Origin of the sequence: Sorangium sp. So ce321, assembly GCF_051530195.1 — a bacterium.
Lineage (GTDB): Bacteria > Myxococcota_A > Polyangia > Polyangiales > Polyangiaceae > Sorangium.
This window is the reverse complement of sequence record NZ_CP150329.1, coordinates 517,962-575,632: the sequence shown is the minus strand read 5'-3', so window position 1 is coordinate 575,632 and position 57,671 is coordinate 517,962. Positions and strand designations below refer to the sequence as shown.

Below are 57,671 nucleotides of genomic sequence, written 5' to 3'. Positions count from 1 at the left end.
GGGAACATGCTCAAACAGCTCGCTCGGATCTCTCGTTTTCTGGCGCTACCCCTCACCGCGGCCTCGCTGGCCGCCATCGGCCTGGCGGGCTGTAGCACCGCCGGCCCCGACGCGGCGGAGGTCGAGCAAGGGGGTGTCTCGAACGTGCTGATTGACGCCCAGAGCGTCGCGCGCCTCGCCCCTGGCGAGCGGCTCTCGGTCGACCTGCGCGCGCGCGACGTGGTGGCGCACTTCGCCTTCGACGGGCTCGACTTCGGCCGGGTCGATCTCGACTTCGGCGATCAGGGCAAGGCGCCGATGGCAGAGGTGATGGAGCCGCTGTTCTCGCACCCGTACAGCCCGCTCGAGGCCCGGGAAGGCCGCTTCGTGATCACGGCAGATCCCGCGAACCTCCCCGAGCTCACCGCGGACGACATCGCGGCCCTCGAGGTGGAGCGGATGATCGCGCGGGAGCACGGGAGCCGCGCGCCGAGCGCGCAGCCCCAGTCGATCGACGACTGCGTCGAGCAGACGATCTACTTCTACGTGGACATCGTGGTCAACGAGACGGTGCAATCGGTCCTGTGCGCGCACACCATCGTCGTCTGCGGCTCGACGAGGTGCGACACGCAGACGCACAACGGGCACGATTACCTGTTCTGCGACGGCCAGGAGTCGTGGACCGACGCGAAGGCGACCTGCGCGAGCCGGGGCATGAGCCTGGTCACGCTCAACGACGCGTCGGAGGAGGCGTGGGTGTCCGGCGCCGCCTCGGCGTACTCGACGCAGAAGTGGTGGATGGGCCTGAACGACAGGGCCTCCGAGGGCACGTTCGGCTGGGACAGCGGCGAGCCTGTGTCGTACAGCAACTGGTACCGCGGCGAGCCGAACAACGCCGGCAACAACGAGGACTGCGGCCAGCTCAACCGGTTCTACCCTGAGCTCGGCTGGAACGACGAGCCCTGCTCTCTGCACCTGCGCTTCATCTGCGAGTCCGACTGACGGCGCCGCCCGGGCCTCCCGGTTGACGCGGGCGCCGCGCCGGTCGAGGGTGCGGGCATGCATGCGCGCCGAGAGTCGCTGGAGCCGTGGCTGCGGAGCTTCATCGCCGAGAGCGGCGGTATCGCCGGCACCGTTCACCTCATCGAGGGGGACGCGCTCGCGCTCGCCGCCGCCGTGAACATCCCCGAGAAGGTGCAGGAGGTCACGCGGGTGGTCCCGCGCGGCAAGGGGATGGCCGGGCTCGCCTGGGAGCGCGGCCAGCCCGTGCAGACATGCAACCTGCAAACGGACTCGTCCGGCGACGTCCGGCCAGGGGCCAGGGCTGTCGCGGCGCAGGCTGCGGTGGCCCTGCCGGTGCGCGACGCCTCGGCCGGCGTGCGCGCCGTCGTGGGGATCGCGTTCGCCGGCGAGCGCGATCTCGACCAGGAAGAGCTCGCCAGGCTCGCCGAGCGCGCGGGCGCGCTGCCGGCCTGACACCCCCGCTCCGGGGGCGCTGCCGCGCCTGGCACCCCGGTGCCGCGCCTGGACACCCCGGTGCCGCGCCTGGACACCTCGGTGCCGCGCCTGGACACCCCGGCTCCGGGGTGCTGCCGGCCTGACACCCCCGCTCGGCGCGCGCTGCCGCGCCTGGACACCGCGGCACCGGCGCCGCGGCCCTTGTCTTTCGCGGCGCCGGTGCGACGATGCGCGCCTTCTCATGGAGACGAACGGCAGCAGCGCGCCGGAAGCATCCCTCGATGATCCGCTCGAGCCGGGCTCCCGGCCGCACGTCCGCCTCGAGGATCTCGTGCGCGGGGCCGCCCGGGGGCCCTCGGGCGAGCGCGCGTCTGCCGGGCCCTCGGGCGAGCGCGCGTCTGCCGGGCCCTCGGGCGAGCGCGCGTCTGCCGGGCCCTCGGGCGAGCGCGCGCCCGAGGGCGACGGCGCCGCGGGCGAGCCGCTGACGGCCAGGCTCGCCCGCCGCACGGTGCGCGGCGCGCTCTACGAGCCGGGGCCCGAAGAGGGCTATCTCCGGTGCACCGCGTGCGCGCACCGCTGCGTCGTCGCGCCGGGGCGCGCGGGCGCGTGCGGGATCCGCTTCGAGCAGGACGGCGAGCTCCGCGTCCCGTTCGGCTATGTGGCGCGCCATTATGTGCGCTCGGTCGAGACGAACACGATCTTTCATGTACGCCCCGGCGCCAGGTCGCTCACCTTCGGGATGTTCGGGTGCGACCTGCGCTGTCCTTATTGCCAGAACTGGAAGGTCTCGCAGGCGCTGCGCGAGCCGGAGGGCGACGGCGAGCCGATCGACATGAGCGCCGCGGACCTCGTCGAGCTGGCCGTCGCGGCGGGCTGCGAGGTGCTCGCGAGCGCCTACAACGAGCCGATGATCACGGCCGAGTGGGCGCGGGCGGTCTTCACCGAGGCGCGGCGGCGGGGGCTCGTCACGGCGCTCATCTCGGACGGCAACACGACGCCCGAGGCGCTCGCGTACATGCGCCCGGTCGCGGACGTGTTCCGCGTCGACCTGAAGGGGTGGAGCGCGGACCAGTACCGGACGCTCGGCGGCCGCGTGGAGCCCGTGATCGCCGCGATCGGCGAGGCCCGGCGCCTCGGCTACTGGGTGGAGGTCGTGACGCTCGTCGTCCCCGGCTTCAACGACAAGGAGGCTGGCCTCCGCGCCCTCGGCGCCGAGATCGCCCGGGTCGACCTCGACATCCCCTGGCACCTCAACGCCTTCTACCCGCGTTACAAGATGCGCGACCGCGCGACCACCGACCCGGCGTTCCTGGTGGATGTGGCCGGCGTCGCTTACGCGCGCGGCATGAAGTACGTCTACGTCAGCAACGTGGCCGACAGCGTGCGCGAGCTCTCGCATACCCGCTGCCCGGGCTGTTACGAGGTCGTGGTGCGGCGGTTCAACTACGAGACGCAGGAGGTCCTGCTCTCCGGCGGCGCGTGCCCTTCGTGCGGGACGCGCGTGCCCGGCCTGTGGGGCCCGGCGGCCGCGTAGCGCTGCCCGGCCGGGCGTCCCGCGTTGACCGCTGCCGGCCGGGCTTCCCGTGTTGACCGCTGCCGGCCGGGCTTCCCGCGACGACGGCAGCCCGGGTATCCACGCGTCGCGCGGCAAAGCCATGTTGCGTCCGGACCAGATCCATCCCGCTTCAGGACGGTTTCGCCGCCGAGTCTGACCGGTCATGCGGACTACCTCGCTTGCAGGCCGCGCCGATTGCCCTGCTGGCCGGGAGGGCCGGGCTGGCTGGCCCACGCCGGACGCCCCGAGAAGCGCTCGATTCGACGGCTCCGCTGGCCGACTGGCCGGCCTGGCCGGCCAGTCCAGCTGGCCGACCGGCCGGCCAGGCCGGCCACTCCAACTGCCCAGTACAGCGCAGAAAGTTCGAACAACAATGCTTGCGATGGCGTGACCTATGGTAATTTCGGAGCATGGCATCGCCCTCTGAACGTCTCGCTCAGATCCTCACGGAAGGCCGGTTCGTCGCGGCTCACGAGCTCGGCGAAGAGAGCGCGGCGGCGCTCCACACGCACGCCAAGGAGAGGTATCTCGCGCTCGAGCCGACGATACCCCGGCTCCAGAGCAGCATGGATCGCAGGCTCTTCGAGCTCGGCCCGCCCGTGCTCGCGATCTACCAGGCGCTCCAGCACGATCTCGGGGTGGACCGGGCGCCGGCCCTGCGCCTCGCGGAGGACATGCTGCTCGCGTTCCACCGCAAGCAGCGGAGCCGGCACCCGTTCCTCGGGGCCGCGATGGATGTCGTGTCGCGGCTGCGCCCCGCGCGGCCCCTGCTCATGAGGAGCACGCCCGCGCGCGAGCCGGGCGGCACCCGCCTCGACAGGGCCGCCGGGGCCGGCGCGCTCCGGGCCGCCGGCGTTCGCGAGTGTCCGCTCGCGGCCTTCGCGCGGCGGCACGGGCTGCCGGAGGTCGTCGCCATGATCCGCCGCCTCGACGACCTCCAGGCGAAAGAGCTCGACGGCGCCGGGCTCCGGCGCGCGGGCACGCTCGACACGGGCGCCGCTCGGTTCGACTTCCGGTACGTGATGGCGAAGAAGTAGCGCCCTCCTCCGGCGAGGCCCCTCCCGGGTCCCCGCGCCTCCCGGCGCACAGCGCCGCTGTCTCCGCCTGCCTCCCTCTCTCTGCGTTCGTCCTCGCCCCGCCGCTGCGGAAGGCGGAAAACCGAGCCATCGTAAGCCGAACTACACCCTTGGGCGCATCGCCGGCAGCGACCCGGCCGACCCCGCCGACACGCCCTGAGCTCCGTCACGCCAGCAGACCCGCGGGCCGCGCCCGCGGGTCGTCACGGCGCCGTCTTCACCGCTCCTTCACCCCACCCCTCTTCACTGCTCCGGCCACCACTCCGGCGCGTCGTCGTCGGGCGCGCAGTCCGGGTCGACCGGCTGCACGCATGCCTGCGCGCAAACGCCGTCTGCGCCGCAGTGGTACTCGGCGCAGTCGGGATCGACGACGTCGGGGCCGGCGTCGCACGCCGCCTCGCAGCGGCCGTCGGCGCGGCAGGGGTTGTCCGCCTCGAACTCGTCGATCGTCGGCTGGATGAACCGGGAGATCTGGTCGAGATCCGTGCGCGCCTGCACCCCGTCGAGGGTGCAGGGGTCGTCGCCGAACGAGGTCACGCCCGCGTGGCGCTCGACGCCCCACCGCACGAGGAACGCCGGACCTCCGGAGTCGCCGCTGCACGTGTTCATGGCCGGGACCTGGTAATAGAATTGCGTCGCGTTGATGGTCCCCGGCGTCCCCCCGACCCGGGCGGGCCCGACCGCCAGGATCGGGAAGGTCACGACGCGGCGCGTGCCGAACCCCGTCCCGGCGACGCCGTCGGAGACCCCATAGCCGACGAAGGTGTAGTCCGGGCCGATGTACCAGCCGTTGTTGTCCATCGATTCGCGCAGGAGCGGCGCAGGCTGAACGGGCGCGTCGCTCTCCAGCTTGAGGAGGGTGAGGTCGTTCTCGAGGGTGGCCGGGTCGTAGCCGGGGTGCCGCTTCGACGTCTCGATCCGCACGCTCGCGGACCGCCGTCCGAGGCTCGGGCCGAAGTAAACCCGCGACAGCCCGCCATGGCAATGTCCCGCCGTGATCACGGTCCGCTGCGAGATCACCGTCCCGCTGCAGAACGCCCGGCTCCGAGTGCCCACGCCCACGACATAGGCGTGCGCTGTGTCCACAGCGCCTCCGACGATGCGTTGCCGGGACGTGAGCAAGGGTTGCTCGCCGTCGTCCCCGGCCAGCGTATCCGCGCAGCCGAGCGCGCCGAGGCACAGGATCGCGAACGGGAGAGCATTCTTCATACTGCTACCTTTCCGTCTAGAAATGATGTCTAGAGCGGTCGTGACGTGAGGGTGCGCACAGCGTCGCGCCACTCGGTTCCGCCGGTGAGCGGAGGGCATAACAATCGTGGTGCCAGCGCCGCGCGCGGTGAGCCTCCGAGTCGGACCCGGCGCGGCGGGAGATCTGGAATGGGGCGCGGGCGGGAGGATCTCGCCGGGCCTCTGGCCGGCCCCGGATGGCGGGGACGTTCACGAGGGGAGACGGCGGGGCCCCGCCGAAGGCGCGGCGCCCGCGAGGAGGGGAATCCGTGGAGCGGGGCGGTGCGCGGGCGGCGGCGCCGCGGGCGAGGTGTCCGCCGCGCCGGGGCGCGGCGTCAGGACGTCGGCGTCGCTCGAGCGGCCAGGGCGCTGCGCTCTGCCATGCTCGCGATGTAGACGCGGTTGAGCTCACGGCACGCGGGCTCGCGGACGCCGATGACGACCTCGATCCCGGCGCCCTCGAGGAGGGCCACGCCCTTGCCGGAGACGAGGGGGTTCGGGTCGATCATCCCGATCACGACGCGCCGGACGCCGGAACGGAGGAGCGCGTCGGTGCAGGGCGGCGTCCGGCCGTGGTGGCAGCACGGCTCGAGGTTGACGTAGAGCGTGGCGCCCTCGGCGCGGCCGTCGAGCTTGCGCAGCGCGTCGACCTCGGCGTGGGCCAGCCCGGCCCGCTCGTGGAACCCCTCGGCGAGGAGCTCGTCGCCGCGCACGATGACCGAGCCGACCATCGGGTTCGGCGCGGTGCGCCCCGCGGCGAGCGCGGCGAGCTCCAGGCAGCGATCCATCCAGCGCAGGTCGAGGTCGTTCACGCCGGCCTCGGGCCGCGACGGACCATGTAGGGGCGGCTGGCCTGCCTCGCCGCAACATCGCACAGCATGCTTCCGCCAGTATAGCGGAGACCGCCGGGCGGGGCAGCGACCGAGCAGCGCAGCACGCCGGCCCCGCCGGACATCCCGTCCAGCGCTCCGTCCGGCAGCCCCGCTCGGCGCCGCCGCGGGTTTCCTCCTCCTCCGTTCTGCTTCACACTCCGCGGGCGCCTGCACCGCCGTGCAGCGGTCTGCGCGGCCTCCGCCGCCTCCGCCGCTCCCCGGCGCCCCGCCGCGCCTCCCCAGCGACCTCGTGCCTCACGTCCTCATCACCTCCCCCAGCGCCGCCGCTCGCCTCGATCGGGCCGTGGGCTGGTTGCGCCGCCGGCTCCCCGCCGAGCGCGTGCTCCTCGTCGGCGCCTCGGTCGAGGCCGTCAGCGAGCTCGCCCGCTCGTCGCTCCGCGGCCGCCGCGCGACCTTCGGCTGGCACCGGCTCACGCTGGGGCGCCTCGCCGCCGCGCTCGCGATGCCGGCGCTCGCCGCGCGCGGCCTCGTCCCGGCCAGCGGGCTCGCGATGGAGGCCCTGTGTGCGCGCGCGATCGACGGGCTCGCGCAGGACGGGCTGCTCGGGCGCTTCGCCCGCGTCGCGGACCGGCCCGGGCTGCCGCGCGCCGTGGCGCGGACGCTGGACGAAGTGCGGCTCTCCGGCGTCGCGCCGGAAGCGCTCGCGCCGGCCGACCTCGATCGCATCGCCCACGCCTTCGAGGCCGCCCTGGACGAGGCGGGGCTCGCCGACCGCGCGCTCGTCCTGCGCCTCGCGGCCGAGCGCGCCCGGGCCGAGGACGGCGGCGACCCGCGCGCGAGGCACCCGCTGCTCGGGCTGCCGATGCTCCTGCTCGACCTGCCGGTGCGGTTCGCGCTGGAGCGCGAGCTCCTCGAGGCCGTGGCGGCGCGCTCTCCCGACGCGCTCGCCACCGTGCCCGCGGGCGACGCCGCGTCGCTGCGCCACCTCGAGGCGGCGCTCCGGTCGCCGCCGCGCCGGGTCTCGCTGACCGCTGTCTCGGCCGCGCACGACGGCGCCGGCGCGGGCAACGGCGTGGACGGCGGCGCGGAAAGCAGCGCGGACGACGGCGCCGGCGCGGGGGACGAGCCGCCGGGCGCGCCCAGCACCTCGCTGGCGCGCCTGCAGGAGCACCTGTTCAACCCGCTGACGGACGAGGCCCCCGGGCTCGGCGATGAGGTCGAGATCCTCTCCGCGCCCGGGGAGAGCCGGGAGTGCGTGGAGCTCGCGCGCATCGCGCTGCGCGAGGCCGGCCGCGGCGTGCCTTTCGAGCGGATGGCGATCCTCCTGCGCGCGCCCGAGCAGTACCGCGCGCACCTCGTCGAGGCGCTGCGCCGGGCCGGGATCCCCGCGTACTTCGCGCAGGGCTCGGTCCAGCCCGATCCGGCGGGCCGCGCGCTCCTCGCGCTGCTCGCGTGCGCCGCCGAGCACCTCTCGGCGTCGCGCTTCGCCGAGTACCTCTCGCTCGGGCAGGTGCCCGACCCGACGCCCGCGGGCGAGCCGCCGCCGGCCGCGTCCGAGGCCGACAGGTGGGTGCCGCCGGACGACGACCTCTTCCCCGAGCTTCTGCGCGGCGAGCTCGACGAGGACGCGCTCGAGGGTGATGGTGCGCCCTCCCGGGCCGGCGCGCCGAGCATTCTGGACAACCCGTTCCAGAATGGCGCGCTCCACGACGACCGCACCCCCTCCCCGGCCGGCGCGCCGAGCATTCTGGACAACCCGTTCCAGAATGACGCGCTCCACGGCGACCGCACCCCCGCCGCGGCGGGCGGAGACCCCGACGCTCCCGTACAGGACGGCACCCTGCGCGCCCCGCGGCGGTGGGAGCGGATCCTCGTCGACGCTGCGGTCATCGGCGGGCTCGACCGGTGGAAGGTGCGGCTCTCCGGATACGAGCGGGAGCTCCGGCAAGAGCTCTCGCGCGCCTCGGAGGAGCGCGACACCGCGCGCATCGCGCGGGCGCTCGCCGACCTCACGGCGCTGCGCGACTTCGCGCTACCGCTGCTCGCGGCGCTGCCGGGTCCGGGCGAGCGCGCGACCTGGGGCGAGTGGCGCCAACGACTCTCGGCGCTCGCGACGCGCGCGCTGCGGCGGCCCGAGCGGGTGCTCGCCGTGCTCGCGGAGCTCGCGCCGATGGCGGACGTCGGCCCGGTGGACCTCGGCGAGGTGCGCCTCTGCCTCGCGCACCGCCTCACCGATCTCGTGCTGCCGCCGGCCGCCCGCCGCGACGGGCGGCTGTTCGTGGCGCCGATCGAGGCTGCCCGCGGGCGCTCGTTCGACGTGGTCTTCGTGCCCGGGCTCGCCGAGCGGATCTTCCCGCAGAAGGTCACCGAGGACCCGATCCTCCGCGACGCGCTCCGCCGGGCGATCGCCGGCGGCGCCTCGGGCCTCGACACGAGCGACGACCGCGTCGCGCGCGAGCGCCTCGCGCTCCGGCTCGCCGTCGGCGCGGCCCGTCGCAAGCTCGTCGTGTCGTACCCGCGCGTCGACATGGACCAGTCGCGGCCGCGGGTTCCTTCGTTCTACGGGCTCGAGCTCCTGCGCGCGGCCGAGGGCAGGCTGCCCGGCTTCGGCGAGCTCGAGCGCCGCGCCGAGCAGGGCGGCGCCGCGCGCATCGGCTGGCCCGCGCCCGCGCGGCCCGAGGACGCGATCGACGCGGCGGAGCACGACCTCGCGCTCCTGGAGACGCTCTTCAGCCTGCCGGAGGAGCGGACCATCGGCACCGCGCGCTACCTGCTCGGCGCGAACCCGCACCTCGCGCGGGCGCTCCGGTTCCGGGCGCGGCGCTGGATCCCGGCCTGGACCAGCGCCGACGGCCTGTTCAAGCCGGTCGCGGAGGCGCGCGAGGCGCTCGCGAAGCACGCGTTCGGGCGCCGCTCGTTCTCGCCGACCGCGCTGCAGCACTTCGCCGCGTGCCCCTACCGGTTCTTCCTCTACGCCGTGCACAGGCTCGCGCCGCGCCCGGCGCCCGAGGCGATCGAGGAGCTCGATCCGCTCCAGCGCGGCCGGCTCGTGCACGACGTGCTCTACGAGGTGCTGGTCGCCCTCCGCGACGGGGGCAAGCTGCCGGTGAGCGTCTCGACGCTCGACGAGGCGCGGGCCGAGCTCGACCGGGCGCTCGACCGCGTGGCCGCGCGCTACGCGGACGAGCTCGCGCCGGCGATCCAGCGCGTCTGGGACGACGGGATCGCGTCGGTGCGGGCCGATCTGCGCGAGTGGCTGCGGCGCGCCGCGGAGGATCGCGACTGGGAGCCGCTCCATTTCGAGCTGTCGTTCGGGCTGCCGCGCCGCCTCGCCGCCCGCGACCCGGGGAGCTCGGACGAGCCGGTGGAGCTCGACTGCGGCGTGCGGCTCAGAGGGTCGATCGATCTCGTCGAGCGGAGCGTGTGGGGCGCGATGCGGGCGACCGACTACAAGACGGGCAAGGCCCGCGCGCCGCGCGACGCGGTCGTGAGCGGCGGCGGCACGCTCCAGCCGGTGCTCTACGCGCTCGCGCTGGAGAAGCTCATGCCGCCGGGGACGCAGGTCGAGTCGGGGCGGCTCTACTACTGCACCTCGGCCGGCGGGTTCACGGAGGTGCCGATCTACCTGGACGCGCGGGCGCGCGAGGCGGCCGAGCAGGTGGCGGGGATCATCGGCGACGCGATCGACAGGGCGGCGCTCCTGCCGATGCCGGCCGAGGGGGCGTGCGCGCAGTGCGATTACCGGCCGGTGTGCGGGCCTTACGAGGAGCTCAGGACCGGGAAGATCAAGCGGCGCGACATCGATCAACGGCGCCGGCTGGAGCAGCTCCGCAGGCTGGCGTGAGCGCCAGCATCGCGCTCAGGCGCCCGCGCCGACGGGCGCGCGCGATCGGCGATATCCATCACCCAGGATCGACAGGAGCGCCCGACGCTCGCGAGCCTGAAGGCCCGCTCACGGCCGGTCGCCCACGTGCTGCTCCGTGTCCGCCAAGGGGGGCAGCCAGCGCTCGCGGCGCCTGATCCAGAGCTCGTAGGTCGGAGCGAGATCCGTGGGCGCGTCGTCCAGACATCCCAGCTTGATCTCGACCTCCCCCGCTTCCTCCTGCGGCGAGAAGAGCCGTGATCCGCACGTCGGGCAGAAGCTGCGTCCCTCCCAGCACCTCGTCTCGCCCGTGGACTCGAAGCTCGCCCACGGCCACACGGCGTACGGCATGAAGACGCCGCCCGTCTCCTTCCTGCACGAGGTGCAGTGGCAGATGCCCACGCGGATAGGCTCGCCACGAAGGAGAAAGCGCACCGCGCCGCACGTGCAGCCGCCGCTCCGGACACGCTCGGATCCAGCTTCCATATCGCCTCCACGCCAGGGTGTGGCGCGCATCATAGCCGGCGCCGCGCGCGCGTTCTATAGACTCCCTCATGCACAGCAAGATCGCTTTGCCCCCCGCCCTGCTCGCGCTGGTGGCGGCGGGCACGGGCTGCAACCTCATCTTCGGCATCGAGCCTGGCACGGAGGCGCCCGCGTCGTCGTCCTCGACGGCGGCGAGCCCAGCGTCCGGCAGCGGAGGCTCCGCCGCGCCGACGTCGGGCTCCGCCGGCGGCGGCGGGGCAGGCGGCGACGCGGGCGGCGGGGCAGGCGGGGCAGGCGGGGCAGGCGGGGCCATGCCCTCGTGTGCCCCGTCGAGCTGCACCGCGGGCTCGTGCCCGGTCACGCAGATGCCGGGAGATCTCGGGATGAACCCCAAGGGCATGGTCGTCACCGAGGACGCCGTGCTCCTGGCGAACGGCGAGGCGATCATCGCCATCCCGAAGGACGGCGGGGCCGCGCGCGCGCTCCCCGGCACCCCGGGGTTCGGGGACGCGGCCTGGGTCACCTACTCCGGCGGGCAGCTCTCGTGGAACAACTGGAGCAACGGGAACGTGCTCGGGATACCCATCGATCCGCCGAGCTCGAGCCCGATCCAGATCGCCGAGGTCCCGGAGGAAGGAGGCCAGGTATACCCATCGTACGGCCGGATCGCCTCGTTCGGCGACAGCGTCTACTGGGTGACCCAGGTGCCCCAGGCGGTGTGGCGGGCCAAGGCCGACGGCAGCCAGCGGCTCGCCGAGCAGGTCGCTTCCGACGGCAACCCGATGGGCATCGCCGTCGACGCGACGCACGTCTACTGGTCGGACTACCTCGCGAGCCAGATCCTCCGCAAGACGAAGGATCCGCTCGGCGCGACCGCCGAGGTGTTCGCAGAGACGAACGGCAACCCCACCGAGGTACTCATCGCCAAGGGGGTCGTGTACTGGGTGACCGACAACAACGGCGCGGTCCAGTCCAAGGCGACGAACGCGGCGCTCGACGACCCGCCCTTCACGTACACCGTCGATAACGGGGCCATCCCCAAGTCGGTCGCCGTGGACGACGAGTTCGTCTACTGGACCGTTCAACAGAACAGCCAGGGTCAGGGCGAGGTGCGGCGGGCGCACATCGGCAAGGGCGATATGGTCACCTTGACGACGGGGCAGCCCTACTTCTTCGAGATCGCCATCGACTGCGGGTCGATCTACTGGACCATCAACAACCTCGAGGACGACGAGGAAGCGATGGTGTTCACGATGCCGAAGCCCGCGAACTGAGCGCCTCGACGGCGCGCCGCCTCGAGGCGGTCCTGAACCGAAGACCGGGGCCCCGCCACGCGAAGGCCGCGCTCACGACGCCACGGGGATGCCCCCGGGCGGCCGGCTGCGGCGTGGGAAACGCTCGGCGTATCGAGGTGGCGCCCTGCCAGAGCCACGACGACTACATTTGTCGTTGACAGCCCGGCGACCATGGACGACACTTGTAGTCGTGGGAACGGGAACTCTGACGGATCTGCAGCTCGCGGTGATGAAGGCGCTCTGGGAGGTCGGGGAAGGTACGGTCAGCGATGTCCTCTCGGCGATGGCGAAGGACGGGAGGGCGCTCGCGCCCACGACGGTGGCGACCTTGCTCCAGCGGCTCAGCAAGCAGGGCTGGGTGGAGCATCGCAGGCACGGCAGGCAGCTCGTGTACCGCGCGCTGGTGAGCCAGAAGGAGGCCGCCAGGGGTGTGCTCCACCGCGTCGTGTCTTCGTTCTTTGGCGGCAGGGTCTCCGCCCTCACGGCGCAGCTCCTGGAGTCGGAGGAGCTCAGCCCCGAAGAGCTCGAGGAGATGCGCCGGCTGCTCGAGGAGAAAGGGGCCTGATCGTGGCGCTCCACCTGCTGGTATGGCCGGGCATCGAGCCCGGCACGGCGGCCTTCTGGCTGGCGCTGCTGCTCACCTACTCTATCCACGCCGCGGTGTGGGCCGGGGCAGCGGGGCTGCTCGCTCGCCGTGGATCCCTCTCGGCCTCGACGCGACACCTGCTCTGGAAGATGGCCCTGCTCGGGCCGATCGCGACGACGCTGCTCGGCGCAGCGGCGCCATGGGGATCCGAGCGCGCGCCCGGGGAGCCGCCGTACTTCCAGGAGATCTCCGTCCTATCGCTCGATGACGCGCCCGCCCCCACGGCGCCTGTCGCGGCGCCGCAAGGCGGAGAGTCGACCCGTGAGGGCGCTGTCGCCGGCTCGCCGGCGTCGCGCGCGCCCCTGTTGTGGCGCCTGCTCGCCGCGTGCGGAGCCGGGGCAGCGGCGCTGGGACCGCTGCGGTTCGCCGGCTCGGCGCTGCTGCTGTGGCGCAGCCTCCGCGGGCGCAGAAGGGTGCAGGACGCGCGGCTGCTCCAGCGCCTGGAGCGGATGCGCAGCCGGATCGGGCTGCGCCGGGTCGTGCTGACCGAGAGCGCCAGCGTCGGCAGCCCCCTGGTCATCGGAGCCTCCGAGGTGTGCATCCCGCTGGCGAGGCTCACCGCCCTCGCCGACGCAGAGGTCGACGCCGTGCTCGCCCACGAGCTCGCCCACATCGAGCGTGGCGATGGGCTCTGGTTTCCGGTCGCCGGGCTCGCGCAGTCGCTCCTGTGGATGCAGCCGACCAACCACTGGGTAGCGTCTCGCTTCCGTGAGACCGCCGAGCTGGCCTGCGACGACAGGGCCGTCGAGCTCACGGGCGACCCTCGGGGCCTGGCGCGCGCGCTGGTCCAGGTGGCCGCCGGCGCGCTGCTCTCCGACCGGCGAGCGATGGTCCCGGCCATGGCGCGTCCGGCGAGCGCGCTCCTCCCGCGCGTGAAGCGCCTTGTGGACGCGGGGAGTCGAGCTCGCCTCCGGGCGAGCCCACGGGGACGGCGGTGGGCGATCGCGGGCCTCGCGGCGTCCGGGATCGCGGCCGCTGGCCTGAGCGTCCAGGTGGCGCGCGCGCGGCCGTCGCAGCCCGCCGGAGACGCGGGCGCCGGGCTCGCGCGGAGCCCCGACGCTGCGCCCGGCGCGACGGCAGCATCGCCCCCCGACGCAGCGGCGATGAGCGAGCACATGGCCGAGCTCACGCGCCGTGAACAGGAGATCGAGGCGCAGCTCGGGGAAGCGCTGCGCCTGCCCGGCGCGGAGCACGAGGGCACACAGGCCTCGGCGCTCGTGCTCGAGCTGCGCCAGGGGCTGCGGCACGCGCGCGCCGAGAGGGCCTGGACCGAGGAGCGCTTCATCGACGGATCGGCGGCGTGGGAGAGGCGCCTCGGGGCCTCCAGCAGCGCGCCTCGATAGCGCGCTGCGCCCGCGGGACGAACCTACCCAGAACAGGAGCAGAGATGTCGATCATGAACAGGGCAACGAGCGCGCTGCGCACAGAGGCCGACGGGGCGCGGGCCAGAGCAAGCGCCCTGGCTGGCGCCCGCGCGCTGTGCGCAGCCGCGGTGGTCGGGCTCATGTCCGTGGGCTGCACGCACGCCGCCGGGGCCGTCACCCTCGAGCGCGCGGGGCAGCCCCTGACCGTCCGCAAGCCGGCGCTGTATCCGGAGACCATCGAGTACGACAGCAGGAGCGACAGGTTCCTGGTGAGCTCGTTCAGGGAAGGCGCGATCTACGCGGTGGGCGGCGACGGCGGCGTCTCGCTCGTCGTCGACGACAAGCGCCTCTGCTCGGTGCTCGGCATCGCCGTGGACGTCCAGCGGGGCCGGCTCTGGGCGGTGAGCTCCGACCTCGGCGCGAGCGTCAAGCCGTCTGCCCAGGGCCCGAAGAACCTGGCCGCCGTGGGCATCTACGATCTCGCGACGGGCGCGGCCCTCGATTACGTGGATCTCGCGCCCCTGTCCCCGGGCGCTCACCTCGTGAACGGCATCGCCCTGGACTCGGCAGGTAACGGCTACGTCACCGACAGCTTCTCCCCTACCATCTACAAGATCGACCCGCAGGGAAAGGCGACCGTGTTCGTGCGAGACGAGCGGTTCGCCGGCGAAGGCATCAACCTGAACGGGGTTGTCGTTCACCCCGACGGCTACCTCCTCGTCGTCAAGAAGAGCGATGGCAGCCTGTTCAAGGTGCCCCTCGCGAGCCCCTCTCGGCTCTCGCAGATCGACGTCCCGAGGAGGTTCGTGGGTGGAGACGGGTTGGTCCTGGTCGGGAAGAAGGACCTGGTGATCATCGCGAACCAGACCCCTGCCGCCGCGTCCAACGCCGCGTTCTCGCTGTCGAGCGAGGACGGCTGGGTCAGCGCGGAGCTGCGCTCGGTCCAGGAGCTCGGCGACGTGTATCCGACGACCGGAGTGCTCCGGGGCGGGAAGCTCTACGTCATCTCCAGCAAGCTGAACGAGCTCATCCAGTCCGCTCCAGCGCAGAGAGACCAGCTGCGGGAGCAAGCGACGATCCGGCAGATCGGGACGGCCGCGCCCTGACCCGGACATCCGCGCCATGAGCGCTGGCCGGCCCGCCGCTCACGGCGGCGCGCTGCTCCCTACGCGTCGCCCTGCGCCGCTTCCCGCTTCGGCCACGTGAACCGGAATGTCGCGCCGTTCTTGCCGTCCGACTCCACCCAGGCGCGCCCGCCCCGGCTGTCCACGATCTTTCGCACGATGGCAAGGCCGATCCCGGTGCTCTCCACCTTGTCCCGCGCCTGCAGCGTCTGGAACATCCCCCACACCTTCTCCTGGAACGCAGGCGCGATGCCAGGCCCGTTGTCCGATACGGAGAACTCGTACCTCTCGCCCTGCTCGTGGGCGCAGACGGTCACCTTCGCGTCCTCGCGGCCAGCGTGCTTGAGCGCGTTCGTGATCAGGTTCATCAGCACCTGCTGGAGCGGCACCTTGTACGTGCGCAGCACCGCGGGCGGCACGTCGAGCGCGACCTGCGCCGGCGGCTTGGGGGCGATGAGCTCGACCACGTCCTTCGCGAGCTTCTCGATGTTCACGCTCTCCGGCTTCTCGCGGAACCTCGTGGCGCGCGAGTAGGCCAGGATCCCCTCGATCAAGGCCTCCATCCGCTGCACGCGCCCGCGCAGCATCTCCATCTGACGGCGCGTCTCGCCGGTGAGCTTGTCCGACAGGTCCTCCTCGATCCACTGGGCGAGGCTCGCGATGCCGCGGAGCGGCGCCTTCAGATCGTGGCTCGTCACGTAGGCGAACTGGTCGAGCTCGGCGTTGGTCCGCTCCAGCGCCTTGATGAGCGACTGCGCCTCCCCGAACAGCCGGGCGTTGTCCATCGCCACCGCGGCCTGCGCGGCGAGGCCGACCGTGAGGTGCTCGGAGCGCTCGGTGAACACCCCCGGCTTCGGGTGGCCGAAGAACATGCCGCCGATCACCTTGCCGCTCCGCGACACGACAGGGACGGCCAGGTAGCTCGTCACGGGGAGGTGCCCTTGCGGCGGCCCCTGATAAGGCGTGTTCTTCCCGTAGCGCGGATCCTTCGTCACGTCGTCGAGGCGGATCACGCCCTCACCGCTGAACGTCGGCGCGAACACCGCCGTGTTCCGCGGCATCGGGAAGCGCGAGAAGGCCTCCTTCGGCACCCCGGAGAGCGCGTAGAGCATGTAGCTGCCGCCCTGCGCGTCGTTCACGTTGTAGAAGAACGCGCCGAACTCCGCGCCGGAGAGCTTCGTCCCGGCGTCGGTGACCGACTGGACGAGCGCGTCGAGCTCGAGCTCCGCCGACAGCGCCTGCCCCACCTCGTGGAGCGTCTCGAGCACCTCGGCGTGCTCCCGCGTGATCCGCTCGGCCTCGCGCTGCTGGCTTATATCCATGTTGCAGCCCACGTACTCGCGGACGCTGCCGTCCGTGGCGCGGACGGGCGCCGCGCGGGCCACAGTATAGGCGTACGTGCCGTCCTTCCGGCGGAGCCTGTACTCGGCCTGATAGTTGGTGTCGCCGCTCGCTAGCGCGTCCGCCCACGCCCGCATCGTCGGCTCCCGATCGTCGGGGTGGATCGCCTCCAGGAAGCCGCCGCGCAGGTACTCGGCCTCTGTCTGACCGGTGAACTCGAGCCAGCTCGGCGAGACCTCGGCGACCTCCCCCGCCGCCGTCGCCGTCCACACGATGGCCGTCGTCGCCTGGACCAGCGTGCGCAGGCGCGCCTCGCTCGTGGCGAGCTCGATCGCGAGCTGCTCGACGTGGCGGCGCGCCAGCACCTGGTCGGTCACCTCGAACGCGAACGCCATCACGCCCTCGGTGCCGCCGTCGGGCGCGCGCATCGCCTGATACACGAAGTTGAAGAAGCGCTCTTCCTCCGGGCCGGCGGCGCCGCGCCGGATGCGGAGGGGCACGGACGTGCCGACGTAGGGCTGCCCGCTCCGGTAGACCGCGTCGAGGAGCTCGAAGATGCCCTGGCCCTCCAGCTCGGGCAGCGCCTCCCGGATGGGCTTGCCCATCACGTCCCGGCCGCCGAGGATGTCCTGGTAGGCCGGGTTCACCAGCTCGAAGACGTGCCGGGGGCCGCGCATGATGCAGATCCCCGCGGGCGCCTGGTTGAACAGGCTCGCGAGCTGCTGGCGGGACGCGTCGACCTGCTGGAACAGCCGCGCGTTGTCGATCTGCAGGGCCATGCGGTTCGCGAGCTCCTCGGCGACCGCGACGTCCGACTCGACGAAGCGGCGGCCCGACTCCGCGTGGACCAGCGTGAGCGCGCCGATGGTCCGCTCGCGCCCGCGGAGCGGGACGACGACATACGACTTCAGCCCGAGCGACCGGCTCAGCTTCAGGTGGTCGGGGTTCAGCGCGGCGGACTCGTAGATGGCGTCGGGGATGTCGGCCATCCACTCGGCCCGACCGGTGCGGATGACCGCGGGCACGCCCGTCGGGGCGTCGAGCCGGGGCGGGGCCATCGCCCGCAGGCGGTCGGCGAGCTCGAGCTTCGCCGGATCGCTGTGGTGCACGGCCACGCGCTCGATCACACCGCCGTTCAGCATGTCGACAGCGCACCAGTCCGCCAGCGTGGGGACGGCGAGGTGGGTCAGGTGCGCCAGCCGCACCTCGTGATCGAGCGAGTTGGAGAGCGCGGCGCCCGCCTCGCTCAGGAGGCGCAGCGTCGCCTGCTGCCGCTCGAGCTCGGTCGCGAGCATCTCCGCGCGCGCCCGGGCCTTGCGCTCCTGCTCGAGCAGGCGCGCCCGGTCCAGCGCGGAGGCGCACTGCGCCGCCACGCTCAGCAGGAACTCGCGGTCGTCGGCGTTCCACGACCGCTCGCTCGCGAACGAGAACGACAGCCCGCCGAGCAGCTCGCCGTGGGCGACGATCGGCAGGACGGCGAGCGCCTGGATGTCGTCGCGGGCCGGCCTCAGCGCCGCGAGCTCGGGATACGCAGCGTGCATGTCCTGCTTCGACTCCAGCCAGACCGGGCGGCGCTCCCGGAGCGCGTCGGAGAGCGGCAATGGGGCGTCGAGGGGCACGGTCACATAACGGCTCGTGCGCTGCTCGTCGAGCCCGCTGTGGCCGACCAGCGTCGCGAGCCCGGCCGCCTCGTCCGCCGTGTACATCATCGTCGTCGAGGCCTTGAGCACGCGGTGGACGTCGCGCACCACCGCGGCCGACATCTGATCGAGCGTCACCGCGCCGCTCAGCGCCGAGCCGATCGCGAGCAGCGCCTGCGTGAGCTGGGCGTTGCGATCGAGCTCCTCCACGCGCCGGCGGAGCTGCTCCGCGAGCTCGCCGCGCTCCGCCTCGATCTGCTTCAGGTGGGAGATGTCGGCGAACACAGAGATGCCGCCCTCGAGCTCGCCCCCGGGCCCGAGGATGGGCGCGGCGCTCCCGAGGACCATGCCCCGCGTCCCGTCGAAGCGCTGGATCAGGGTCTCCGCGCTCTCGATGACCTGCCTGGAGGACATCGCGCGCGCCATCGCCCAGTCCGCGGCCTCGTAGGGGCGGCCGTCGTGGTGGAAGGCACGGTAAAGGGTCCAGTCGCTTATCGACTCGGTCGAGGCGCTGCCGGCCCAGATGCGCTCTGCCGCCCGGTTGTGCAGGACGAGCTTCCCGGACGCGTCGCAGAGGATGACGCCGTGCGGGCTGTGCTCGAGCACCGCGTTGAGCCACCCGCGATCGCGGGAAGCCACGACGCGGAGCCGCTCGATCTCACGCTTCAGTGCCTCGATGTCCATCGTGTCAGCGCGGTCGGACGGCCGGCGTCGGAAGAAAGGAGGCCGGGCGCGGCAGGTCCCATGAAACGGCCGCCGCCAGGAGCTCGGAGCAGGGCCGAAGGGTCGGTCGTCCGGACATTGCGCGGAGCTTACGCGCATCGGGGGCGCAGCGGTAGTCGATGCGATCCGCCGCGGGCGGCGGCGTCACCGATCCTGTATCCGGCGGTGCGCGCGCACACCGGCGGCGCTCGGCTCGCGCGGGCTCGGCCCGGCTCGCGCGGGCTCGGGCCGCGCAGGCTCAGGCCGCGCGGGGCGCCGGCTGCGAGGGCGGCGCGGGCTGCGAGGGCGGCGCGGGCTGCGAGGGCGGCGCGGGCTGCGAGGCTGGCGCGGGCTGCGAGGGCTCCGGAGGCGCCGCCGCGGCCTCCTCCCACGCCTGCATCCGCCGCGCCGTGACCGCCGCGGCCGCGGCCGCGACGAGGGTCGTGACGAGGAGCGGCGCCGCGCCGTCGCCGGACAGGTGCGCGCGGGAGACGTTGTCGAGGTGGATGCCGAGGTGCGCCGCCCACGCCACGAGCACGCTGCCGCCCGACTTGATGTGCAGGGCCGTCATCAGGACGCTGAGCGACGCGATGAACAGGGGGCTCAGCACCCATGACCACCACGGCACGCCTGGCAGGCACATCATCGGAAGGTGCCAGAAGGTCCACGCGACGCCGACGACGAGGCCGGCGCGAACCGGCCCATACGCCGGCAGGAGCCGCCGGAGGGCATAGCCGCGCCAGCCGAGCTCCTCGCCGATCGGGGCGAGGAAGGCGATTCCGCGCTGCTCCGGGGTGACGGGGGCATACAGGAGCGTCGCCGGGGTGCCGCCGCCGACGAGCGCCAGCAGCGCGAGGCCGAGGAGGTGCAGCGTCGCCGGCATGCACAGCGCGAGCGGCGCATAGCCCCATCCCGCGGGAGCGCGGTGGGGCGAGAGCAGCCCCGAGAGCCCGCCGCGGCCGCGCTCCCTCCAGACGCACACCGCCGCCGCCACCGACGGACCGATGGCGCCGAGGACGAGCGGCGCCATGGCGACGTCGGGGGGAATGGGCGCGCCCCACTGCTGCAGCAGGAGCGGCAGCTGGCAGAGCCACGTGATCGCATGGGCGAGGAGGAAGAACCGCACGACGGACGGGGGCATGGCGGGTATGACAGCCGCGCGCGCAGGAGGTTTCCTGTCGGCGTGACGCGGACGCGACGCCGCGGCGGGCAGGTTCTTCCGGGGGGGTGCGGGCGGTCGGCCGCCTGGCGGGCCATCCGGACGCCCCGGCGCGGGCGTGCGCAGGCGGCGGCGGATGGCGCCGCGCCCAGGGCGGGCGGGTGCGCGAGCAGGTCAATGGGGAGCGATCATCTCCGCGCTGACGGCTGCGCGACGGCCAGGGTCAACGCTGGGTGAACCATCGAATCTCACGCTGGCCTCGCCGCGCGCGCTGGGCTCTCGGGGAAATGACGATGCGGGCTTCGGGCTCTACCTCGCTCACCAACCCCACGACGGGAACCCAGATCATGGGGGCCGATAACCGGCAGGTGAGCGCGACAGCGCGCCGATATCGAGCAAGGAGCAAGCAGGATGTTGCGCAATCGTTCAGGTCGCCTCATGGCGATCATGTTCGCGGGGAGCTTTGTACTCGCGGGGGCCGGCGGCTGCATCGGCAGTATCGATGAGGCCGAGACGGACCGCGAGACGACGGCCGGCGGCCAGGGCACCGGCAGGGACGACACGGGCGCTGACGGCAGGAGCGGCGGCCGGACAGGCGGAGACGGCGCGCCGGGCACGAGCGGCCGGCAGGGAGGGAGACAGAGCGACCGGCGGGGCGGCGGACACGCCGGCTACCAGGGCGGCCGGCAGGGCGGCGGCGGACAGCGCGCGGGCAGCGCGCAGGTATGCGGCGAGCAGGGCGGCGGGCAGCGCGGCGGACACGCCGGCTACCAGGGCGGCGGGCAGCGCGGCGGACACGCCGGCTACCAGGGCGGCGGGCAGCGCGGCGGACACGCCGGCTACCAGGGCGGCGGGCAGCGCGGCGGACACGCCGGCGGTCACAGCGTGATGCAGCAGCCGTCGGATCGGGAGATCGTGACGCTGATCTCGCTCATCAACCAGCAGGAGGTCGAGCTGTCGGAGATCGCCCGGGACAAGGCCGAGTCCCCGGAGGTGCAGCGCTACGCCGAGCAGATGATCGACGAGCACTCCCGGGCCCAGCAGCACGGGGCGGAGCTGTCGAGCGGCGCCACGACGAACATCGAGGCGTGCTCGCGCTGCAAGCAGCTCCGGACCGACGCCGCCGAGATCAATGAATCGCTGCAGGACCAGGAAGGCGCAGAGTTCGACGTGGCCTTCATCTGGGCGCAGGTCTCCCTGCACCGCCATGCCCTCGATCTCCTCGACGAATCGGTCGTCGAGAGCGTGCGAGACGCGAGGCTCCGGTCTCACGTGACGACGCTGCGAAAGGGCATCGAGCAGCACATGAGGAAGGCCGAGCAGATGTTCTGTTCGCTGCTGCAGGAGCGACAGCAGCAGTCCGGCCCTCAGAAGAGCGCTCAGCAGCAGGGCGCCCAGTCCGGTCAGCAGTCCACTCAACAGCGCGGTCAGCAGCAAGGCGTCCGTTTCGGCCAGCAGTCCACTCAGCAGCGCGGGCAGCTGCAAGGCGCCCAGCTGCAAGGACAGCAGCAGCGCGGGCAGCAGCAGGGCGCCCAGTTTGGCCAGCAGTCCACTCAGCAGCGCGGGCAGCTGCAAGGTGCCCAGTTCGGCCAGCAATCGGCCCAGCAGCAGGGCGCCCAGTTCGGTCAGCAGTCCACTCAGCAGCGCGGGCAGCAGCAGGGCGCCCAGTTCGGCCAGCAATCGGCTCAGCAGCAAGGCCAGCAGTCCGCCCAGCTTCAAGGCCAGCAATCGGCCCAGCAGCAAGGCCCGCAGCGTTACGCGCAGCAGGAAGAGGCACCGCAGAAGTCGCGGTGAGCCGCGCTGCGCCATCACCCCTCAGCCGCTCTCGCCTCCCCGCCTCGGCGCGCTCGGGCGGGCAGCGAGCACGGACCCTCAGGGCGACGTGATCCCCTCCTCCATGCGGTCCCGCGCCGCACCTCACCGAGGTTGACGTACCCGTCGCGAGTACAGCAACAGCAGAGTATTCCACGATAGCGCCGGGCCGCTCCTCACGAGCTCCGCGACGCTGCCCGGCGCCGCTCAGCCGCGGGACCACAGCCCACGGATCATCGAGACACGGCCGCCGCGCCGGCCCGGCGCGAGCGGGCACCTCGACGTGGCGCCCGCGCCGGCCCGAGCTGGTATCCTCGCCCGCATGCCGGTGTTGCCTTCGCGTGCCCCGTCGCGGGCCTGCCCTGGTCGCGGGGTCGTCCTCCTGGAGTTCGCGTGAGCGAGCACGAGCGACTCGTCCCCTGGCGAGAGATGGTGCCCGGCCAGGTCTATCGAGCGCCGTCGGCCTGGACCGACGACGACGGGCGCGTCCACGAGCCCGGCGAGGAGTGGACGTTCCTCCGCCTCGACCACGTGATGGACATGTCGGTCCCCGGCTACCAGCAGGACGTGCCCCGGCCTCACATCAGCGCGCGCGGCGCCGACGGGAGCCGCCTCTCGTTCGGCGTGGGGTCGGAGGACTCCGCGCGGGCGGCCCGGGTCGAGGTCCTCCCGGAAGAGCGGCCGCTCCACTGCGCGTGCGACGAGCCCGGGTGGCGCTTCGCCGTCCAGAGCCAGGCGCTCGCCGTGCTGCATTGCCCCGCGTGCGACGTCGTCGTCTCGGTCGCTCGCGGCGACGGCGGGGGGCTCGTCGGTCCCGCCGATCTAGGCGAGCTGCGCGAGATCCGGAAGGCCATGGCCACCTCGAGCCGCGCCCCGATCGCCGATATCGTGGCGCGCTTCCTGAAAGTGCGGAGCCTCCCGGCGCGCGCCGTCGTGGCCACGCGCCTCGGCGACCGCGCCGAGGAGCTCCTGAGCGCGCTCGACGAGTGGCTGCGCCAGGGAGATCCTCGCGTCCGCCGCCGCGCGTTCGGCTTCATCGTGCACCTCCACCGGGCGCCGCCGCAGCTCGCCCCGGCGGTGGAGCGCGCGGTCCGCGAGGCCTGGAAGAACGCGGAAGGCAACCTGACCGAGCGCCATCCTGCCTTCGAGGAGCTGCTCGACGCCCTCAAGGCGGCCTACGTCATCGCCCCTCACCTGCTCGCGCACCGGGGCACGTTCACGGAGCTCGCCGCCGCCTGCCTGGCCTCGCCCCAGCCCGGCGCCAGCGCCGCGCACGCGCTCGCCTCGGCGGTGGTCGACGCGATCGCCGGGTCCACGGACACCGCATGATCCCTCGCCGCCGCCTGCACCGCGCCGTCTTCTGCCTCGCCGCCCTCTACAACGCCTGCTGGGGGCTCTACGCGGCGCTCGACCCGCAATGGCTCTTTCGCTTCGCCGGCATGGCCCCCCTCAACCACCCTGCGATCTTCGCCTGCCTCGGGATGGTGGTCGGCGTCTACGCCATCCTCTACGCGGAGGTCGCGCGCGTCCCCGAGCGCGGCTTTCTCCTCGCGGCCGTGGGCCTGCTCGGCAAGCTCCTCGGGCCGGTCGGCCTCGTGGCGCTGCTCGCGACCGGCCAGTGGCCGCCGCGCTCCGCCGTGCTCTGCCTGACGAACGATCTCGTGTGGTGGGTCCCGTTCGGCCTGTATCTCCACGACGCGTGGCCGTTCTTCGTGCGCGGGTGGAGCGCTCCGCCGGAACCGGAAGACGGGCGAGCGCCCTGAAGTCCCCTGCCCCGGGGGCGGTCGCGGCGGTGGCCTGGCTGGCGGTCAGTTCCGAGAGGGGCGCACGTTCATGTGCCGCTGGATGCTCAGCGCCCATCGCGTGTGGGGGTATCGGTCCACCATGGCCTGCGCTTCCGAGCGCGCCTCGGCCATCTGGCCCTGCAGGACGAGCGATTTGACGGCGACCGCGGCGCGCTCGGCCGCGTCCGAGCTCCCGGGGAACAGCTGATTCCCCTGGCGCGCGAGCTCGAGCGCGAGCGCCGGGTCGGAGTCTCCGAGGGCGCGGAGCCTCGCCATGAGCGAAGGCTCGTCGACCGGGGCGGGCCCGCCTGACGGGCCGGGCCGCTGCGGCCGAGCGAGCGCCCCGCCGGCCGTGGCCTCGGTCGCCGGCGGCGCCTCCGGTTCCGGCGGCGCCTTCGCAGTCGCCGTCGGCGGCCCGGCCATCGCCGAGGGAGCGGCGCCGTGCTCCGTCGCGGCGCCACGCTCGCGCGGCTGCGTCGGCGCGCTCGGCGCAGGCCTCATGCCCCAGAGGAGCGCGGCCGCCGCCACCGCCGCCGCGCCGCCTGCCACCGCGGCCTTCAGGATCTTGGTCATGCGTGCTCTCCGGACCTCCAGGGCGACGGCCTCAGTTCCTGAGATCGGGCAGCTCGTCATGAGTGATGACGTGCTCGTGGTTATAGACCTTTTGCAGGTGAGACACCGGGTTCTCGTCCACGAGGAGATCGGTGTGCCACGCCATGAACCACACCCAGTCGACGCCGTCCCGCACCACCGCGTCCGGGTCGGGGATGGGGTCGCACTCGTGATAGCAGATCGGCATCTCGTCCCCGACGATGGACGCGACGTCCTCGTACATCGCCTTCTTCGAGTCCATGCCTCCGTACGTGTCCGCCCCGGCGATGTCCACGTACTCGTCGCCCGGGTACCACGCCCCGTCCGGCTGCCCGTCGAAGCCGAGCACCCAGATCAGGTTATCCAGGTGGTACGTGTCGGTGTAGTAGTCGAACATCAGCGTCCACAGCTTCTTGAACTGCTCGGGCCCCTCCTTGCTCCACCAGAACCAGCCCCCGTCGAGCTCGTGGAATGGCCGCCAGATCACCGGGACATGGGCCTCCTTGAGCCGCGTCAGCTCCCTGGCGGTCCTGTCGAGGTCCGCCATCATCACCCGGTTGACCTCCGTTCCCGGGGTCAACGCCTGACCGATGTCGATGGTCATCTTGCTGGCCTCGTAGCCCTGGCCCTTCGTGGGGGCACCCCAGTGCCACATGATCGTGGGGATACCGCCGTTGTTCCACCAGGCGATCGCCCGGTCCGTGGTCCCGTTGTAGTCGATGTAGTCGAGCCCGCGGATCGCAGGGAGCTTGCCGGTCGTGTCCCTGATGTAGTTGATCTCGTAGTCCGCGCCGCCCGAGGTCCAGGTCGACTCCATCTGACCGGAGAGCATCTTGTTGCCATGAAGGCTGTAGATGTAGCGCAGCAGGTTCCTGGCCTCGGGTGAGGGGTTGCGGCCGAGGAACGTGTCCGGCAAGACGTCATCGCCGCCGCCAGCCCCGCCGTCGCCCGTGCTCCCGCCGCTGCCGGCGCTGCCCGTGCTCGCGGTGCTGCTGGCGCTGCCCGTGCTCCCGGCGCTGACGCTCGCAGTCTCGCCGCTCGAGACCCCGCTGCTGGAGGACTGGACGCTCGCGCTCCCTCCTTCGCCAGCGCCGCCCCCGCCCCCGGCGTCGCCGCCGCCGTCACCGGCGAGCTCGGCGCCGCCGCAGGCGCTCAGCGACAGGAGCAGGAGAGCCCAGCGAGAGCGTGAGGCGAGCGAGCTCGCTGCCCGCAGCGAGCTCGATGAAACGTCGACGTTGAAGAAGGACATCATTTTCGACCCCTCAGGTGAAATACAAAGGATACGATCGCAGATACCGCCGTGTCCTCGGGTGCTCCGAGGCGCTCTGGGTGCCAAAGGACACGGGACATGAAGAACCTTCAGTCCCTTCGCTCTTCGCACCGCGCGGTAAATTTCACGGTCCGGATGCACCGCGTGATGCGCGGCGACCTCGGTGGATGGCGGCCCGGCGCACGCTCGTCAGGGCGCCCGGCGCGCCCCCGGAGGTCGTGAGATCGACACGGCCGACCACCACGCTCGCGCGCCGGCCAGCGGCTCAGGGAGCGCGGTAGAAGGCCGGGAACGTGGGGCCGAGGCGGACCGTGCTGATCGCGGCGTCGTCGAAGAAGAGCACCGCCGTGCGCGGCGCGCTGGCCTCGGCGACGCCGCCGACGTTCCACTCGACATACGTGCTCGGCATGGTCGGCCGCGACCGCACATCGTAGATCAAGACGCCATCCTGGTAGACCGCGAGCGCGCCGGTCTCGTCCGTGGCAGGCCTCAAGAAGGCTTCGATCTGGAACCAGCGGCCCGCGAGCACGGGCGGGGACGCCACGGCCTCCTCGTCCTGCGCGTCCTCCCCGTGACGGTAAAGGCGCAGCGCGGCCGAACCGGCGTCTCGCCGCGCGAAGACGAGATCCCACGCCTCCACCCCGGACGAGGGATCGCCCGCGTCCGAGCGAGAGCGAAACTTGAACAGCAGCCAGTAGTCGAGCCCCTCCGGGAACTCGGGGACATGGAACCACGCGCTGTAGAACGCCTCGCCGGGCGCCTCCTGGCCGCGGAGCGCGATGCTCTCCGATCGCGCCGCGTCCGCGGAGGTCACCGTGGACCGGACCGCATAGGCGCCGCTGCGCACCGGCGCTGTCACGAGCTCGAGCACGCCGCCCGCGGCGGTCCACGTCCCGCCGCGGCCGTCGCGCGACCAGTCCGAGAGATCGCCGGACTCGTGATCCGTCCACCACCGGAACTCGCTGCTCGGGCCGAGGTCGACCGGGTCGCCATTGCAGGCGGGCGCCGATCCGAGCGCGAGCAGCAGGGCCGACGCCGCGACCGGCCTCACGGCGACCATCGGGCGCGCGCCTTCTCGGCGGCCGGGCGAAACCGCCCCCCGGGGTAGCGAGCGAGGTAGCGCTCGGCCAGCTCCTTCGCCGCGGGGTCCTGGCGCATCATCGCGCACTCTATCGACAGCGCGAGCGCCTCCTCGGCGAGCGCCCCGCGCGGTTGGCCCCGCAGGTACTCGTCGAGCAGCCGCGCCGCGCGCTCGGGCTGCCGCTCCTGCCGCACGAGCCGCATCGCCTCGAACACGAGGTTCACCTCGTCCGGCGCAGGCGGCGCGGCCGGCGCGGGCTCCGGCGGCGCCGAGCGCTCGGCGCCGCCGGAGCCCGGGGCTGCCTCCGCGCTCGCCTCAGGCCCCACGGCGCCCCGCGCCGCGCCCGCGTCCTGCGCCGGGTCCTGGCCGCCGCCGCGGGCGAGCGACCTGTAGGTGTCTCCGATCCATCCCCGCCCTGCGGCGGCGCTCGCGGCGGTCGCGAACACGACGAACGCCAGCGCGATAGGGACACGCCCCGCGCGCGACGGCCGGGCCGCGCCGCGCTCCAGCAGCCGCTCCCGGACGCGCTGCTTGCGGCCCGGCGGCGGCTGGTACGGCTCCGCCGCCCTGAGCAGGGCGACCGCATCGGCCTCCAGGGGCGTTGTCGGATCGGTGCGTTGGCTCAGGGGGCGCATCATTCTCCGTCCTCTCGAGCGCGCTTGTGGGCCGAAAGGAGCTCGTAGAAGTCCTTTCTTGCGTGGTGAAGCCGCGTCCAGACCGTGTTGATCGGTACGTCCAGGATCTCGGCGATCTCCTCGCCGCTGTACCCCTCGATCTCGAAGAGCACGAACACGAGCTTGCGTTTCTCGCTCATCTTCGAGACGAGGTGATCGAGCAGGCGCTTCTTGTCCTTTGTCTCGAGCAGCGCGACCGGGCCCGCCGCGAGCGAAGGCAGCTCATCGACGTCGACGGCCTGGCCGCGCAACGTCGCGAGCTGGAACCAGCGCCGCCGCCGGTGCTGACGTACCTTGCCGCTCGCGATGCAGTAGAGCCAGCCAGCGACGTTGCGGCCGTCGAAATCCGGGAGCCGCCGGCGCGCGACGAGAAAGACCTCCTGCGCCAGATCCTCGTTATCGGCCTCGGGCGCGCCCAGCGCGTGCAGCCAGCGCGACACATGGTCAAACCAGGTATCATAGAGAGTCGCGAAATCCAGCGGCCTCGGGCTCATCGGCGCGTCAGGGACTGACGCAACGCGCCGTTCGAAAACCTTGGCGGACGACGTCCTCGATCTCCACACGGGTGTGAAAGGTCCCGTCGCGCGAGAACCTTCAATCAAATCGTGAGGCGACGCCGATCCCGGCGCCGAGCCACAGCGCGGGCGTGCGGCCGACGACGCCGCGGGGCTCGACGGCGAGCTCGCGGCCGAACGGCGTCACCTCCGAGAAGACACGCAGGTAAGGGCCGATGCGCGCGCCCTCGAGCGCCAGGGTCAGCGCCCCCCGGAACCCCGGGTCGATCCAGCCGCGCGTTTCGCCGGCCTTCGCGTCGGCCTGGCGCGCTTGCAGCAACGCCGCGAGCGGCCCGAGCTCGAGCGCGGCCCGGAGCAGCTGGCTCCGCCACGCGATCCGGCCGCTCACGTGAAACGGGAACCGGCGCAGCCGCACGCGCGTGGCGTCGAGCTCGAGCGTGCTGGCCGAGGCGAACGCGCCGCCGAACGCGACACCGACGCTCGGCCAGGCCACCGCCACGCTCGCGTCGGCGCCGAGCGCGAACGCCCCGCTCGTCGCGGGCGCGCCGACGCCGAACAACCCGAGCTCGACGGCGACCGAGTGCCCGCCTGCCGCCGGCTGGGCAGGTCGGCTGACGGTCACGGGCGCCGGCGGGGCGGGCGCGGGCAATGGCGACGGCGGCGCGGGTGATGGCGGCGGCGCCGCGAGTCGCGCGGGATCCGGTCTCGGGCCGGGCGCGCGCCTGGGAGCCGCGATGTCCGGCGGGTAGAGCGTGAGCGCGGCGAAGACGGCCGCGTTCTGGGCGCGCGCGGCGCAATTGCGCGCCTCGTCGACATAGACACGCGTGTATCCGAGCACGGTCACCGAATACCGATCTCCGAGGTCCCGCACCTCGACGTCGCCGTCAGCGGCCGCCGCGCGGCCACTCGCGCTGACGAGCCGGTGAACGGCCGTGAGGAGCGCCTCTCGCGCCGGACACGTGGCCGCCGCGCGGGCCTCTTGCGCGCCGGCCGGCGACGGCTGCCCGGCCGCGGCGAGCGCCGCGCCGAGGGCGAGGCGGAGCGTGCTGGTGCCGGGCCCGCGCAAGGTGCACGGAGGCTACCACGGAACGTCGAGCGAGGATTGTAGCAGGCGTCACCGCCCGACGGCGTCTCCCCTTGACATCGGGTCTACCGATCGTGCTTGCTGCGTCGTCAGCGCCTTCAGCCTGGGTCGGTACGCCGCGTGAACAGATGAGCATCGGCCTGGATCTTTTTGCGACGCTCCACCGCATCGTGCTGCAAGCGATGGAGTGCGTGCCCGGCGCACAGCGTGGGAGTCTGCTGCTGCGGGACGGAGAGCGCCTTGTCTACAGGGCTGCCGCGGGCATGGAGGGCTTGCTCCCGGCGCGCCTGCATCTCCCGTCGGACGCGGGGCCGGCGAGCGCGCCCGCTCCCCTTGGCTGGGAGGGCGGCCCCCGCGTCGTGGCGGCCGCCGCGTGGTACCGGGCACGGCTGCCGGGCGCGCCGGCGCTGGAGCGGCTGCCGGCGGGCGCGGTCGTGGTCCTCACGCCGGTGCGCGTGCACGGGCGGCTCCTGGGCGTGCTCGTCGTGGAGCAGCCGGCGCCGGTCGACGACGCGCCCTCGAGCGAGCGCTGGGCGCGGCTCTCGGCCCTGGCCGACAGCGCGGGCGCGGCGCTGGAGCGGCGCGGGCTCTACGACGACAAGGCACGAGCGGTCCAGGAGAGCGCCCTGCTCGAGCAGGTGCTGAACGCGGTGGCCGCGCAGGCCACCCCGCATCAGCTCGTGGAGATCATCTCGAACGGGATCAAGAGCGTACAGCTGCAGCCGCAATGGAGCGCCGTGCACCTCGTCATGCTGGATGGAGATGGCCGCGAGGGGCCGTCGACGAGCGCGCCCGGGGAGGCCCGTGAGCTCCGCGTCCACCGGGTCCCGCGGCGGGCGCCGACGAGGTACTGGAACAACCTGCGCGACGGCGTCCTCGACGCGGGGCGCACGCTCGGCCTCTCGGTGGATTTCCATTTCTGCGCCGCCAGCGGCCCGGGCAGCCAGAGCGAGCTCATCGACGAGGGCATCCGTCGAGGCGTGAAGGGCATCGCCGTGGCGCCTGCCGATCCGGCGGCCATCGAGCCGGCTATCCGGCGGGCGGCGGAGGCCGGGATCCCCGTTGTCACGCTGGACACGCCGCCGGCGGCTGGCAGCAGCGCCCTCGCCTACATCGGCACGGACAACGTGGCGGCCGGCCGGCTCGCCGGCGAGATGATGGCGCGGCTCCTCCCGGACGGGGGCACGGTCCAGACGCAGATGGCGTCGCTCCGCTCCCTCAACGGTCTCGAGCGCGTCGAGGGGTTCGGCGCGGCGGTCGCGGGCCGGTCCATCAGGGCGCAGCCTCCGTCCGAGAACCTGTTCGATACGTCCCGCGGGCTACAGCTCGCCGTGGACGCGCTGCAGCGCCAGGACAGCGGCGGCGCCTTCGGCGCCTGCGCCGAGAACGGTCCGTCGTGGGGCCTGGCCGCGAGGGCCGCCGGCCGGGCGGGAGACCTCAAGATCGTCGCGTTCGATCTCGTCCCGGAGACGATCGCGATGCTCAGGGAGGGCACCATCCACGCGGCCGTGGTCCAGCGCGAGTACGACATGGGCTATCGCGCGGTGCAGATGCTCCGTGACGTGATCTCGAGAGGAGCGGAGGCGACCCTGGCCGGGCTTCCGGCGCTGGCGCGAGGCGGGGATCCGCCATTTCCGCGCTTCATCGACACAGGTGCTGACGTCGTGACCCTCGAGTGCACGCCCTGGTCTCATCCCCTGTCCGAACACCTGACGCTGGAGTTGAACCGCAAGGCGGCGCACCGAGGACGCGGATCGCCAGGGCCCCGCCCAGCGCACGAGATCCTCGTCGTCGTCCTGGATCTGGAGGAAGAGGGCTTCGTCGAGGAGCGCGCCCTCCTCGACCGCGCATCGCTGGTCGGGCGCGTGCTGAGCACCGCGCGCTCGGTCGTCCTCGACGCCGCGTCGAGCGAGCTCGACGGGATGAGCGACGTGCTCGAGGCGCGCCGCCATGGGACCCGCACGCTGGTCGGCGTGCCGCTGCTCACCCGCGGCGAGGCGCTCGGCGTGCTCGTCCTGGAGAGCGAGCGTCCGTCGGCGTGCTCGCCGGAGGACATCGCGCAGATCGAGCGCGTCGCCGACACGATGGCCGTGGCGCTCGAGAATGTCCGGCTGTTCGAGCGGATGAGCCGGCGCCAGGAGTCGCTGGTCAACACGATCATCGAGCTCTCCAGCCCGGTCGTGCCGATCGCGCCCGAGATCCTGGTCATGCCGGTCGTCGGCGCGATGGACCGCCAGCGCTCCGGCCGCTTCATGGCGTCGATGCTGCAGGAGATCTCCAGGCGGCGCGCGCGCGTGGTGCTCGTCGACGTCACCGGGATGGCGACGGTCGACGCGCTCGCGGCGCATCACCTGCTGCAGGCCGCGGGGGCGGCGCGGCTGCTCGGGGCCGAGGTCGTGCTGGTGGGCATCGCGCCCGAGGCGGCGCGGATGATCGTGGAGCAGGGGCTCGACCTCGGGGGCGTCGTCATCCGCTCGACGCTCGAGCTCGGCTTCACCTACGCGCTGTCGAGGACGGGCGGACGGGTCGTCTACGGCGGCGCCTGAGCCCCCTGCCCTCCTGCGCGGGCCAGGCCACGCCGGCGCGCACCGCCCGCGGCCCCCGGGGGGTAACCTGCCAGCGCTCGCCGGGCGCGAGGCCTGGCAGGAGGGAGATCCATTCATGAGCTCGAACAGGGTAGCGGTCGTCGTCGGTGTCGGCCCCGGTCTCGGCGCCGCGGTGTCCAGGCGCTTCGCGAGCGAGGGGTTCTCGATCGGGCTCATGGCCCGCACGGCCCCCACGTGCGAGGCCGTGCAGCGGGAGATCGAGGCGGCCGGGGGCCGCGCCCTGAGCGTGCCCGCGGACGCCACCGACCCGGCCTCGGTCGCGGCGGCGTTCGCGCGGGTGAAGGAGTCGCTCGGCCCGGCGGAGGTGCTGATCTACAACGCCGGCGCGTTCCGCGTGGCCGGGGTCCTGGAGCTCACCCCGCGAGAGCTCGAGGACTCCTGGAAGATCAACTGCCTCGGCGGCTTCCTGAGCGCGCAGGCCGCGCTGCCCGACATGCTCGAGCGCGGCCGGGGCACGCTCCTCTTCACCGGCGCGACGGCCTCGCTCCGCGGCGGCGCGCGCTTCGCGGCCCTGGCCGTCGGCAAGTTCGGCCTCCGCGCCCTCGCCCAGTCGCTCGCGCGCGAGCTCGGCCCGCGCGGCATCCACGTGGCCCACGTGATCGTCGACGGGCTGATCGACACCCCGCGCGTGCGCGCCATGGCGCCCGGCAGGGACGAGGCCACGATGCTCGCGCCCGAGGCGCTGGCGGAGACCTACTTCCAGCTGCACGCCCAGCCGCCGAGCGCCTGGACCCACGAGCTCGACGTGCGCCCGTCGACGGAGAAGTTCTGAGCTGGGCTCGCGGACGCTAGCGCGAGCGAGGAGGGGCGGCCGCGCGGCCCGCTCAGGCGCGCCGCGCGCGCGTCACGGGTCGATCCAGTTCCAGGGGAAGTCGACCTCCACGAGCGTGTCCGCGTCGTCGAACACGTCGACGGACGTGACGCGCACGACGTCGCTCTCCTGGAAGCCGTCCTCCTCGAGCCAGACCTCGACGTCGTAGTAGCCCTCGGGGAGGTCGGGGATGGTGAGGCCGAGCGCGTCGCAGTCCGTGGACGCCACGGTGACGAAGCCCGCCTCGTCCTCGATGCTGACCACGATGTCTTCCACGTCGTAATCGACGCACTGCCACGGATCATGGCTGCCATCGATGGTCAGCTCCACGGTCAGCGAGCCGCTCCCGTAGTGAACATGGTCATCGTCGCCATCGACGATGATGCACCCCGCGAGCGAGGCAGAGGCGAGAACGCAGGCAGTGAGACCGGAGAGCAGCTTCGAGAGTTTCATGGGTGTCTTCCTTGATTGGAGTCTGGCGCCGTCGCGCCGATGCCCGGCTCTTCAGCAAGCGCTGTACCAGGAGCAGGCGCGCTGCCTGGCGCCTGCGACGGCGTCCCGGCGCCGCCGGATGGCACCGCGGTTGCTTTGATGAGGCTCCATGAAAAACAACGCGCCTGTCCTCCAGAGCTCGTCCCCCAGAACCACGGCGAATCCGCCGCAGCGCAGCAGGCTCGCCGCCCTCGCCGCCCTCGCCGCCCTCGCGGTCCTCGGCGCGACCGGGTGCGCCGCGGAGGTCCACACCAGGACCGTCGCTCCTGCGCCTGCGACCGTCACGTATCGGGAGTTCGCGGTGGTCGAGGAGCCGGTCGTTCACATCGCGGCGGCGCCGGTCCACGTCGAGAGCCACCCCCGCGTCTACTACCGGGGGACCTATGTCTACTACGTGGACGGCCGCTGGTACTATCCGTCGCGCCACGGCTGGGTCTACTACCGCGAAGAGCCGCGCGCCCTGGTCCGCTACCGCGTCGAGCTCGACCGGGACCGCCATCATCACCACCCCACCTACCGCGAGGCCCCGCGCAGGCCGGCGGAGACGCGCGTGGAGCACCACCGCCACCACGTCGAGCACCGGCGCCCGCATCGATCCCCCTGACCGAGCGATGACCGCGGGCGTGAAGCCGCCGAGGCCGCTGTGACACGCCTGCTCCCCCGGCCTACAATGCCCCTCGGAGCTGGACGAGCGCGCCCCTGGCGACCGGGACGACGGCGACAGGCGCCGCGGCGGGCCGGTCCGCCAGACACCGCGGCGGGCCGGTCCGCCAGACACCGCGGCGGGCCGGTCCGCCAGACACCGCGGCGGGCCGGTCCGCCAGACACCGCGGCGGGCCGGTCCGCCAGACACCGCGGCGGGCCGGTCTGCCTCGCGCCTCGCACGGTGGGGCGTAGCCAGAAGAGCAGCCCCGCGGAGACCGCGGCCCCGGCGCCCGCGGCGAGCGCGAGCTCGGCGAGGAGGAACCGGGTCCGCACGGACTGGACCTGCGCCTCGCCGCGGAACGGCGCGCAGCTCGCCTGGAGCGGCCTGCGCTCGGCCATGCCGGCCGCACCGACCCCGGCGAACAGCCCCGCGGCCACGAGCGCCGATCCACCGAGCACGTACACGCGAGCGGCATGGGGCCGCGCTCCCTCCGGCGCGGCGTCTGTCGTCAGCTGCGCGCTGACCGGCGGGGGCGGCGGGGCGGCCGCCGCGCGCTCGCCGAAGAACACGGACACTGGCCTACCCCTCTCGCGCTCGCGGATGAGCAGCGTCCGCTCAACAGAGGCCGAGGTCGCGCGTTGTAGGCGTCCATCGCCTTCCAGGCACTCTCCGGAGCGCCTCCGGAATGGCTGACTCGCCGGATCTCGTCGAGGGCGAGCATGATCACATTTTACCGGGGCCGCGCCGCGCGCTCGTCGGTTCGAGCGGCCGGCGCCTCGTGAGGGTCCGTGTCGTGAAATCGAACTTGGCACCCGAAACGTACTTAGCTACAGTCGGAAATGTTAGACACCGGGCGCCCAGCGGACAGGTGAGGCGACACGCTCAGAGGACACCTTGCGTTCATCCTGAGGTTCAGATGGCGGCGACGCGACGCGATTCGGTCTACCCTGAGACGCTGGAGGGTCCCACGAGCACGAACGCTGCCGCGTCAGGGCACGCGATGAGGGAGCCACCGGAGAGCGAGCAGCGTGTGGCGCAACGGTGCGTGGATTGCGGTACACCTGCGCCGAAGACGGAGACGAACTACACGCTCATCAGCTCTCGTTATGGCTGGCGGCTGACGCGGACCGTCGACGCGACCGGGCGGCGGATGATGGAGTGGCGCTGCCCTGCGTGCTACACGCGCTACAGGTCGAAGCGTCCGCTCTAGCCTTCGCCGCTGCGCGTCAGCGACCCGCAGCGATACCTGGCGGCCGCCTCGCGGTTAGCCAGGATCCTCGATTGGCACACAGTCCATCTCCCCGTCGACGGCCGCGATTACCTCACGGCCGTCGACGGCGCCTACGAGGAATACCTGCGGGAGAGGGATATTGACAGGATGATGCTCGTCATCGAGGCATATCATCCAAGCATCAAGGAATATCACCGCCAGGAGTGAGCCGAGCGCTCAAGGACACCCGCGGTCGAGCCCCGATACACCCGAGTTGAGTGCCGCGCACGAGGCCGGGCGGTGCCGGCCGAGCCTTCCGCCGCCGGGCGGCGCGGCTGAGCCTTCCGCGACCGGGGACCTGTCGCCGGGCGGCGCGGCTGAGCCTTTCCGCGACCGGGGACCTGTCGCCGGGCGGCGCGGCTGAGCCTTCCACGCGCCCGGGGAGCCACCTATGCTCCGGCGATCCGGCCGCGTCGACCGGGCAGGCAGCATGCGCGCAGCGGACCTCGATCTGTCGGAGCTCCTCACGGTCGACCCGCAGGGAGGTGATCTGCGCTTCTCCGGGGCGCGGGCGATCCTGCTCGACACCGTCGCGATGGGCCTCCTGCGCAAGCAGCTCATCGACAGCGTCGGCGCCGCGGCGGCGCGCGCCATCCTCACCCGGTTCGGCTTCGCGCACGGCTACCGCACGGCCGAGGCGGCGCGCGCCGAGCTCTCGCTGGAGAGCGACGAGGAGTGGCGCGACGCGGGCGGGCGCATCCACGCGCTGCAGGGGATGATCCGCCTCGCGCCGGGCGCGGACGGCCCGCTCTCGCCCGGGGGCGCGACGGTGGAGGCCTCGTACGAGGCGGAGCAGCACCTCCTGCACCTCGGCCGCGCGGACGCGCCGGTGTGCTGGACGCTCGCGGGCTTCGCGAGCGGCTACCTGAGCTGCATCGAGGGCCAGGACATCTATGTGATCGAGCGCCGCTGCCTCGGCCGCGGCGACGCGAGCTGCCTGTTCGCCGGCCGCACGGCCGAGGCGTGGGGCGCCGACCTCGAGCCGCACCTGCCGTTCTTCGAGGAGCACCGCCTCGACGACTCGCTGCGCCGGGCCGCGGAGGCGCTGGGGCGCGCCGAGCGCCGGCTGAGGACGAGCGCAGAGACGCTCCTGCGGACGGCTGCGGCCGGCGGGGCGGGCGCGGGTCCGGGCGGCATCGCGGCGTCGAGCCCGGCGATGCAGCGCGTCCTGGAGCTCGCGCGGCGGGTGGCGCAGGTGGACGCCACGGTGCTCGTCACGGGCGAGAGCGGCACCGGCAAGGAGCGCGTGGCGCGCCTCGTCCACGACGCTTCGCCCCGCGCGGCCGCGCCGCTGCTCGCCATCAACTGCGCCGCGATCCCGGAGCCGCTGCTCGAGAGCGAGCTCTTCGGCCACGCGCGCGGCGCCTTCACCGGCGCGACGCGGGACCGGGCGGGGATCTTCGAGGCGGCGGCCGGCGGGACCCTGTTCCTCGACGAGGTGGGCGAGCTGCCGGCCGGGGTGCAGGTGAAGCTGCTCCGGGCGCTGCAGGCGCGCGAGGTGCGGCGGGTCGGCGAGAACCGCAGCCGGCCGGTCGACGTGCGCGTCGTGGCGGCGACGAACCGCGAGCTCACCGAGGAGGTGTCGGCCGGCCGCTTCAGAAAGGACCTTTACTATCGGCTCAAGGTGGTCGAGCTCCGGCTGCCGCCGCTGCGCGAGCGGCGGGACGACGTGCTGCCGCTCGCGCGGACGCTGCTCGCCCAGGCGGCCGCGCGCATGAGGCGGCCGGCGCCGCGCCTCAGCCCCGGCGCCGCCGACCACCTGGTCCGCTACCCGTGGCCCGGCAACGTGCGCGAGCTGGAGAACGCCATGGAGCGGGCCGTCGCCCTGGCCGAGGGGCGGCGGATCGAGGCCGAGGACCTGCCGGAGGAGGTGCGCTCGGCCCTGCCGGTGCCGGCTGCCGAGTCGCGCGTGCGGACGCTCGGGGACGTCGAGCAGGAGTACATCCTGGCGGTGCTGGCGCGCAACGGGGGCAACCAGACGCGGGCGGCGGCGGAGCTCGGGATCGGCGTGTCGACGCTGTACCGCAAGCTCAAGGAGTACGGTCGCGGGCAGGCGCGGTGAGCGCGGCGGCGGGGCCGGCGCGGGAGCTGGTCGATGAACATGGCTGGTGGGGGACCGAGAGGCCCTGACCCGCCTCGCGTCCCTCGTGGCCTTTTACTGGCCCTTGGCGGCGTCGGCGAAGGACCTCCACGTCGCCTCGTCCGCGCCCACGCTGGCGCGCTTGCCGTCGCGCACGATGGGCGTGCGGAGCAGGAGCGGATCCTCGGCGAGCAGCTCGGCGATCCGCGCATCGCTCGGGCCGAGGTGCTGCAGGCCGCGCTCCTTCACGCGCGCGCCCTCCGCGTCGTAGAGGGCGCGCACGCCGCCCACCGCGCGCGCCACGCTCGCGAGCTCCCCCTTGGAGAGGCCCTTCTCGCGCAGCTCGACGAGCTGCACCTTGATGCCCCGGTCGGCGAAGAACCGCTGCGCCGCCCGCGTCGCCTTGCACTTGGCCGTGCCGAAGATCTGGATCATGCGCGTCGTCGCTCCTCCATGGAATGGCCCGCCGCGCCCCGGAGCGCGGCGCGGGCGTGAAGCACAGGCGCGGAGGCGACAGTCTATCATGCCGCGCGGCCTCGAGCCGAGCGCCGCGCGGCGTGTCGGACTCGACGGCTCGACGGCTCGACGACGGAAGGGGGCCGGGGTCCTGGAGCGGGCGGGCGCGGCGCGATGGCGATCACCCGCCGGTCGACGGCCCGCTGGCTGCGCCGCAGCGCTGGACCGTGTAGTCGCCGTCCGCATGGCCTTTCATGCTGGCGCCGCGCAGCTTCACGAACAGCGAGGTCTCATCGCTCGTGACGATCTCGAGCGTGCCCCCGAGGCCTGGGCCCCCCCTGCCGCCGAAACCGCAACTCGGGATGGCCTCGGACAGCGACTCGGTGAAGAAGATCCGCTGATCCGAGAGATCGATGAGCCCCGGCACGGCGAGCTCGGACGGTATGGTGAGGATGAGCTGCCACATGGGCGCGTTCTCGCACGTCGCTTTGATCTCCATCGGGAAGCACTCCTGGACATCGCTATCGAAGAACAGGATGAGGGTGTCGGGGTCCTCCAGCGTCCGGTAAGGGGAGTCGGGGGGCGCGTCGCCGGCACGGATCGCGAGGGCGCCCGGCGTCGGCGGGTCTTCTTCAGGTTCGGATTCAGGATCGGAAGGCGACGGCGGGGTGACGGGGGTGGACGGGAGTGTCTCGCCGAAGACGGGCTCGAACACGATCTCCTCGCACCCGGTGCTCGCGATCGCCATCGCGCCGATGACCATGAGGAAGCGCTTCATTGAGTCGACCTCCAGAACAGGTTCTCAGGTGAAGTCCTCCGAGAGCGCGAGGACGGCTCATCAGAACCAGCCGAGATCGACGCCGGCGGAAGAGAGCATGATCGGTCGACCCCAGGTCGCGATGTCGCGCTCGACGGTCTGGAACGAGACGCCCTGAGCGACCACGCTGGCGAGCACGTCGGCGCGGAGACGGAAGCTGGGGGTCACGGCGAAGGCGAGGCCGAGGCGCATGAAGGGCGCGAGGGTCATCGCGGAAGACTCGCTGTCGCTGAAGCCCGACGTGACGACCATGCCCGACCCCTGGAGCGAGACCACCGCCAGGCCGATGTCCGCCGAGGGAGCCCACCGGTCCGCGCGGGTGGTGAAGCGCACGCCGGCGCCGGTGAGCTGGACCGAGAGGTCGACGCTGAGCTGCGGTTGCTCGAGCCGCGCGCTGGTCAGCGGAAACGCCGCGAACGCGACGACGCCGACGTGCTCGCTCGGCATCACGGCGAGGCCGAGGTCGAGGCTGGCCGCCGCGCCGAGGCCGCCAGGGCTCAGCAGCGCGCCGGGCGCGAGCGAGACGCGGAGCGCCGGCGATGGCGGCGAGGGGGCGGCGGCGAGCGCGGCCGGCGGGGGGACGCGCAGCTTCTCGCGGATCTCGGGGGTCGCGGGCAGCTCCCCGGGCGGCGGCGCGGGCAGGGAGGTCTCGAGGAGGCTAGCGCGCAGGAGCTCGACGACGCGGAGCGCGAGCGCGGCGTCGCGGTCGGGCGCGCCGGCGTCGCCCGCGCCGTGGGCCATCTCGCGGAGGACGGTCTTGCCGGTGACCCGATCGGCGATCCACACCTCGACGCCGCGCCCGGAAGGGACGGCGCGGATCGCGGCGATCGCGCCCGCCTCGCGCGCGGAGGCCTCGAGGGAGGCGCGGGACGCCGGCCCGTCGGCGGCGGGGTCGAGGATCGCCGCGCGGAAGCCGAGCGACTCGAGCTCGGCGACGACCCGCAGGCCGAAGCGATCGCCGGGGGGGCACACGACGGCGATGGTCGAGGGGGCCCCCTCGCGGGCCTCGTCGGCGCGCGCGTGCGGGGCGAGCGAGGGCACCGCCGCGAGCGCGGCGAGCGCGGCGAGGGCGAGGAGGAGGGGCGCCGGGGAGCGGCGTGTCACGGCGCGGGGGGCTCGGCGGGGGCGGCGGACGGGGGCGCGGGGGTCGGGCTCGGCGCTCGCGCGAGCAGGCGCCGCGCGTAGGCGGCGTGCGAGCCGTTCGGGTACGCGGCGAGGTAGCGCTCCGCCGCGCGGCGGGCGCCCGCGTCGTCGCCGCGCCTGTCCTCGGCCTCGACGAGGCGACCCGCGGCGTCGGCGGCGAAGGCGCCCCCCGGGTGCTCGGTCAGGTACCGGGTGAACCAGCGCGCGGAGCCCGCGGGGTCGTTGCTCTGGTCCTGCGCGATCCGCCCGAGGAGGAACGCGGCGGACGCGGCCTCGGGCGAGCCGGGGAACCGCCTGCGGAGGGCGGTGAAGGCCTGGACGGCGCGAGCCGTGCTGCCGCCGAGCCGGGCGGCGTCGCCGAGGGCGTGGAGGTCGCCGGCGCTCGCGGTCGCGCAGAGGGCGTCGAAGCCTTCGCGCTCGGCGGCGGCAAGGGCGTCCTTGTACCGCGCATCGAGGGCGAGGGCCCGCCAGCGAGGCGTCTCCGGAGCGGCCGGCAAGGGAGCGAGCGAAGCCTCGGCGCCTGCGTGGCCGGGCGGGTGGGTGGACCCGACCGAGGTTGAGCCCGAACCCAAGTCCGACCCCAACGTGGTTGCGGCCGAGGTCGAGGTTGACCCGACCGGGGTTGAGCCTGGCCCGACCGAGGTTGACCCGACCGAGGTTGACCCGACCGAGGTTGAGCCTGGCCCGACCGGGGTTGACCCGACCGGGGTTGACCCGACCAGGGTTGACCCTGGCCCGACCGAGGTTGAGTTCGCCCCCAACGTGGTTGCGGCCGAGGTCGAGGTCGAGGTTGACCCCACCGGGGTTGAGCCCGGTTCCGACCCGGCCGGGGTTGAGCCTGGCCCGACCGAGGTTAACCCGGCCCCCGAGGTTGACCCTGCCCCCAACGTGGTTGCGTCGATCGGGATCGGCGCCACCTCCAGCATGTTCGTCCCCGGCGAAACCACGAGCCGCTCCCCGGCGCGGATCGCCCGCGCATCCCCCACGAGCGGCCCCGTCACGGTGATCGCCCCGTCGCGCAGGGCCACCTCGAACCGCTCGCTCACCGGGTCCCACCGGGTCTCGAAGCGCGTCCCGATCACGTTCACCTGGAACGGCCCCACCCGCACCCGCCAGCGCGCCCCCTCGCGGTGGACCACCGCAACATCCAGCGCCCCCCGCTCCAGCGCGATCTCCGCGCCGTTCGCGTCCACCGACGCGACGCGCGCCCGCCCGCCCGGCGCCAGGCGGAGCAGCGACCCGTCGGAGAACCGGATCGGCAGCTCCGCCGCCGCCGGCGCGGCGATCCACGCCCCCACGATCCCCACCTCGGCCGCCCCGAGCTCGAACCGCACCGGCGCCCCCCGACGCGCCACGATCACCAGAGCGATCGTCGACAGCACCAGCGCCGCCGCCGCCGCCATCCAGGCGGCGACCCGCCCCCGGCCCCCCCTGCCCGGCGCCCGCAGCCGCGCCCCGCTCGGGCTCCTCGCGCCGGCGGCGCCGCCGCTCCCGCCGCCCCACCGCCCCACCGGCAGCTCCGCCTCCAGCAGCCGCGCGCGCCCGCGCTCCAGGTCGAGCCGCGCCCCCGGCGCCCGGTCCTGCAGCTCGGCCACGCGCCGCCCGAGGGCGGTCAGCGATCGCTCGGAACGCCCCACCGGGTACCTCCATCGAGCCACGCCTCGAGCACGGGTTGCTTGCGCGCCTCGGCCCCGAAGCGGTCGCACGCGCGGGCGAGCCGCCGCTTGATCGTCGCCAGCGACGTCTCGCACGCCGCGGCGACCTCGGTCAGCTCCATGCCGTCGACGAACCGCAGGGCGAAGGCGATCCGCTCGTCCACGGGGAGCGTGTCGAGGACCGCGTAGGTCGCCCGCAAGGCGTCCAGCACCTCGCCCGACGCCGCGCCGGACTCGACCTCGGGCAGCTCCTCGCTCGGCAAGAACCAGAGCCAGCTGCGCCGCTTCTGGCGGGTGATCGACGAGCGGGCCACGTGCACCGCGATCATCGTGAGCCACCCCTTGAGCGCGCTCGGGTCCTCGAGGTTCGGCAGCGAGCCGAGCGCGCGCACGAAGACGTCGTGATGCAGGTCCGCTAGGTCGCGGTGGACGCCGAGCACCCGGTAGAGCACCCGGTGGACGTGCTCGGCGTACCGGTCGTAGAGCGCGGCGCGCGCCCTCCGGTCCCCCCGCCGGAACCCGTCCACGAGCGCCGCGTCGTCCCCGGCGAAGGCATCCTTCGCGGGCCGCGGCAGCGGTCGGACGAGCGTCAGGGGGCGGGTCAAGCGCGGCTCCTCTCCCTGAAGTCCCTGGAGGGGCGGCTCACGGCTCAGGGGGAGCGCACGAGCGTCGTCCGGCGGCCGGCCGCGCGCTCAGCAGCCGGGATCGCGGCGCTGGCCTGGCGGTGGTCCTCGAAATCTTGCGCCCGCGACGAGGCCCCCGAGGAGCGTGGATCAGGCCGTGCCCTGGCCCCGGAGCCCGGAAGTGTTCGACGGCAAGGCCTCGCCTCGAATCGACCCTTTGTCCTTGCGAGACCGTCGGCTGCGGCCTCCGATCGAGCCGCCCCCCCGCGCGACGCCGCTTCGCCACATCGCGACCTCCACGGGGCTTCCTCGGAAGCCCTCCCTTTCGGTCTCGGATCGACCCGCCCCCCCTCTCGAGCCCGCTCCGCCACGTCGCGACCTCTCCGCGCCCGCTCCGAGGCCACCTGGTTCGGTCTCAGATCGACCCGCCCCCCCTCTCGAGCCCGCTCCGCCACGTCGCGATGTCCCCGCGCCCGCTCCGAAGCCGCCCACGTCGGTTCCGACCCGCCCGCCTCCCCTCGCAAGGCCGCTTCGCCACGTCGCGATGTCCCCGCGCCCCTCCGAGGCCCTCCCGTTCGGTTCCAGATCGACCGCTCTCCCCTCGCGAGGCCGCTCCGTCAGGCCGCGACCTCCCCGTCTCGCGTCTCCTCTCCCGTCGCCCGAAGCCTCACGGCGGAAACCCCAGCGACTCCCCTTCCTCCCCGTCGTCCCCCGCGGATCCCAGCACGTCCGGGTTCGCCCCCTGCCCTCCCGCGCCGGCCCTCCCCACCGCGTAGCTCACGCCGTCGAGCTTCGGCGGCGCTCCGAGCAGGTACGCCACCCCGATCGACGGCCCCCCCGAGCCCGCCACCGCCGTGCCCCCCGTTCCCTCCCTTGCCGCCGTCGCCGCCCGAGCACCCCCACGGCGAGCCCCCGGTCCGTTCTGTCCCAGGCACCCTCTGGTCCAAGGCGCCCTCCGCGAACGCTCCCCTCGCCAACTGGCTGACGCCATGCTCGTCCGGCATGGCGGCGCGGGCGCCATCCATCGCTATTCAAAGGTGCGCTGGGTAGATGCTTGTACCGGACGAGGGCCGGTGACGACTTTATGATAGAAGACGCGATGGGCAGCGAGGTTGCTGCCCGAAAAAGAAGCGACAGGGCAGCGAGGCTGGCTGCCCGAGCATCGGGCCAGCCACCTCATGAGCTCTCGGCGGGCGCGGGACAGGCGAGCCGATGGTCTTTCGCGCCTTCGATTCCCCGGCCAACGGCGCGGCCTTCAGCCCGGATGGCAAGCGCATCGTCGCCGGGTCCGACGACAAGCTCGCGCGAATGTGGACCGTTCTCGATCCCCTCCACGGCCTCGATGATTTGAAGCTGTGGGCCGCGATCTGCGAGGACGGTCATGCGCGTGTTGCACCTCATCGACCCTGCCACGGGGCAGCTCCGGCCGTCGATCGCGGGGAATCGAGGGGAATGGATCGCTGCCGCATTCCGGCAGGCCCCTTGCCCTCACCTGTACTGGTGGGATAGTTCTGCCGGGATGCGGACAGGTTTGCTCCGGTCCATCGTGCTCGTCAGCGCTGGCCTCTCGTGTCGACCGGCGCCGCCTGCTCCGGACGCCGACGTCGAGGAGCCGCGCGCCGACGCAGGCAGCAATCCCAATCCGCTCTGCCCCGGTCCCGTCGAGCCGGACACCACCGAGGTGGCGAGGCTCTCGCTCCCGGCCCGCACGCGCTCGACGATGACGGGCGGTTATCACATCGCGAGCATCGATCGCTCGACGCGGACGCGCGTGGTCGCGGAGGGCGGAGCCACGCTCGCGCTCGGCCCCGGCTATCCGAGCACCGTGACCGTGACGCTGGATGCCGTCGTCGACCCGCGCTGCTGCTGCGCCCCGATCGAAGGCGCGATCACGATTGACGAGATCAGCGCGATCCAGGGGGCGGCCACCGTGACGCAGGCGGGGCCCACGGCGTTATCCGTCACCGTGAGCGAGGAGGGGACATCGACGTTCGAGGCCTCGGGCGTGATCGCGGTGCCGGTCGGCGGGCTCGACGGGTGCGATGCGTACGACGACACCCGCGAGCTCCCCGTCACCTTCTCGATGAGCGTCCGGGCCGCGCGGCCGCACTGGCGGATCGAGGCCCCCCCGGAGTGCGGGGCGCGTACGGTCATCCAGTCGAGCCGCCCTCTCCCGATCACCACGGTGGCGCTCGACGCGATGGGCGAGCCATTCACTCCACAGAACGTCGAGCACGCGGAGGTCACCGTGGTGGGAGCCGGCGTGGGGCTCCGGATGCCCGAGGGGGGCGCGCCCTCCGATATCGTCGCGACCGGAGAGGGGAGCGTCGTGATCACGGCGACCGACGGCGGCGGATCGCATGAGGTCTCGGTCATCCCCCCCGCCCGCATCGACGCCATGGATGTGGTGTTCGCGATTCCAGGCTTCGGGGGAGGCGGGATGACCCTCATGGAGGGCCAGACGCAGGATGGGTTCGGGCGCACAGGGAACCGGGTGGTCGCCGTGATCTCCAGGCTCGAGTCCGCCGGCGACCCGCTGTGCAGCGAGGCGAGGACCGAGGACTTCGCGGTGACCTCCTCGACACCGGAGACCTGCGCCGTCGATGGGCGCTTTTGCGAGAGCGTCGAGCTCCCCTCGGGAGACCTGCTGACGCGCTCCGCGGAGGTCGTCGCCGACGGGACCTGCGCGGTGCGCGTGGATGCGCCGGCGTTCGCCGGTGGGGCGGGCCTCGGCGCGGAGATCTCGGTGACCCTCCTGAGCACCGAGTCGATGATCGACGTCACCCCCTAGCCGAGCCGGGCGTCAGCGCGGCCGGAGCGCCTCGTCGAGGTCGGCCCAGAGGTCGTCGAGCGACTCGAGGCCGATCGACAGCCGGAGCAGGTTCGGCGGCGCCAGCGTCCTCGGGCCCTCGACGGTCGCGCGATGCTCGACCAGGCTCTCGACGCCGCCGAGGGAGGTCGCGCGGAGGAAGACCCTCAGACGGCCGGCGACGCGGAGCGCGTCCTCGGCGCCGCCCTGCACGAGGACGGAGAGCATCGACCCGAATCCGCCGTTCATCTGCCGCGCCGCCACGAGGTGGCCGGGATGGGACTCGAGCCCTGGATACAGCACCCGCTCGACCCCGGCGTGGCCCGCGAGGCGGCGGGCGAGCTCGATGGCGGTGGAGCTCGCCCTGCCGATGCGCACGAAGAGCGTCCGCATGCCGCGCAGCAGGAGCCACGCCTCGAACGGGCCAGGGACCGCGCCCTGGACGTGGCGGAGGTGGCGGACGCGCCGCCATGCCTCGTCGTCGCGCGCGGCCACGAGCGCGCCGGCGAGCACGTCGCTATGGCCGTTCAGCGCCTTGGTCGCCGCGTGCATCACCAGGTCGGCGCCGAGGGTGAGCGGCTGCGTGTGCACGGGCGTGGCGACGGTCGAGTCGACGGCGAGCTGCGCGCCGCGCGCGTGCGCGATGTCCGCCGCCGCCGCGATGTCGACGACATCCCAGGTAGGGTTCGCGGGCGTCTCGATCCAGACAAGGGAGGTCGGGCCGCGCTGGACCGCGGCGCGGAGGGCGTCGAGGTCGGTCGCGTCGACGAGCTCGAGGTCGACATGCCATGTCTCGCACCACTCGGTCATCCAGAGGCGGAGGCCGTGGTACATCGCGCGCGAGGCGACGAGGCGCGCCCCGGGGCGCACGAGCGCCTGCACTGCAGTGGTCGCGGCGGCCATGCCCGAGGCGAACAGGCGCGCGTCGGCGCCGCGCTCGAGGTCCGCGAGCAGCTGCTCGGGCGCGCGGTACGTCGGGTTGTCGTCGCGCGTGTACTCGTGCGCCGCGGGCAGGCGGTAGCCCTCGTCACGCGCGTACGTCGTGCTCGTGTGCAGGGGCGGCACGACCGCGCCGGTCGCGTCGTCGGTGAAGTGGCGCGCCTGCGCGGCGATCGTCTCGGGAGAGGCCATGGCCCCGATGCTAGCGCTTGCGCCGGCGCTCGCACACGCCGGACGACGAGCCGGGCTCCGGGCTCACTTGGCCAGCTTGAGCACCGCGCTCGGCGTCTCGTCGGGCGACCCGACCCGGGTTGAGCTATCCCCTGGGCGACCCGACCCGGGTCGCGAGGCGACCCGACCCGGGTTGAGCTATCTGCCCCAACCCGGGTTGAGCTATCCCCGGCCCCAACCCGGGTTGAGCTATCTGCCCCAACCCGGGTTGAGCTATCCCCGGCCCCGACCCGGATTGCGCAGCGACCCGACCGGGTTGAGCTATCTGGGGTGCGACCCGATCCGGCCGGACTACGACGACCCGACCCGAACGACCCGGGTTGAGCGATCTGCGATCCGACCCAGGTGCGACGACCCGACCCACGTTGGATCATCTGCTCGGCGAGAGATCCACTTCCTTCTTTGGACGGACGTGCCCCACGACGACGCACCGAAACGGCCGCCCATCGTCACCCGCTCGCCACTCTGCGCTCGTACAGTGATCACACCGTGAGCACGGCGTCGGTCACGCTGGCTCCATGGAACGTGCGCATCCACCACGTCCCAGCCGGGAACATGACGCTGCGTACACCGGCACGCCAGCACTCGAGTGCGGAACGGTACAATGCGCGAAACGCCCGCACTGCGATACCAGCGCTGCGCCGTCGGTCAGGCTGTTCGCGGCCGACCGCAAATGTTGGATTGCGACCGCGCAGCGCCTCCAGGCTCGTGGCTCGCTCGTAAGGGGAGATGTTGCTGGCTCGCTCGGCGCCCAAGAAGCCAAGTCCTTTCTGACCTATCTCTGCGTGGGCCAGCGCTTCCTGTCGCTCCAGCTCGGCCGCAACCTCACCGCGAAAGCAGTCCGCGCTCGCCTCGTCGATGGCGGGCGGCAGCGCCAGCGGGAGCGTGGCTTCGTCCGGCCACTGCGGGTTCTCTGGATCGAGATACGCCGTCGGGCGCGCTGTACGCAGCTCGCCGCGGCCGAGCTCGTCTACATCCACCTTCGCGCCAGGCCACTCACGCGCGTGCCGGACCAGGCCAGCGGCAACCGGGTTCGCAACGACGTAGGCGATCTTCTCCACCACCGCCGCGCGTGTCATCAGCCGCACCACGCTCGTCGCCTCGTGGTCCCACACTGGACCTTCCCACTGGCGAAGTACCTTCGTACCGAGAGCGACGATGCGATGGAAGAACTGCAAGAAGCGCGGGAGAACGCCGTTCACGTCGGTCACGACGAGGTGCAGATGCGATGACATCGCGCAGAGCGCATGGACCTCGATGCCGTAGCGGCGCGTCGAGACCGCGAGGGCGTAGACCAGCAGCTGGGTGATCGCCGCATCTGGGCGGAAGAGCAGGTGCCGGCGAAGGACGCGACGGGTGATCAGGTACGTGGCGCCGGCAATGATCTCGCGGGGCTGGCTCATGGCCGGCGTACATCAACAAACCGTGTGCCAGGGATTGCGGTCAATCATTTCAAGTACTTGTTACACTCCGGGGGTGGCGGCCGCCTGGCGGTCCGCCACCTGGGCCACTGGCTCCCGCAACTTGGGTTATTGCTGTGCTGTGCTCCCGCATCGTGGGTTGGCGCCGCGAGGATCAGGTCGGGTGGCGCCCTGGGCCGGGCCGCGGGCCGGGCCGCCGCAACCTGGGTCGCGCCGCCGCCGCCGCCGCGACCTGGGTCGCGCCGCCGTTGCCGCCGCCGCCGCCGCCGCCGCCGCCGCCGCCGCCGCCGCCGTTGTCGTAACCTGGGTCGGGCCGCCGCCGCCGCCGCCGCAACCTGGGTCGGGTCGCCGCCGCAACCTGGGTCGGGTCGCCGCCGCCCCGCCGCCGCAATCTGGGTCGGGCCGCTCTGGTCGCCAACCAGGGTCAGGTCGCTCCAACCAGGGTCAGGTCGCTCCAACCAGGGTCAGGTCGCTCCAACCAGGGTCAGGTCGCTCCAACCAGGGTCAGGTCGCTCCAACCAGGATCAGGTCGCTACCAGGGTCAGGTCGCTCCGCTCCGCCGCAACCTGGGTCGGGCCGCTCTGGTCGCCAACCAGGGTCAGGTCGCTCATGTTATCCGTGATGGGTCCACGAACCGAAGCGCCCGCTCCTCGTCCGCCCCCCGGCACAGCCTCGTCCAGACCGGGCCCGCAGATTGCTATCCCCCTCCTCTTCATGACGGCGACCTCCTGTAACAGCATGCGGCCCCAGGAAGGCCTACCCGGCGAGCCCGCGGCCGCCCCGGACAGCCAGCCCGCGCCGGCCGACCGAAGCGCACACCACGGCGCCCCGCCCTCGCCCCCTGCGCCGCCGGCACCTCCCCCGGGACACGCCACGGCCGACGCTCTCGGGGCCGCCGCGCGCGCCTTCCTGGACGGCCTCGATCACGCGTCGCGCGACCGGGCGCAGCTTGCGTTCCAGAGCAGCGACCGCGAGGATTGGCATTACGTCCCGCGCCGCCGCGCCGGCCTCGCGCTCGGGGACATGAACGGAAGCGAGCTCAACACGGCGCACGTCCTGCTCCGGACCGGCCTGAGCCCGGCGGGCTATCGCAAGCTGGAGGGAATCCTGCTGCTCGAGGGCATCCTCGGCGGCCTCGAGGGCAACCCGGGTTTCCGCGACCCGGGGCGCTACCACCTCGCCCTCTTCGGGCAGCCCGGGCACCAGGCCCCCTGGGGTCTTCGCTTCGAGGGCCACCACATCTCATTGAACTTCACTTCGGCAGGACATGCCGTGGCCACCACCCCGGCGTTCCTGGGCGCCAACCCGGCCGAGGTGCCCTCGGGTCCCCGGAAGGGCCTGCGCGTGCTCGCGTCCGAGGAGGACCTCGGCCGCGCCTTCCTGGCCTCGCTCACCCCCGCGCAGCGTCAGCGCGCCGTGATCGCCCCCGCGGCGCCGCTCGATATCGTCACCGAGGCCTCCCGTCGCGCCGCGCTGCCGAGCTTCGACGGCCTGCCCGCCGCCGAGATGACCCCGGCCCAGCGCGCCGCGTTGATTCGCCTCCTGGAGGTCTACGCCCGCAACTTCCCGGATGACGTCGCCGACGGTCACCTCGACCGTATCGCTCGCGCCGGCGTGGAGCGCCTGCACTTCGCCTGGGCTGGCAGCGCCGCGCCAAAGCAGCCGCACTATTACCGGATCCACGGCCCAACCCACCTCATCGAATACGATAATCGCGGCGGCGATCACATCCACACGGTGTTCCGCGATCTACAGGACGACTTCGGCGACAGCCTCCTCGCACGGCACCTGCAGGAGGGCCACGGCGCCCACGTCCACCGCCGCCCCTAGGCCGCGCGGGCGATGGCGCACCCCGCGGGCGCCGCGCGCCGGCGGGGCTCCATCCATGAATTGCGGGGAGGTCTGCCGGGTGATTTGCAATTGCGCAGCACAGGCCCTTTGCACGGACCGCGCTCCTGGACACGCCCCGGCTCGCTTCAGCCTTCGAGCTCGGCCGCGGCGCGCAGGAACTCCCGGCCTCGCCGAGGAGCGCGTCTTCCAGACGCCTCTCGCGCCTTCGCGTACAGCCCCGGCGGCGCGCCGTTCGACATGGCAATCGAGGTGCGAGAGGTGGTGAGCGCTCCTCCGGAAGATCTGCTCTGATATCCCGCCGCCGCGCCCCCCGGGGCCGCGCAGCTCCTGCGCGCTCTCGTCGCGCCGCCGCTGGCGCCCGGCGCGCTCCTCCGGCGGCGATCTCCTCCCGGGGCTCAGTCCACGCGGACGACAGCGACCTGCGCGATCTTGCCCGGGGGCTCCACGTCGACGGTGACGAAATGGCGCCCGATGCCGTCGAGCCGCTCGGGGATCGCGCCGCCGCCCCCCGAGATGTACGCGGGGATCCCCGCGTTCTCGAAGGCATAGAACGAGTGAATGTGACCGTAAAACGTGAGGTCCACGCGCCCGTCCGCGAGCATCGTGAGCAGCTTGTTCGCCTCGGCGCGGCTCGCGAACGCGCCGTTGCGGGAGCCCACCGGGTCGAGGGGCGCGAGGTGCATCGTGACCACGTGCAAGAGCGCCTGCCCCTCGGCGAGCCAGCCGGAGAGCCACTCGTAAGCGAGCGGATCGATCGTCGCGCTCGCCGAGTCGAGCATCGTGAACTGCACGCCCCGGAACACGAAGCGGAAGTTCCCGCGACCAAACCACTCGTGATAGAGGTCGTCGCGCGTGCCGAGCTCGTGGTTGCCGAGCGTCGCGTAGCAGGGGAACGCGAGCGTCTTCATCTCGCGCTGGAACCGCTCGAGCTGCTCGGCCGAGCCCCGCGAGGTGAGATCGCCGCTGATGAGCGCGAAGCGGACGTTCTGCGCCTCGTTCATCTTCGCGTAGATGTCCTGCACGCGGTCGATCTGCTCCTGGACATCGGCGAAGACGGCAAACCTCCATGGCGCGAGCCGCGCCGCGTCCGGCGGGCGCAGCGAGAGCGTGGCCTCGGCGCCGGGCGGCAGGGAGAGACGGTAGGTGCGCTGGGTCGGGAAGGGCGCCTCGACGAGCTCCACGGGCACGCGCTCGTCCCCGACGCGGACCGCGAGCTCGGCGTCGGCGAGCACGTTCTCGATCGTGACCGTCCACGGCCCCCCCGCGGCGTCGAGGAGGCGCACCGAGAGCACGGGCGCGCTCGCCCAGAGCGAGAGCTCGCCCGGCGCGAGGCGGCGGACGGCCGCGAGCCCCTCGTCCACGACGACGCGCGCCTGGCCCGCCGAGGCCTTCCCCACCTCCAGATCGCGGCGCGCGCGGCCCTCGGCCACGTCGAGGCAGGACAGGGTGAGCGGCGCGGCGAGGGCGAGGAGCACGAGGAGAGCGTTCTTCACGATCATGGCGAGCCTCCGGGGCGCAGGAGCAGCGACAGGCGCCCGACGTACGCAGAGCCCGCCTGCACGTCGGCGAGCACACCCCAGCGGGGCGAGGCGTAGAGCCGGCCCTGCAGGCCGAGGTGGCCCGGGACCCCGCTGCCGAGGCCGGTGATCTTCGCGCCGGCGGCATAACCGTCGTGCCGGTGCTCGTAAAACACCTTGGCCTCGCCGCGTGGATACCCCTCGTGCCCGAGGTACATGCCGAAGGCGAAGTGCGGGATCAAGAGCTCGTTCCCCTCGAACGGGCGGCGGCCGTAGCGATAGGCCTCGACCGCGACCCCCCAGCCCATCTCCGCGAATGAGCCTCGCAGCGTGCGCCCGATGTGGGCGAGATCGAGCCGGCCCTGGAGGGTGACCTCGCCGGTGGTGATCGAGAAATCGTCGGAGGTGTAGCGGTGGTGCGTGAGCGCGCCCTCGATCTCGAGGAACGAGCCGTCCGCCGCGCGCGGGCCGTCCGGCGTGCCGGGGCCGACGAAGCGGTAGGCCCCCTCGGCGCGCAGGCGCGCGTTGTCGTCGTCCAGCGCGAACCAGCCGGAGCCCGAGAGCCGGATGGAGCGCAGGCGCAGGTCCATGCCAGACACGAGAAAGGCGCTGTAGGCGAACGTCGGATCGTGGACGTAGGCCAGGCCGAGCTGCGTCTCGACCCAGGGCAGCGCGAGAGGAGGGCTGCCGGTGCCGCCCTCCGGGGCGAGCACGCCATAGATGTCCGCGAGGAGGGAGATCCCGAACAGGCCGGCGCCCGTCACGGTGGCGAGCACGATCGGGGCGATGACGCGCCGCGAGGCCCCGGACACGGCCGCCCCCCCGAGGCCGCCGACCATGAGCCCCAGCCCGGCGCCCTCGAGCGCCAGCAGGGACAGGCCCGTGCGCGCCTCACCGAGGAGGAAGTGCCCGGTGCCGTGCACGAGCACCCCGGGAACCACCGCGCCGGCCGCCGCCAGGGCGCGCCGCCTGGTGGAGGTCTTCTGCCTCGCCGGCGCCGCGCTCGGCGCGACGGCAGGCGCCGCGCTCGGCGCGACGGCAGGCGCCGCGCTCGGCGCGGCCGTGGTCGGGGAGGCCGGTTGTTCCTCGCCCTCGTCGGCCTGGACCGGCGCCGCTGCGAGGAAGGCGAGGAGGGCGAGGAGGTAGCCTGTCGTACGCGGGGGCCTCAGCATCGAGATCTTCGTCGCGGGCGCCTACCGTCGCACGGACGAGCGGGCCTTGCACGCCTCGAGTAGCGCGAGTGGCGCGAGTAGCGCCCGGCCCCGCGTCACTGCTCCGACGGTGACGGCGCCTTCACCGGCTCCGGCGGCTCGACCGGAGGCTTCTTGATGTTCTGGCCCATCCCGGGCCGCTGATCCCGCTCGAAGGGGGGAATCGCCTCGGCCCTCCCGCTCGCGGCCGCGTTCTGGATCGCGAGCATCACCCGCACGTCCGCGAACCCTTCGAGGCCCGACGGCTCGGGCTCCTTGTCCTCGAGGACGCACCGCGAGAAATAGACGAGCTCCGGGGCGAACTGGTCGCGCTTCTTGTAGGTCTTCTCCTCGGTCTTGCCGCCCACCGTCAGGTAGTGCTTGATATCGGCCGTGTAGTCGAAGGCCGGCTCCACGCGGAGGTCGCCCTCGGTGCCCGCGATGCGGAACGACGACACGCTCGCGAGCCCCTGGCTCACCGTGAACTGGGCGACAGCGCCGCTCGGGAAGCGCAGGATGGCCGAGGTGGTCTCGTCGACGTCCTTCGCGCGCTTCTCGTCGAGCCGCAGGCTGAGGGCGAGCGCCTCGCTCGGCTCCTCGCGGAAGAGGTAGCGGGCGGCGTTGACGCAGTAAACACCCAGGTCGAACAGCGCGCCGCCGCCCTCGTCGCTCCGGGTGCGGATGTCGTCGGGGCGCACCACCTGCGTGAACAGGGAGGTGAAGGCGCGCACCTGGCCGAGCTTGCCCGAGCGGGCGATCTCGATCGCCTTCAGGTTCGCCTCCTCGAAGTGGAGGCGGTAGGCGATCATCAGCTTCACGCCGCGGTCCTTCGTGGCGCGGATCATCGCCTCGCAGTCCTCCTCGGTCATGGCCATGGGCTTCTCGCAGAGCACGTGGACGCCCGCGGCCGCGGCGCGCTCGGTGTACTCGCGGTGCATCGTGTTCGGCAGCGCGATGTACACCGCGTCGGCCCGCGAGCGCTTCAGGACGTCCTCCAGCTCGTCGTACCCGCCCCGCTCCGCGACGCCGTAGCGCTCGCCGAGCGCGGCGAGCTTGTCGGGGTCGCCCGAGACGAGCGCCACGAGCTCCGAGTTCTCGGCGGCGTTCTCGAACGCCGGCAGCACGGCGACCTGCGCGATGTTGCCCGCCCCGACGACGGCGTAGCGAATCTTCCTGCTCTCGTTCGGCGCTTTCCTGAACATGGCTCCTCCGTCCGCGGGCAACCCGCGTTCGCGGGAAACATGGAGAGATGACCGCGGGCGTCAACGGACGGGGCCGCGCCGAGGTCGGCCTCATCCAGACAGGCCGGCGAGCGCTACCGCGCGTTCGAGCCCTGGGAGCGCGACGAGCTCGTGAAGAACCTGGTGGAGGCGCCGTCGCAGCGCGACCGGGGCATCCAGGAGCGGAGGGTCGGTCACCTCTCGCGGTGCGATCAGGACCATGGCCGGCGGGTCGCCGAGGGGCTCGGCCTCCCCGCCGGCCCCGAGGCACCGGCGCGCCAAGGCGAGGCCCTAGGCCCGCCGGCGGCGCCGCGCGAGGGCGAGGCCCGCGATCGCGGCGAACGCAGCGACGCCGCCGCCCGGGCCCGCCGAGCCGCCAGCGCTGCACCCCGCCGCGGCCGACGCGCCGTCGCCGGAAGCGTCGCCGGCGAGGTCGGTCGACCCGTCGATCCCCGACAGATCGGGCAAGGCGTCGGGCTCCAGGCGCTTCAGCCGCGTCGGGCGCTCCAGCGCCTCGCCCACGCGCGGCGAGACAGCGACCTCCTGGAACCGATCCGCGCTCTTGAGGGACACGCGCAGCCCCTCGCCCGGCACCTCGATGATCTCGGCCTCGTCGGCCGCCACCTGGAACAGCGTGTTGCCGATGGTCACATACCAGCTCCCGTCCACCCAGCGCGCGTGCCCGAGGTCGCTGCTGACCTCCTCGGGCGCGGCGCCGGGGCGGCCGATGTAACGCTTGCCGTCGTTGAGGAACACCACCTCGTCGCCCGCGTCGCTGATGCCGTCGTGGCCGACCCGGAGCTTCTGCTGGTCGAACAGGCTCGATGAGTCGAAGTCGCTGAGCTGGTGCTGCTCGCCGTCCGCCGTCCGCAGCCACACCTGGTTGACGGCCCCGTCGCTCCGCAGGAACCCGGCGTGGCCCGCGTGCAGGAGCAGCCCCGCGGAGTTGCCCGAGATGGAGTCGCCGAGAGACACCTCCTCGCCGTCCGCCGTGTACAGGTAGCTCGAGCTCGTGCGCCCGTTCCACCACCGGCCGACGACGTTCGCCCCGTCCGAGATCGGCCGCTGCAAATTGCCCAGGTGATCCCCGAGGCGGCCCGCGAGCAGGCGGCGGATCCACGGCTCCTCGTAGGTACCATAGTACACGTCGCCAGCGGCGGTGATGTCGGACTGGAACGGCGATGCGGTGTCCGCCGAATACCAGATGCTCTGGTTCAGCCCCGTCGAGATCGTGTGCAGGTACGCCCTGCCCTCGTTGTGCGAGGTCCACACGAGCAGGTCGCCGTTCACCGCGTCCAGCCGGCCCCGCGAGATCCTGGTCCACGCGTCGCCGACCGCCGTGTAGATGCGGCCGGTCGCCGACTGGACCACGGCGCCCGACGGCGTGAGCGCGCCATAGGTCGGATCGCTCCCGGGCGGATCCGGAGGGAGCGTCGCAATCCAGCTCACCTCTTCCGTGGCGCGGTCGAGGACGCCGAGCTGGTAATACCGATCGAGGAACAGGACCCGCGCCGCGTCGAAGTCGAGGATGGCGCCCGGGGCGCGATGGACGGCGGTGAGCTTCGGGCTCGCCTCCACGTAGATGGGCCCGAAGGTCGTGGTGACGCTGGTGCCGGGGCCAGCGTTGCCCGAGATCGTGACGGTGAGCTCTTCCCCCGGCTCGAACGCCGCGAAGGGGCGCACCAGGAGCTTCAACGTCCCAGGGGGAGAGCTCGCCGTGCGCTCATTGCAGGCGCTCGCCGTGTGCGTCCGACCCCGGACCTCGACGCAGAGGCTCTGGCACTCCTCGGTCGGCGTCGCGAGGCACCTCGCGTCGAGCGGCGCGTTCCCCGCCACGACGCTGTGAGGCCGCGGGCTCGATAGCCACAGGAACGGCGTCACGGCGTCGCTGGCTCTCTCCACCGTCCGCTCCACCGTCAACCCGTCACCCCAGCGGTCGTAGGCGCTGATCGTTAATGCATGGGGGCCGTAGGCGAGGTCGCTTATATCGAACCTCCCCTCGAACCGATCGCCGCCGATCGAGGAAAGCCGGATCGTCACCCCCTCGAGCTCCGCGAAGACCCGGTAGATGCCCTCGTCCGAGGATGCATGAACGCGCACGAGGAGCGTGTCCCCAGCCACGATCAGATCACCCCGGGGCGCGCTGGCGCCGTCCGACGCCTGGACTTCGTCGATCGTCACGTCGGCCTGGGCGGCCGCGGCCGAGAGCGACAGGAGCGATGCGACCGCAATGCTGAGAAGCGTACGAGAATCGCGCATGAATCCTCCGATGGGTTGCCGGCTTGGATGCGACGGCAGGCCGCCGTATTCACGGCGCCCCTGGCCTCGGCCCTGCACGAAGACATGGGGCAACGCGAGCACAACCGGAAGCCGGCGCCGGCCGGTCGCACGAAAGCCACCTTGATGTTATTCAGATCACAATACACTCGAGCCCGCCGGCTCTCCGCGCCCGGGGCGCCGGTGGCGAGCTCATCAGCACGGGCCAGCGTCGATCCTGGGTCGGCGGCAAATGCGAGCAACGTCGAAGAGAAGGCAACGCTCCCACTGTAAGAAACAGCGTCTTCTCTCGAGCATGAATGTCGCGCAGCCGCGGCGCACCCGAGCGGCCGGGGAGGTTTTATCCGGGTGGGGGCGACGAAAGCGGCCGGGGGGCTCGCCGCGCGAGCTCCGGTGGCCTCATGGCGTGGCGAGAGCGCGAGTCGCACCTCGGCGGCGCCCGTAGGAGAACGCCTCCCCGGCGCGAGGGCTCGCCGTGACGGGTCCGGCCTGACGCGACTTGCCACCACGCAGCGAGCCGCGAGCCGATGCCGCCGGTCCCGGGGACCGCCACGTGCGAACCGAGGTGCGCGGTGAAAGCCCGTGTTAGTCTCACCGCGCGCTCACCAGGGTTCAGGCAGAAAGCGCGAGGGGCGGAGTGAACAGCGACGACAGACGGCGTGGAGCCGGACGGGGGCGACCGTCCAGGGGCGGACCGCGCGGCGCTCCGCGGGCGGCGGGCGACGCGCTGGCCCACGCCGTGGCCGACGCGTCGCTGGCCCTGTCGCGCGCCGGCGAGGACGAGGGCGCGCTGCGCGGGGCGATCGTGGCGGCGGCTTCTCGTCTCCTCCGGGCCGATGTCGCGTGTCTCTACGAGGTCCTGGAGGAGGCGCGCGCGCTCGGCCTCGCCATCTCCGAGGGCGATCTCGGCGGCGCGGCCGGCGCGCTGAAGCGCCTGCCGCTCGACGAAGGCAGCCTGGCCGCCGCGGCCCTTCGCGCGGGGCTCGTGCAGGTCGCGCCCGAGGGCCAGGGCGCCGCGGCGCTCGTCGACGTCAGCGAGCTCCGTCGCCATTGCGGCTGCTCCGTCGCGCTCGCGATCCCGCTCGCCTCCGGCGGCGATCTGCGCGCGGTGCTGCTCTGCGCCGCGGCACGGCCGACCCTGCCGCAGGCCGAGGCGGTCGAGATCGCCGGCGCCCTGTCGGGCCTCTTCGGGATGGCGCTCGCCGCCGCCGGGTCGCGCGCGCTGCGCGCCCGGGTCGCGGAGCTCGAGCGCTCGCGCGAGGAGCTCGGCGCGGCGATCGCGGAGGCCCGGCACACCGAGGAGGCGCTCCGGCTGAGCGAGGAAAGCCTGGGCAGGGCGCAGAAGATCGCCGGGCTGGGCAACTGGGACTGGCGCCTCCAGAGGAACGAGCTGGTCTGGTCCGACGAGTGCTATCGAATGCTGGGGCTGTCCCGCGACGCCGACGCGCTCACGTACGAGACGTTCCTCGACCGCGTCCACCCAGAGGAGCGCGAACGCCTGGCGCGCGCCATCGACCTCGCGCTCCACGGGGCCGAGCCGTACTGCATCGATTTCCGGATCATCCGCCCCGACGGCGAGGAGCGCCTCCTTCACACCGAGGCGAGCGTGCTCCGCGACGAGCAGGGGACCCCGCTCCGGATGATCGGCACCGCGCTCGACGTGACCGAGCAGCGGCAGGCGGAGAACGCCCTGCGGCTGAGCGAGGAGCGGCTGCGGGTGATCGCGGAGCACGCGAGCGACGTCATCTTCCGCATGCGGCTCGGCCCCGAGGAAGGCTACGAGTACATCAACCCCGCCGTGCTCGAGCACACCGGCTATCCGCCCGAGGCCTGGTACGAGAACCCCCGGCTCTTCCTGTCGCTGATCCACCCGGAGGACACCGGGCGCTATAACGAGTTCGTCGAGCGCATGGCGGCCGCCGGCGGGCGGCTCACCTTCCGGATCATCGATCGGAGCGGCCGGGTCCGCTGGATCGCGACCCACATCGCGATCCAGCGCGACGCGAGCGGAAAGCCGCTCACCGGGATCGGCGTCTCGCGCGATGTCACCCTCGAGAAGCTCGCCGACGAGGAGCGCGAGCGGCTCCTCCAGCAGCTCGCGGCCGAGCGGATCTGGCTCAATGCGGTCATCGAGCGCACGCCGGTCGGCATCGTCCTGCTCGACCCGGACGGCCATCAGATCACCTGGAACCACCGCGCCCAGGAGCTCGCCCGGACGGCCCCGCCGCAGGAGATGAGGGGCGCGTCGTACATTTGCCTCCCGGACGGGCAGCCGCTCGCCGCGGACGATTGCCCCGCGCTGCGCGCGCTGCGCGGCGAGGTCACGACCGCGCGGGAGCTCTCGCTGCGGCGCGCCGACGGCAGCGACGTGGCCGTGCTCATGAGCGCCGGGCCCATCGTCGACGCCGGCGGGAAGCTGCTCGGCGCCGTCCTCGCGTTCGAGGACATCACGCGCCTGAAGGAGCTGGAGCGGCTCAAGGAGGAGTGGACCTCGGTGGTGGCGCACGACCTGAAGCAGCCCGTGACGACGATCGTCGGGTACGCGGCGCAGCTCGAGCGGAGGCCCCACGTCGCCGACGCGGTGAAGGCCCGGGCAGGCCACATCCTGGCGAGCGCCAGGCGGCTCGGGCGGATGGTCTCCGATCTCACCGACATCTCCCGCATCGAGTCGCGGCGGCTCGCGATCGAGCGCGCGCCCGTCGACCTGCCGGCGCTCGTGCGGGCCGTCGTGGAGCGGATGACGAGCGACACCGAGGGGAACGCGGTCGAGGTCGAGATCAGGGGCGAGATCCCGACCGTGCTCGCGGACGCCGGCCGCGTGGAGCAGGTGCTCAGCAATCTGCTCTCGAACGCCGCGAAATACGGTGACCCCGGGACGCCGATCACGACGAGGCTGGAGCGGCGGGCCGACGCGGTGGAGATCTCCATCGGGAACAGGGGCCGGGGCATCCCGCCGGAGGATCTGCCGTTCCTCTTCGAGCGGTTCTTCCGGGGCAAGGCGCGGGAGGAGCGCGTCCTCGGCCTCGGCCTCGGCCTGTACATCGCGAAGGGCCTGATCG

45 protein-coding genes and 1 pseudogene (1 of these 46 only partly in view) are annotated in these 57,671 nt (G+C 73.0%); 21 read left to right on the top strand and 25 right to left on the bottom strand.

The features are described 5' to 3' along the window. The first annotated feature begins 6 nt into the window (after window positions 1-6). From WME89_RS02275 to WME89_RS02260, 4 genes are all read left to right on the top strand, one after another. Complete coding sequence (locus tag WME89_RS02275) at window positions 7-981, top strand: lectin-like protein (RefSeq protein WP_438007647.1); 975 nt, start codon at window positions 7-9, stop codon at window positions 979-981. A gap of 57 nt (window positions 982-1,038) precedes the next feature. Further along, a complete protein-coding gene (locus tag WME89_RS02270) occupies window positions 1,039-1,455 on the top strand; it encodes a GAF domain-containing protein (protein WP_438007646.1) in 417 nt (138 codons plus the stop codon). A 223-nt stretch (window positions 1,456-1,678) separates the two neighbouring features. Continuing rightward, window positions 1,679-2,971, top strand: coding sequence for a radical SAM protein (locus WME89_RS02265; protein WP_438007645.1), 1,293 nt, complete (start codon window positions 1,679-1,681; stop codon window positions 2,969-2,971). Between the two features lie 431 nt (window positions 2,972-3,402). Beyond that, window positions 3,403-4,029 (top strand): hypothetical protein, encoded by a 627-nt coding sequence (locus tag WME89_RS02260; RefSeq protein ID WP_438007644.1) that lies wholly within the window; start codon window positions 3,403-3,405, stop codon window positions 4,027-4,029. A gap of 282 nt (window positions 4,030-4,311) precedes the next feature. Here WME89_RS02260 and WME89_RS02255 read toward each other — a convergent pair whose 3' ends face one another. Further along, window positions 4,312-5,277, bottom strand: coding sequence for a S1 family peptidase (locus tag WME89_RS02255; protein WP_438007643.1), 966 nt, complete (start codon window positions 5,275-5,277; stop codon window positions 4,312-4,314). 353 nt (window positions 5,278-5,630) lie between these two features. Then, complete coding sequence (gene ribD, locus WME89_RS02250; RefSeq protein WP_437756417.1) at window positions 5,631-6,107, bottom strand: bifunctional diaminohydroxyphosphoribosylaminopyrimidine deaminase/5-amino-6-(5-phosphoribosylamino)uracil reductase RibD; 477 nt, start codon at window positions 6,105-6,107, stop codon at window positions 5,631-5,633. Window positions 6,108-6,471: 364 nt separating this feature from the next. Here ribD and WME89_RS02245 point away from each other — a divergent pair, with 364 nt between their 5' ends. Beyond that, window positions 6,472-9,972 (top strand): PD-(D/E)XK nuclease family protein, encoded by a 3,501-nt coding sequence (locus WME89_RS02245; protein ID WP_438007642.1) that lies wholly within the window; start codon window positions 6,472-6,474, stop codon window positions 9,970-9,972. A 108-nt stretch (window positions 9,973-10,080) separates the two neighbouring features. Here WME89_RS02245 and WME89_RS02240 read toward each other — a convergent pair whose 3' ends face one another. Further along, entirely contained in the window at window positions 10,081-10,476 is a 396-nt protein-coding gene (locus tag WME89_RS02240) for a GFA family protein (protein WP_438007641.1), read from the bottom strand. 68 nt (window positions 10,477-10,544) lie between these two features. Here WME89_RS02240 and WME89_RS02235 point away from each other — a divergent pair, with 68 nt between their 5' ends. From WME89_RS02235 to WME89_RS02220, 4 genes are all read left to right on the top strand, one after another. Further along, the gene (locus WME89_RS02235) at window positions 10,545-11,750 is read left to right on the top strand and encodes an ABC transporter permease (RefSeq protein WP_438007640.1); all 1,206 of its coding nucleotides are present in this window, start codon (window positions 10,545-10,547) and stop codon (window positions 11,748-11,750) included. A 211-nt stretch (window positions 11,751-11,961) separates the two neighbouring features. Continuing rightward, on the top strand, window positions 11,962-12,336 hold the full coding sequence (locus WME89_RS02230; protein WP_438007639.1) for a BlaI/MecI/CopY family transcriptional regulator: 375 nt from the start codon (window positions 11,962-11,964) through the stop codon (window positions 12,334-12,336). 2 nt (window positions 12,337-12,338) lie between these two features. Then, window positions 12,339-13,760 carry a M56 family metallopeptidase gene (locus WME89_RS02225; protein ID WP_438007638.1) on the top strand — a complete coding sequence of 474 codons (1,422 nt, stop codon included), beginning with the start codon at window positions 12,339-12,341 and terminating at the stop codon, window positions 13,758-13,760. A gap of 53 nt (window positions 13,761-13,813) precedes the next feature. After that, complete coding sequence (locus WME89_RS02220; RefSeq protein ID WP_438007637.1) at window positions 13,814-14,887, top strand: hypothetical protein; 1,074 nt, start codon at window positions 13,814-13,816, stop codon at window positions 14,885-14,887. Between the two features lie 59 nt (window positions 14,888-14,946). Here the strand turns inward: WME89_RS02220 and WME89_RS02215 are convergent, their stop codons facing one another. Both WME89_RS02215 and WME89_RS02210 read right to left on the bottom strand, forming a co-directional pair. Continuing rightward, complete coding sequence (locus tag WME89_RS02215; protein WP_438007636.1) at window positions 14,947-18,570, bottom strand: GAF domain-containing protein; 3,624 nt, start codon at window positions 18,568-18,570, stop codon at window positions 14,947-14,949. A 277-nt stretch (window positions 18,571-18,847) separates the two neighbouring features. Then, window positions 18,848-19,729 carry a CPBP family intramembrane glutamic endopeptidase gene (locus WME89_RS02210; RefSeq protein WP_438007635.1) on the bottom strand — a complete coding sequence of 294 codons (882 nt, stop codon included), beginning with the start codon at window positions 19,727-19,729 and terminating at the stop codon, window positions 18,848-18,850. Window positions 19,730-20,158: 429 nt separating this feature from the next. Between WME89_RS02210 and WME89_RS02205 the strand changes: the two genes are divergently transcribed. The 3 genes from WME89_RS02205 to WME89_RS02195 all read left to right on the top strand — a co-directional run bounded on the left by WME89_RS02205 (window position 20,159) and on the right by WME89_RS02195 (window position 23,322). Next, entirely contained in the window at window positions 20,159-21,541 is a 1,383-nt protein-coding gene (locus WME89_RS02205) for a DUF4142 domain-containing protein (protein WP_438007634.1), read from the top strand. Between the two features lie 411 nt (window positions 21,542-21,952). After that, entirely contained in the window at window positions 21,953-22,888 is a 936-nt protein-coding gene (locus tag WME89_RS02200; RefSeq protein ID WP_438007633.1) for a hypothetical protein, read from the top strand. After that, window positions 22,885-23,322 carry a hypothetical protein gene (locus WME89_RS02195; protein ID WP_438007632.1) on the top strand — a complete coding sequence of 146 codons (438 nt, stop codon included), beginning with the start codon at window positions 22,885-22,887 and terminating at the stop codon, window positions 23,320-23,322. Before WME89_RS02200 ends, WME89_RS02195 begins: the two co-directional genes overlap by 4 nt. 45 nt (window positions 23,323-23,367) lie before the next feature. Here WME89_RS02195 and WME89_RS02190 read toward each other — a convergent pair whose 3' ends face one another. From WME89_RS02190 to WME89_RS02165, 6 genes are all read right to left on the bottom strand, one after another. Then, a complete protein-coding gene (locus WME89_RS02190) occupies window positions 23,368-23,916 on the bottom strand; it encodes a hypothetical protein (protein ID WP_438007631.1) in 549 nt (182 codons plus the stop codon). A 31-nt stretch (window positions 23,917-23,947) separates the two neighbouring features. Further along, entirely contained in the window at window positions 23,948-25,186 is a 1,239-nt protein-coding gene (locus WME89_RS02185) for a glycosyl hydrolase (RefSeq protein WP_438007630.1), read from the bottom strand. Window positions 25,187-25,469: 283 nt separating this feature from the next. Further along, window positions 25,470-26,264 carry a heparin lyase I family protein gene (locus WME89_RS02180; RefSeq protein ID WP_438007629.1) on the bottom strand — a complete coding sequence of 265 codons (795 nt, stop codon included), beginning with the start codon at window positions 26,262-26,264 and terminating at the stop codon, window positions 25,470-25,472. Continuing rightward, window positions 26,252-26,923 carry a tetratricopeptide repeat protein gene (locus tag WME89_RS02175; RefSeq protein ID WP_438007628.1) on the bottom strand — a complete coding sequence of 224 codons (672 nt, stop codon included), beginning with the start codon at window positions 26,921-26,923 and terminating at the stop codon, window positions 26,252-26,254. Before WME89_RS02175 ends, WME89_RS02180 begins: the two co-directional genes overlap by 13 nt. Beyond that, window positions 26,920-27,453, bottom strand: a complete 534-nt coding sequence (locus WME89_RS02170) for an RNA polymerase sigma factor (RefSeq protein ID WP_438007627.1) — start codon at window positions 27,451-27,453, stop codon at window positions 26,920-26,922. Before WME89_RS02170 ends, WME89_RS02175 begins: the two co-directional genes overlap by 4 nt. A 100-nt stretch (window positions 27,454-27,553) precedes the next feature. After that, entirely contained in the window at window positions 27,554-28,540 is a 987-nt protein-coding gene (locus WME89_RS02165; protein ID WP_438007626.1) for a hypothetical protein, read from the bottom strand. A 146-nt stretch (window positions 28,541-28,686) separates the two neighbouring features. On the opposite strand from WME89_RS02165, the gene WME89_RS02160 reads away from it, so the two are divergent. Together WME89_RS02160 and WME89_RS02155 are read left to right on the top strand one after the other, a co-directional pair. After that, window positions 28,687-31,104 (top strand): substrate-binding domain-containing protein, encoded by a 2,418-nt coding sequence (locus tag WME89_RS02160; RefSeq protein ID WP_438007625.1) that lies wholly within the window; start codon window positions 28,687-28,689, stop codon window positions 31,102-31,104. A gap of 115 nt (window positions 31,105-31,219) precedes the next feature. After that, complete coding sequence (locus WME89_RS02155) at window positions 31,220-31,936, top strand: SDR family NAD(P)-dependent oxidoreductase (protein ID WP_438007624.1); 717 nt, start codon at window positions 31,220-31,222, stop codon at window positions 31,934-31,936. A gap of 72 nt (window positions 31,937-32,008) precedes the next feature. Here the strand turns inward: WME89_RS02155 and WME89_RS02150 are convergent, their stop codons facing one another. Beyond that, window positions 32,009-32,428, bottom strand: a complete 420-nt coding sequence (locus WME89_RS02150) for a hypothetical protein (protein WP_438007623.1) — start codon at window positions 32,426-32,428, stop codon at window positions 32,009-32,011. 148 nt (window positions 32,429-32,576) lie between these two features. Here WME89_RS02150 and WME89_RS02145 point away from each other — a divergent pair, with 148 nt between their 5' ends. From WME89_RS02145 to WME89_RS02135, 3 genes are all read left to right on the top strand, one after another. Beyond that, complete coding sequence (locus WME89_RS02145) at window positions 32,577-33,071, top strand: hypothetical protein (protein WP_438007622.1); 495 nt, start codon at window positions 32,577-32,579, stop codon at window positions 33,069-33,071. A 1,087-nt stretch (window positions 33,072-34,158) separates the two neighbouring features. Beyond that, window positions 34,159-34,323: a hypothetical protein gene (locus WME89_RS02140; RefSeq protein WP_438007621.1), complete on the top strand. Its 165-nt coding sequence runs from the start codon at window positions 34,159-34,161 to the stop codon at window positions 34,321-34,323. A 490-nt stretch (window positions 34,324-34,813) separates the two neighbouring features. Beyond that, on the top strand, window positions 34,814-36,445 hold the full coding sequence (locus tag WME89_RS02135; RefSeq protein ID WP_438011881.1) for a sigma 54-interacting transcriptional regulator: 1,632 nt from the start codon (window positions 34,814-34,816) through the stop codon (window positions 36,443-36,445). Window positions 36,446-36,538: 93 nt separating this feature from the next. On the opposite strand, the gene WME89_RS02130 is transcribed toward WME89_RS02135, so the two are convergent. From WME89_RS02130 to WME89_RS02100, 7 genes are all read right to left on the bottom strand, one after another. Then, complete coding sequence (locus WME89_RS02130) at window positions 36,539-36,898, bottom strand: arsenate reductase family protein (RefSeq protein ID WP_437623152.1); 360 nt, start codon at window positions 36,896-36,898, stop codon at window positions 36,539-36,541. A gap of 202 nt (window positions 36,899-37,100) precedes the next feature. Then, window positions 37,101-37,697, bottom strand: a complete 597-nt coding sequence (locus tag WME89_RS02125) for a hypothetical protein (protein ID WP_438007620.1) — start codon at window positions 37,695-37,697, stop codon at window positions 37,101-37,103. Window positions 37,698-37,757: 60 nt separating this feature from the next. Further along, window positions 37,758-38,840 (bottom strand): hypothetical protein, encoded by a 1,083-nt coding sequence (locus tag WME89_RS02120; protein WP_438007619.1) that lies wholly within the window; start codon window positions 38,838-38,840, stop codon window positions 37,758-37,760. Beyond that, window positions 38,837-40,516, bottom strand: coding sequence for a FecR domain-containing protein (locus WME89_RS02115; RefSeq protein WP_438007618.1), 1,680 nt, complete (start codon window positions 40,514-40,516; stop codon window positions 38,837-38,839). The genes WME89_RS02120 and WME89_RS02115 overlap by 4 nt, the downstream gene beginning before the upstream one ends. Next, the gene (locus WME89_RS02110; protein ID WP_438007617.1) at window positions 40,492-41,139 is read right to left on the bottom strand and encodes an RNA polymerase sigma factor; all 648 of its coding nucleotides are present in this window, start codon (window positions 41,137-41,139) and stop codon (window positions 40,492-40,494) included. The genes WME89_RS02115 and WME89_RS02110 overlap by 25 nt, the downstream gene beginning before the upstream one ends. 685 nt (window positions 41,140-41,824) lie before the next feature. Further along, entirely contained in the window at window positions 41,825-42,007 is a 183-nt protein-coding gene (locus WME89_RS02105) for a hypothetical protein (protein ID WP_438007616.1), read from the bottom strand. A gap of 326 nt (window positions 42,008-42,333) precedes the next feature. After that, window positions 42,334-42,540 carry a hypothetical protein gene (locus tag WME89_RS02100; protein ID WP_438007615.1) on the bottom strand — a complete coding sequence of 69 codons (207 nt, stop codon included), beginning with the start codon at window positions 42,538-42,540 and terminating at the stop codon, window positions 42,334-42,336. On the opposite strand from WME89_RS02100, the gene WME89_RS02095 reads away from it, so the two are divergent. Further along, window positions 42,539-43,948, top strand: a complete 1,410-nt coding sequence (locus tag WME89_RS02095) for a hypothetical protein (RefSeq protein ID WP_438007614.1) — start codon at window positions 42,539-42,541, stop codon at window positions 43,946-43,948. The two genes, WME89_RS02100 and WME89_RS02095, sit on opposite strands and share 2 nt — an antisense overlap. 12 nt (window positions 43,949-43,960) lie before the next feature. Here the strand turns inward: WME89_RS02095 and WME89_RS02090 are convergent, their stop codons facing one another. Both WME89_RS02090 and WME89_RS02085 read right to left on the bottom strand, forming a co-directional pair. Further along, window positions 43,961-45,097, bottom strand: coding sequence for a trans-sulfuration enzyme family protein (locus tag WME89_RS02090; protein WP_438007613.1), 1,137 nt, complete (start codon window positions 45,095-45,097; stop codon window positions 43,961-43,963). Window positions 45,098-45,618: 521 nt separating this feature from the next. After that, window positions 45,619-46,539, bottom strand: a complete 921-nt coding sequence (locus tag WME89_RS02085; RefSeq protein WP_438007612.1) for a transposase — start codon at window positions 46,537-46,539, stop codon at window positions 45,619-45,621. Between the two features lie 732 nt (window positions 46,540-47,271). On the opposite strand from WME89_RS02085, the gene WME89_RS02080 reads away from it, so the two are divergent. Continuing rightward, window positions 47,272-48,387, top strand: coding sequence for a DUF3500 domain-containing protein (locus WME89_RS02080; RefSeq protein WP_438007611.1), 1,116 nt, complete (start codon window positions 47,272-47,274; stop codon window positions 48,385-48,387). A 416-nt stretch (window positions 48,388-48,803) separates the two neighbouring features. Here WME89_RS02080 and WME89_RS02075 read toward each other — a convergent pair whose 3' ends face one another. The 3 genes from WME89_RS02075 to WME89_RS02065 form a co-directional block, all read right to left on the bottom strand. Beyond that, window positions 48,804-49,907 carry a metallophosphoesterase family protein gene (locus WME89_RS02075; protein WP_438007610.1) on the bottom strand — a complete coding sequence of 368 codons (1,104 nt, stop codon included), beginning with the start codon at window positions 49,905-49,907 and terminating at the stop codon, window positions 48,804-48,806. After that, window positions 49,904-51,097, bottom strand: a complete 1,194-nt coding sequence (locus WME89_RS02070) for a hypothetical protein (RefSeq protein ID WP_438007609.1) — start codon at window positions 51,095-51,097, stop codon at window positions 49,904-49,906. The genes WME89_RS02075 and WME89_RS02070 overlap by 4 nt, the downstream gene beginning before the upstream one ends. Window positions 51,098-51,192: 95 nt before the next feature. Further along, the gene (locus tag WME89_RS02065; protein WP_438007608.1) at window positions 51,193-52,317 is read right to left on the bottom strand and encodes a Gfo/Idh/MocA family protein; all 1,125 of its coding nucleotides are present in this window, start codon (window positions 52,315-52,317) and stop codon (window positions 51,193-51,195) included. Window positions 52,318-52,425: 108 nt separating this feature from the next. Between WME89_RS02065 and WME89_RS02060 the strand changes: the two are divergent. Further along, window positions 52,426-52,569, top strand: a pseudogene (locus tag WME89_RS02060) (catalase-related domain-containing protein); the annotation flags it as partial. Between the two features lie 57 nt (window positions 52,570-52,626). Here the strand turns inward: WME89_RS02060 and WME89_RS02055 are convergent. Next, window positions 52,627-54,237, bottom strand: coding sequence for a hypothetical protein (locus WME89_RS02055; RefSeq protein ID WP_438007607.1), 1,611 nt, complete (start codon window positions 54,235-54,237; stop codon window positions 52,627-52,629). 1,114 nt (window positions 54,238-55,351) lie between these two features. Between WME89_RS02055 and WME89_RS02050 the strand changes: the two genes are divergently transcribed. Then, window positions 55,352-57,671, top strand: partial view of a PAS domain-containing protein gene (locus WME89_RS02050; RefSeq protein WP_438007606.1) — the 5' portion only. The gene runs 83 nt beyond the window's last position; the window shows 2,320 of its 2,403 coding nt (coding positions 1-2,320); it begins with the start codon at window positions 55,352-55,354; the stop codon falls past the right edge of the window.

Excerpts from the sequence above, each read along its gene's own strand:
- WME89_RS02275 (WP_438007647.1), top strand. The coding sequence starts at position 7 with ATGCTCAAACAGCTCGCTCGGATCTCTCGTTTTCTGGCGCTACCCCTC.
- WME89_RS02270 (WP_438007646.1), top strand. The coding sequence starts at position 1,039 with ATGCATGCGCGCCGAGAGTCGCTGGAGCCGTGGCTGCGGAGCTTCATC.
- WME89_RS02265 (WP_438007645.1), top strand. The coding sequence starts at position 1,679 with ATGGAGACGAACGGCAGCAGCGCGCCGGAAGCATCCCTCGATGATCCG.
- WME89_RS02260 (WP_438007644.1), top strand. The coding sequence starts at position 3,403 with ATGGCATCGCCCTCTGAACGTCTCGCTCAGATCCTCACGGAAGGCCGG.
- WME89_RS02255 (WP_438007643.1), bottom strand. The coding sequence starts at position 5,277 with ATGAAGAATGCTCTCCCGTTCGCGATCCTGTGCCTCGGCGCGCTCGGC.
- WME89_RS02240 (WP_438007641.1), bottom strand. The coding sequence starts at position 10,476 with ATGGAAGCTGGATCCGAGCGTGTCCGGAGCGGCGGCTGCACGTGCGGC.
- WME89_RS02235 (WP_438007640.1), top strand. The coding sequence starts at position 10,545 with ATGCACAGCAAGATCGCTTTGCCCCCCGCCCTGCTCGCGCTGGTGGCG.
- WME89_RS02220 (WP_438007637.1), top strand. The coding sequence starts at position 13,814 with ATGAACAGGGCAACGAGCGCGCTGCGCACAGAGGCCGACGGGGCGCGG.
- WME89_RS02215 (WP_438007636.1), bottom strand. The coding sequence starts at position 18,570 with ATGGACATCGAGGCACTGAAGCGTGAGATCGAGCGGCTCCGCGTCGTG.
- WME89_RS02210 (WP_438007635.1), bottom strand. The coding sequence starts at position 19,729 with ATGCCCCCGTCCGTCGTGCGGTTCTTCCTCCTCGCCCATGCGATCACG.
- WME89_RS02205 (WP_438007634.1), top strand. The coding sequence starts at position 20,159 with ATGTTGCGCAATCGTTCAGGTCGCCTCATGGCGATCATGTTCGCGGGG.
- WME89_RS02195 (WP_438007632.1), top strand. The coding sequence starts at position 22,885 with ATGATCCCTCGCCGCCGCCTGCACCGCGCCGTCTTCTGCCTCGCCGCC.
- WME89_RS02190 (WP_438007631.1), bottom strand. The coding sequence starts at position 23,916 with ATGACCAAGATCCTGAAGGCCGCGGTGGCAGGCGGCGCGGCGGCGGTG.
- WME89_RS02185 (WP_438007630.1), bottom strand. The coding sequence starts at position 25,186 with ATGATGTCCTTCTTCAACGTCGACGTTTCATCGAGCTCGCTGCGGGCA.
- WME89_RS02180 (WP_438007629.1), bottom strand. The coding sequence starts at position 26,264 with ATGGTCGCCGTGAGGCCGGTCGCGGCGTCGGCCCTGCTGCTCGCGCTC.
- WME89_RS02175 (WP_438007628.1), bottom strand. The coding sequence starts at position 26,923 with ATGATGCGCCCCCTGAGCCAACGCACCGATCCGACAACGCCCCTGGAG.
- WME89_RS02170 (WP_438007627.1), bottom strand. The coding sequence starts at position 27,453 with ATGAGCCCGAGGCCGCTGGATTTCGCGACTCTCTATGATACCTGGTTT.
- WME89_RS02160 (WP_438007625.1), top strand. The coding sequence starts at position 28,687 with ATGAGCATCGGCCTGGATCTTTTTGCGACGCTCCACCGCATCGTGCTG.
- WME89_RS02155 (WP_438007624.1), top strand. The coding sequence starts at position 31,220 with ATGAGCTCGAACAGGGTAGCGGTCGTCGTCGGTGTCGGCCCCGGTCTC.
- WME89_RS02150 (WP_438007623.1), bottom strand. The coding sequence starts at position 32,428 with ATGAAACTCTCGAAGCTGCTCTCCGGTCTCACTGCCTGCGTTCTCGCC.
- WME89_RS02145 (WP_438007622.1), top strand. The coding sequence starts at position 32,577 with ATGAAAAACAACGCGCCTGTCCTCCAGAGCTCGTCCCCCAGAACCACG.
- WME89_RS02135 (WP_438011881.1), top strand. The coding sequence starts at position 34,814 with ATGCGCGCAGCGGACCTCGATCTGTCGGAGCTCCTCACGGTCGACCCG.
- WME89_RS02130 (WP_437623152.1), bottom strand. The coding sequence starts at position 36,898 with ATGATCCAGATCTTCGGCACGGCCAAGTGCAAGGCGACGCGGGCGGCG.
- WME89_RS02125 (WP_438007620.1), bottom strand. The coding sequence starts at position 37,697 with ATGAAGCGCTTCCTCATGGTCATCGGCGCGATGGCGATCGCGAGCACC.
- WME89_RS02095 (WP_438007614.1), top strand. The coding sequence starts at position 42,539 with ATGCGCGTGTTGCACCTCATCGACCCTGCCACGGGGCAGCTCCGGCCG.
- WME89_RS02100 (WP_438007615.1), bottom strand. The coding sequence starts at position 42,540 with ATGACCGTCCTCGCAGATCGCGGCCCACAGCTTCAAATCATCGAGGCC.
- WME89_RS02090 (WP_438007613.1), bottom strand. The coding sequence starts at position 45,097 with ATGGCCTCTCCCGAGACGATCGCCGCGCAGGCGCGCCACTTCACCGAC.
- WME89_RS02085 (WP_438007612.1), bottom strand. The coding sequence starts at position 46,539 with ATGAGCCAGCCCCGCGAGATCATTGCCGGCGCCACGTACCTGATCACC.
- WME89_RS02080 (WP_438007611.1), top strand. The coding sequence starts at position 47,272 with ATGACGGCGACCTCCTGTAACAGCATGCGGCCCCAGGAAGGCCTACCC.
- WME89_RS02075 (WP_438007610.1), bottom strand. The coding sequence starts at position 49,907 with ATGATCGTGAAGAACGCTCTCCTCGTGCTCCTCGCCCTCGCCGCGCCG.
- WME89_RS02070 (WP_438007609.1), bottom strand. The coding sequence starts at position 51,097 with ATGCTGAGGCCCCCGCGTACGACAGGCTACCTCCTCGCCCTCCTCGCC.
- WME89_RS02065 (WP_438007608.1), bottom strand. The coding sequence starts at position 52,317 with ATGTTCAGGAAAGCGCCGAACGAGAGCAGGAAGATTCGCTACGCCGTC.